Below are 56,322 nucleotides of genomic sequence, written 5' to 3'. Positions count from 1 at the left end.
GCGCGCGGCTGCAGGAACTCCATGCGCAGCATCATCCGCGTGGTTGAACGGATGGCGTTAGAAGATGCGCTGCAGGCCACAAAGCCGATGAGCGAAGGCCCGCCGTCTGCACTGGATGACAGGGGCTATGGTAATCTGCCGGCCTTCCCTCGATCGAAGTCGCCAGGAGATTTCATGCGCGTGAATCGTATCTTCGCTGCCGTAGCCCTTGGTTTCGCCAGCTCCGTTGTCCTGGCCGCTGACGCTGAGCAGGCGATCCGTGAGTCGCTTAATGCACTCCAGCCCGATATGCCCATCGAGGCAATTGCGGAAAGCCCCATGAACGGTGTTTATCAGGTTCAGCTCAAGGGTGGGCGGCAGCTCTACGCGAGCGCTGACGGTCAGTTCCTGATTCAGGGGTATATGTATCAGTTCAAGGACGGCCAGGCGACAAACCTGACCGAGCAAGCCCAGAGCAGGTCTGTCGCGAAGACAATTGACGCGATTCCCACCAGCAAGATGGTGGTTTTCTCGCCTGAAAAACCGAAGACCCATATCACCGTGTTTACCGACACCGACTGCGGCTACTGCCAGAAGCTGCACAGCGAAGTGCCTGAGCTGAACCGTCTTGGCGTCGAGGTTCGTTATATGGCCTTTCCGCGGCAGGGCATGGGCAGCCACGGAGCCAACACGCTGACCAGCGTATGGTGTGCGAAGGATCGGCAGGCGGCGATGAACAAGGCCAAGGCACGTGAAGATGTGCCAGCTGCGAGCTGCGAGAACCCGGTCGCTGAGCAGTACGAGTTAGGCCAGCTGATCGGTGTTCAGGGCACTCCGGCAATCGTTCTCGCGGACGGGCAGATCATCCCCGGTTATCAGCCGGCTCCGCAGCTCGCCGAACTCGCCCTAAAAGCCAAGTAGTCGCTGGGGCAGCGTCTTCGGTCACGAAGAGGCTGCCCGTTCGGGTCGCGGCTGAACTGTTCTGCTCCTCGTGTTCAAAGCCAAAAGGCATATCGAGGAGGCGACAAAATGAAGCTAGAAGGTTCCTGTCATTGCCAGGCCGTTCGTTTTTCTCTGGAATCGGCCGAGCCCTATCCGTTCATGCGCTGTTACTGTTCGATCTGTCGCAAAACGGCCGGGGCGGGTGGTTATGCGATCAACCTGGGCGGAGATCATCGGACGCTGACGGTCGAGGGTCGCGAGAACCTCAGTATCTACCAAGCCAGGATGGTCGACGCTGAAACGGGCGCGGTGCGTATTAGCGATGGCCAGCGTCACTTCTGCAAGCTGTGCGGCAGCGCACTGTGGTTGTGGGACCCGAATTGGCCGGATCTTGTGCACCCGCATGCGTCGGCAATCGATAGCGAGCTGCCAATCCCGCCAGAGTCGACACATCTCATGCTGGCTTCAAAGGCGTCATGGGTTGAGCCCCAGCTGGGCCCTGGTGATCGCTGCTTCGATGAGTATCCGGATGAATCGCTCGCTCAGTGGCACCAGCGCCTGGGGTTGCAGAGCAAGCCCGGCTAGCAGCGGGCTCCTCCTTGCCGCTGCCGATTTGACTAAAGCTCGTGCGCTTCGTAATGTGCGACTCTTTTGTTCGGCCGCTGTGCAGGGCCGTCCGTTGGCAATGGGGAGTGCAACTTGAAACCGGTGAAAGTTGGCATCTGTGGGCTGGGAACCGTCGGTGGCGGTACCTTCAATGTGCTCGAGCGCAACGCTGCGGAAATCGCGCGCCGTGCAGGGCGCGGAATTGAGGTCGCACAGATTGCGGCTCGTCATGCGAATCCCAAGTGCAACACCGGTGATACCCCGATTACTGACGATATCTTCGATGTCGCCAACAACCCTGAGATCGACATTGTGGTCGAACTGATCGGGGGGTACACACTAGCCCGCGAGCTGGTGCTCAAAGCCATCGATAACGGCAAGCACGTGGTTACGGCCAACAAGGCGCTGATCGCGGTGCACGGAAATGAAATCTTCGCCAAGGCACGCGAGAAGGGCGTTATCGTCGCCTTCGAAGCCTCTGTTGCCGGCGGTATCCCGATCATCAAGGCCATTCGCGAGGGGCTGGCCGGCAACCAGATCAACTGGCTCGCGGGGATAATCAACGGAACCGGTAACTTCATTCTCACCGAGATGCGGGAGAAGGGACGTACCTTCGAGGATGTGCTGAAGGAGGCTCAGGAGCTTGGCTACGCCGAGACCGATCCGACCTTCGACGTCGAGGGCATAGACGCCGCTCATAAGCTGACCATCCTTGCTTCCATTGCCTTCGGCGTGCCGCTGCAGTTCGACAAGGCCTACACCGAAGGCATCTCCAAGCTGACCACGGCTGACGTTAACTACGCCGAGGCGCTGGGCTACCGCATCAAGCACCTGGGTGTCGCCCGCAGCACCGCTTCGGGTATCGAGCTGCGAGTGCACCCGACACTGATTCCGGCGGACCGCCTGATTGCTAACGTCAATGGCGTGATGAATGCGGTCATGGTCAACGGCGACGCCGTCGGCTCCACGCTTTATTACGGTGCTGGTGCAGGCATGGAGCCAACGGCTTCGGCTGTGGTGGCGGACCTCGTAGATGTGGCCCGTGCCCTGACGACGGATCCGAACAATCGGGTTCCGCACCTGGCTTTCCAGCCCGACTCGCTTTCAGCTCATCCTATTCTGCCGATTGGGGCCTGCGAAAGTGCGTATTACCTGCGCATCCAGGCCAAGGACCGTCCGGGTGTACTGGCTCAGGTCGCCACTATCCTGTCGGAGCGCGGAATCAATATCGAATCGATCATGCAGAAGGAAGCCGAGGAGCAAGACGGATTGGTGCCGGTCATCCTGGTCACGCATCGTGTGGTTGAGCAGAGGATCGACGATGCCATCGCCGCACTCGAAGCGCTTGCTGACGTGGTGGGCAACGTCGTGCGGATTCGTGTCGAGCAACTGATCTAATCAGCAACGCCGGGTTGCTCTAGTGGCCCGCAGTCAGCGTCCAACATAGGTTTGAACAATGCGCTACATCAGTACCCGTGGCCAGGCGCCCGCCCTGAATTTCGAAGACGTGCTGCTTGCCGGATTGGCCAGCGATGGTGGTCTATACGTTCCGGAAAACCTGCCGCGCTTCACCGTTGAAGAAATCGCGTCCTGGTCCGGCCTGCCGTACCACGAGCTGGCATTCAAGGTAATGCGTCCTTTTGCGGCCGGGAGCATCCCAGACGCTGACTTCAAGCAGATTCTGCTGGACACCTACGGCGTGTTTGCTCACAGCGCAGTGGCGCCGCTGCGTCAGCTGGACAGCAACGAGTGGGTGCTCGAGCTCTTCCATGGCCCGACCCTGGCGTTCAAAGACTTCGCTTTGCAGCTGCTGGGTCGGCTTCTTGACTATGTGCTGGCCAAGCGCGGTGAGCGCGTGGTCATCATCGGTGCGACTTCCGGCGATACCGGCTCGGCAGCAATCGAAGGCTGCCGCCGCTGCGATAACGTCGACATCTTTATCCTGCACCCGCACAACCGGGTGTCCGAAGTACAGCGTCGGCAGATGACCACCATCTTCGGCGACAACATTCACAACCTGGCCATTGAAGGCAACTTCGATGATTGTCAGGAGATGGTGAAGGATAGCTTCGCCGACCAGGGTTTCCTTAAAGGCACCCGGCTGGTGGCGGTCAACTCGATCAACTGGGCGCGGATCATGGCCCAGATCGTGTACTACTTCCATGCTGCGCTGCAGCTGGGCGGCCCGGCCCGTTCGGTGGCGTTTTCCGTACCGACGGGCAATTTTGGGGACATTTTCGCGGGTTACTTGGCGCGTAACATGGGCCTGCCAATCAGCCAGCTGGTGGTGGCAACCAACCGAAACGACATTCTGCACCGGTTCATGAGTGGCAACCGTTACGACAAGGACACGTTGCACCCGTCGCTGTCGCCCTCCATGGACATCATGGTGTCGTCCAACTTCGAACGGTTGCTGTTCGATCTGCATGGCCGCAACGGCGCGGCGGTTGCCGAATTGATGAGCGCATTCAAGGCCAGCGGCAAGCTGTCGGTCGAGGAGGAACGCTGGACCGAGGCACGCAAGCTTTTCGACTCGCTGGCGGTAGACGATGAGCAGACCTGCAAGACGATTGCTGACGTCTTCAGTGCGACCGGTGAGTTGCTCGATCCGCACACGGCGATCGGGGTTTATGCCGCACGCGAGTGCCGCCGCAGTCTGGCTACGCCGATGGTAACGCTGGGTACCGCCCATCCTGTGAAATTCCCCGAGGCTGTGGAAAAGGCCGGTGTTGGCAAGGCGCTGGAGTTGCCGGCGCATCTGACGGACTTGTTTGAACGCACGGAGCGATGCACTGTTCTGAAGAACGATCTCAAGGCCATGCAGGCGTTTGTCAGCGAGCATGGCAATAAAGGTAAGCCGCTGTAAGCGACCAGCAATAACGAAAAAGGCCAGTCTCACGACTGGCCTTTTTCGTTTGAGGGAGGACCTGAGCTTATTCGTCGAACTCTTCCCAGCCGCCCATCTCTCTCCAGCGATTGACGATGCCGCAGAACAGCTCAGCAGTCTTTTCCGTGTCGTAGCGCGCAGAGTGTGCTTCGCGTCCGTCAAAGTCGATATCGGCTGCCTGGCAGGCTTTTGCGAGGACGGTCTGACCGTAGGCGAGGCCTGCCAGCGTTGCAGTGTCGAAGCTGGAGAAGGGGTGGAATGGGTTGCGCTTAATATCGCAGCGGGCAATTGCTGCGTTCAGGAACCCGAGATCAAAGCTGCTGTTGTGGCCGACGAGAATGGCACGTTTGCAGCCGGCTGATTTCACCGCTTTGCGCACGCCGCGAATGATCTCATTCATCGCCTGTGATTCGGGAACGGCCATGCGCAGCGGGTGGTCGAGCTTGATGCCGGTGAACTCCAGCGCGGCTGCTTCGATGTTGGCGCCAGCGAAGGGTTCGACTCGGAAGAAGAGCGTGTCTTGCGGGTAGAGCAAACCCTGCTCGTCCATGCCGATGGTCACGGCAGCAATTTCCAGCAGCGCGTCGGTCGCGCAGTTGAATCCGCCGCACTCGACATCAACCACGACTGGCAGGAAGCCTCGAAAGCGTCTCGCCATCGGCGAGCGCGGCTTGCCTGGCTGGTTGCCTTCCAGCTCGTCGTCAAACTGATCGTCGCTCATGCGTTGGTCTCCAACCGCCATTGCAGGGTTTCGCCTGCACGTAGGGGCACGACGTTGTGCTCCCCGAACGGCAAGCTGGCCGGCACGCTCCAGGATTCACGTACCAGGGTGATCTGCTCGGTGTTGCGCGGCAAACCGTAGAAGTCGGCGCCGAAGTTGCTGGCAAAGGCCTCCAGGCGGTCAAGCGCGCCGCGCTGTTCGAACGCCTCAGCATAGAGCTCGATCGCAGCGAACGCCGTATAACAGCCGGCGCAACCGCAAGCGTTTTCCTTGGCGTGCTGGGCGTGCGGGGCCGAGTCAGTGCCGAGAAAGAACTTCGGATTGCCGCTGGTAGCCGCATCAAGCAGCGCTTCCTGATGGACGTTGCGCTTAAGGATTGGCAGGCAGAAGAAGTGCGGGCGAATTCCGCCCACCAGCATGTGGTTGCGGTTGTAGAGCAAATGGTGGGCGGTGATGGTGGCGCCGACGTTGCTGCTGGCAGCCTCGACGAACTGCACGGCATCCCGGGTGGTGATGTGCTCGAACACCACCTTGAGCGTGGGGAAGCGCTCGGTGACTCGGCTAAGCTGTTCGTCGATGAAGTATTTTTCACGATCGAAGATATCGATTTCTGAACGCGTCACTTCGCCATGCACCAGCAGCGGCAAGCCGACCTCGGCCATCGTCTCGAGCACTGGAAATATGTTGTCGATGCGGGTGACGCCGGATGCAGAGTTGGTCGTGGCGCCGGCTGGATACAGCTTGGCGGCAAATACGTAGCCACAGGCCTTGGCGGCGCGCACGTCTTCGGGCTGCGTACCGTCAGTGAGGTAAAGCACCATCAAGGGCTCGAACGGGTTGCCGTCCGGTCGGGCGGCAAGAATGCGCTGGCGGTAGCTGTCCGCCTCTGCTGCATTGCGAATCGGCGGTACAAGGTTCGGCATGATGATCGCTCGTGCGAACTGGCGTGCGGCGTCCGCCACGGTGTGCGGCAGCGCTGCGCCGTCGCGCAGGTGAATGTGCCAATCGTCGGGGCGCAGTAGTGTCAGTCGGTCGGACATGCGGATTTCCAGGCGGTAAAACGTGCGGGAATGCTACCGGAAACGCGTGAAAAAATCGCCGCAGGCGGGTCTTCCGGTCGAAACGAGTAGCGAGGGCTGGCGCCAGCTAGGTATCGCAGCGTTCAAGTTTTCAAGGTGCGCACCGATACCTCAATTGAATGTTGTTTACCCTGGAGCCACACGTGCGCTTGCGCCTCCTTGTTCTTGCCTGCTTGTTGGCTTCCCCAGCCAATGCCCTCACGTTTCAGACTCGTCTGGAGCGAGCGCAGTGGCAGGTGGAAGGCGATCAGTTCGAGTGTCGGTTGATCCAGCCAGTCGCAGGCTTTGGTGCAGGTGAATTCGTACGGCGAGCGGGCGAGCAGCCTACTTTTCGCTTGCAGTCACCTGATCGCTGGCTGGGCAATGGTTCGGCCACGCTGCTTGCGGCAGCTGCGCCCTGGCAGCCTAGTCGCGGTGATATCAATCTGGGCGTAGTTTCCGTAGCCGGCGGCGAGGTTCCATTCAACAGTACCTACCTGCAGGCCGATCGCCTGCTCAGTGGCCTCCTCGAAGGTCGCAGCCCGGTGGTGCGCCACCGCACGCGGCTTGGTGGCGAAGCGTTGGAGGTGCGGCTATTGCCTGTGCGATTCGGCAAAGCCTATGAAGATTTTCGCAGCTGCACGGCCAAATTGCTGCCGGTCAACTTCGAGCAGATTCGTACGTCGCAGGTTGGGTTTCCCGCCGGTGACGTCGTACTCGATGCGTTGGGCCAGGCCAAGCTCGATATCATCCTGCAATTTCTCAAGGCTGATCCCAGCGTCAACCGCATCCAGCTTGATGGTCACTCCGACAATAGCGGCAATAGACTGACCAATCGTGACCTGTCGCGTCGTCGCGCGCTTGCGGTCGAGGCGTATCTGACTGCCAACGGCGTGCCGAAAGAGCAAATCACGTTGCGCTTTCACGGCGAACGCTATCCCGTCGTGCCCAACAGCAGCGAGGCCAACCGGGCCAAGAATCGGCGTGTAACCCTGCGTTTGGAGCGCGAGCCGGCAACCACCACTGCCGCAGCAGAGGGCGGTACACCGTCGACCTGATGCCGAGGGGTCGCATGCGCCCCTGTAAAACAAACGTCGCGACCAGTAGAATCCCCGCTTTCCTTAAAATCCCGGGAGTGGATGGCAATGGCCGACGTAAAGAAGGTAGTCCTGGCGTATTCCGGTGGCCTGGACACCTCGGTGATCCTCAAGTGGCTGCAAGACACCTATAACTGCGAAGTGGTGACCTTTACCGCCGACCTCGGTCAGGGCGAGGAAGTCGAGCCAGCCCGTGCCAAGGCCAAGGCCATGGGCGTTAAGGAAATCTACATCGACGATTTGCGCGAAGAGTTCGTCCGCGACTTCGTCTTCCCGATGTTTCGCGCCAACACCGTTTACGAAGGCGAGTACCTGTTGGGTACATCCATCGCCCGTCCGCTGATCGCCAAACGCCTGATCGAGATCGCCAACGAGACCGGTGCTGACGCCATCTCTCATGGCGCCACCGGCAAGGGCAATGACCAGGTCCGTTTCGAGCTGGGCGCCTATGCGCTGAAGCCGGGCGTCAAGGTCATCGCCCCCTGGCGTGAATGGGACCTGCTCTCGCGCGAGAAGCTGATGGATTACGCAGCCAAGCACGAGATTCCGATCGAGCGCCATGGCAAAAAGAAATCGCCGTACTCGATGGACGCCAACCTGCTGCACATCTCCTACGAAGGTGGTGTGCTGGAAGACACCTGGACCGAGCACGAAGAGGACATGTGGCGCTGGACGCGTTCGCCTGAGACCGCACCGGATACCCCGACCTACATTGAACTGACCTACCGCAAGGGCGACATCGTTGCCATTGACGGTAAGGACATGACCCCGGCGGAAGTGCTGACCTATCTGAACAAGATCGGCGGCGAGAACGGCATCGGGCGTCTGGACATTGTCGAGAACCGCTATGTCGGTATGAAATCGCGCGGCTGCTACGAGACCCCGGGCGGAACCATCATGCTCAAGGGGCATCGTGCCATTGAGTCGATTACCCTCGACCGTGAAGTAGCCCACCTGAAAGACGAGCTGATGCCCAAGTATGCGAGCCTGATTTACAACGGCTACTGGTGGAGCCCTGAGCGCAGCATGCTGCAGCAGATGATCGACGCGTCGCAGGCCAACGTGAACGGTGTAGTGCGTCTGAAGCTCTATAAGGGCAACGTCATCGTCACCGGCCGCAAGTCGGACGACTCGCTGTTCGACGCCAACATCGCCACTTTTGAAGACGATGCGGGCGCCTACGATCAGGCCGACGCGGGTGGTTTCATCAAGCTCAACGCGCTGCGCATGCGCATCGCCGCGAACAAGGGCCGGACGCAGTTCTAACAGAAACTGCTACACAGCCCGACCATGACCCCGGCCACGAGCCGGGGTTATGCTTTTTGCACCGCTGAACAGGAGAGACATCATGAGACTGCTGCATACCATGCTGCGAGTCGGCGATATGGAGCGATCCATCGCCTTCTACACCGAAGTGCTGGGCATGACCCTGCTGCGACGCAAGGATTATCCGGAAGGCAAGTTCACCCTGGCGTTCGTCGGCTATGGCGACGAAGCGCATAACAGCGTGCTGGAGCTGACCCACAACTGGGACGTTGATAAATATGACCTGGGCGACGGTTACGGCCATATCGCGCTGGAGGTTGAAGACGTGTACAAGGCCTGCGAGGATATTCGCAGCCGAGGCGGCAAGATCACCCGTGAGCCGGGGCCAATGAAGCATGGCACCAGCATTCTTGCGTTTATCGAGGATCCGGACGGCTACAAGGTCGAGCTACTCTCTCCGTCGCGCCGGGACTAGCAGCGACGCCACAAAAAAAGCCCCAACCACGGGGCTTGTTTATTTAAAGATCGAAGTCGAACTCGTTGAGTTGCTTCTGCAGTCGGCGCTCTTCGAGCAGGTTGTCGATGATCCGGCGCTTGGTCAGGTTGGTCTTGGCGACTTCGACTGGCGCCTCTGCACCATCGTCTTCGTCATCCGCGACGAAGTCATCTTCGATCTGGATCTCTTCTTTCTCGGACACTTGTATCACTCCACGGCTTGGGCGCGCTGTTGGCGCACCTTATAGCGACAAAAGAGGAGGCCGTAAAAAAGATTTTTTCAATCGTGCGATAGGTTTTCCCATTGGCCGCTCAATCGTCCGACGTTTTGTGCTTGTACTCGCAGAGGTCCTCGATCCGGCAGCTGCCACATTGTGGCTTGCGCGCCTTGCAGACGTAGCGTCCGTGCAGGATCAGCCAGTGATGGGCGTCGAGCAGATAATCCTTCGGCACGAATTTGACCAGCTTGCGCTCGACCTCCAGCACGTTTTTGCCCGGGGCGATATTTGTGCGGTTGGCGACGCGAAAAATGTGGGTGTCGACCGCCATGGTGAACTGGCGAAACGCAGTATTGAGCACGACATTGGCCGTCTTGCGCCCGACACCCGGTAGCGCCTCGAGGGCCTCGCGATTGTCCGGAACCCGGCTGTCGTGTTGCTCAATGAGGATGCGGCAGGTCTCGAGTACGTTCTTCGCTTTGCTCGGGTATAGACCGATGGTCTTGATATAGCTGCACAGACCTTCATAGCCAAGCCCATAGATAGCTTCGGGGGTGTTGGCGACCGGGTAGAGCTTCGCTGTTGCTTTGTTAACGCCGACATCAGTGGCCTGCGCCGAAAGAATCACAGCTATCAACAGCTCGAACGGCGTGCTGTAGGCGAGCTCGGTCTTTGGCTCCGGATTGTCTTCATGAAACCGGCGAAAGATCTCCAGGCGTTTGGCGGCATTCATTACATCAACCCATCCAGCATCATTCGATCACTCCAGTGACACGAACGCGGCGGCTCTGAACAGGCGCATCTGGCTGCGTCGCCCTTGCGCGCTCGGTGAAATGCTCGTCGATACGATTTTTCAGGGCGATCAGCAGGCCGAGCACGATGAAGGCGCCGGGGGGAAGGATGGCCAATAGGAAGCCCTTGTAGTCACTGATCAGCGTCAATTGCCAGTCAGCTGCAATTGGGCCGAACAATAGCTGCATGTTGGCGAACACCGCGCCGGTGCCCACCAGCTCGCGTAGGCCGCCGAGGGCCACCAGCACCAGCGCAAACCCGAGCCCCATCAGCAACCCGTCAAAGCCTGCAATCAGTGGGTTGTGCTTGGCGGCAAAACCGTCGGCACGGCCGAGAATGACGCAGTTTGTCGTAATCAGCGGGATGAAGATGCCCAGTATCTGATAAAGCTCGTAGGTGTAGGCCTGCATGAGCAGCTCGATACAGGTCGTCAATGCCGCGATGATCATCACGAAGGCGGGCAGCCGCACCGCGGTGTTGACTACGCCACGTACCAGCGATACGCCGACGTTCGAGCAGATCAACACCAGGGCAGTGGCGAGCCCGAGCCCGAGCGCATTGACCGCCGAGTTGCTCACGCCGAGCAGCGGGCACAACCCTAAAAGTTGGACGAGCGCAGGGTTGTTCTTCCACAGGCCATTGATGCTCAGTTCGCGGTAGCTTGGATTGCTCATTGGCCTCGGTCCTGCTCGGTTTGCGGATCGTTGATCTGCAATGTATCGCGGGTCGCGGCGGCGCCGGCCCGTGAATGTGTGGTCACCTCGTCGGGCTCGACCTCGTTTTCAAGCGCTGCCTCGGCTGCTATCGGAGCCGTATCGGTGGCGAGCAGCTCCTGCTTGTGAGCCTCGAAATACTGCAGGGCGCGATGGACCGCGCCGACTACGGCACGCGGGGTGATGGTGGCCCCTGCGAACTGATCGAACTCGCCCCGATCCTTCTTGACGGCCCAGCCGGAGGCCTCCGGATTGTTCAGCGAGCGGTTTTCGAAACTGCGTATCCAGGGACTCTTGGCCAGTTCTATCTTGTCCCCAAGACCCGGTGTTTCACGATGCGCGACCACGCGCACGCCGGCAATCCGCCCGTCAGCCTGCACGCCTATGAGCAGGTGGATTGCACCGCTGTAACCATCCGGTGCAATGGCTTGAAGGATCACCGCGCTTGGCTGGCCGTTCTTCCTTGCGATATAGGCCGGCATGGCTTGCCGCGTGCCAAGCAGCGGATCCTGTACCTCGACGCTGCTATCGAGCAACTGATTGTCGTAGCTGTCTTTCGGAAGAATTTGGTTAAGGGCGCGTAATTGCGCGGCGCGCTCCGAGGCTTGAATGCGTTCTGCAGTGAGCTGCTGCAACAGCGTCACGCCGCCAACCGTGAAAATGGCGAACAGCCCCAGCACCAAGCTGTTCTTAAGCATCGAGCGACTGAGTTCAGGGATGATCATGTCATTCGCCCAGCTTGAAGCCGCGCTCGGCCTTACGGTGGCCATAGGTTCGCGGACGGGTGTAGTAATCGATGGTGGGAGCCGACAGGTTCATCAGCATCACGGCGAAGGCCACTGCGTCCGGATATCCGCCCCAGGCGCGAATGACATAGACGAGAATGCCGACGCCAGCACCGAAAATCAGCCGCCCCTGGTTGCTGGTGGCGCTGCTCACCGGATCGGTGACGATGAAAAAGGCACCGAGCATGGTGGCGCCGCTGAGCAGGTGGAACAGCGGTGAACCATGGCTATCGGAACCTGACCCGTTCCAGAACAGGAGGCTCATGATTGCCAACGCGGCAAGCATGCCAATAGGCGCATGCCAGGTGAATAAGCGTTTATGCAAGAGGAACAGCCCGCCGGCAAGAAATGCGAGATTGACTACTTCCGAGCCAATGCCGCCGAAGTGGCCGAATGCGGGGTTGGCCCAGAGCTCATCGACAGTGAGACTCTTGTTAACCTTGAGCACATCGAGCGCGGTGGCTTGTGTCCAGCCGTCCGGCAGCGAGGCGATGCCGAGGATGTGTTGCAGGCCGGCGCTCAGACCGACCGTATGTGGCACAGGCCAAGTCGTCATTTCCACAGGAAAGGAGACCAATACCACCACATAGCCGATCATCGCCGGGTTGAAGGGGTTCTGGCCAAGGCCGCCGTAGAGCTGCTTGCCGAGTACGATGGCGCTGCCGGTGGCGATCAACGTCAGCCACCAGGGCGAGTAGGGCGGCAATGCCAGTGCTAGCAGGACTGCCGTAACCAATGCGCTGCCGTCGCGCAGGAAGAACTGCACCGGACGTTGCCTCAGCCGAAGTATCAGTGCTTCACTGCCGAGCGCGACAGCGCTGGCCCAGATCAGGTTAATCAGCGTTCCGGCGCCATACAGCCAAGTCAGGGCAATCACGCCGGGCAGGGTTGCCGCCAGGACTAGCAACATGACGCGCTGAGTGCGGTTGCTCCCCTTGGTGTGCGGCGAGGTGATTCGTGGCAGGGCCATTGGCTCTCCGGTTGATGTTCGAAAGGAATCCTGATCAGGAGCTGATCGTTGCGATCCCGAAAACAGCGCCGACGGCGTTGTTCCTTACGATTGGGTGTGTTCCTGTAGTTTTTGCTCGGCTTCGCTTAAACGTGCTCGGGCGCGTTCGACGGCCTCGGCTTCACTGTTGTCGTCGCGCTCAAGCTTGCGCAAATCGGCCCGCGCAAACGCAACTTCTGTCTTGAATGCGCGAGTCTGATCATCTATGGGTTGCTTGTCTGTGCGTACCAATTCTGGTGCTGGCTTGCCGGACTGCGCTTCCGCCTCATGAAGCGCTTGTTCCGCGCTGGCCAGCCCATCGCGCAGCTTGCTCAGCTGCGCCTCTTCGGCGCCGGCTTGTTCAGCTTTCTTGAGCTCGGCGCGTTTCATTGCCAACTCGATCTTGGCTTTCTTGAGCGCCTCTTCGCCAGGCGTTTTGGTTTTGGCGGCCGGCGTGTTTTGCGTTGCAGTTTCAAGCGCGGCTTCGGCCTCGGCCAGCTCCGACCGCAAGCGGCTCAGCTCTACCTCCTGCTCGGCATCTCTGGTTTCCAACTTCTCCAGCTTTCGAACCTGCGCCTGCAGCATGGCAGCCTCGATCTTGGCCTTCTTTGCGGCGTCGTCGCTGGTGGGCTTGGCTGGAGTCGCAGGCTTGGAATCCTGAACCGCCGCCAAAGCGTTCTCCGCGTCGATAAGTTGATCCCGCAGACGGCTCAGTTCGGCGTCCTGGTCGGTATCGCGCGTTTCGAGCTTTTCCAGCTTGCGGATCTGTGCACGCAACATCGCGGCTTCGATCTTGGCCTTCTTTGCGGTGTCGTCGTTGGCGGATTTGGCTGGAGTCGCAGGCGTGGCGTCCTGCACCGCAGCTAGTGTTTTCTCCGCTTCGGTCAGCTGGGCCTTGAGGCGGCTCAGCTCGGTGTCCTGCTCGGCCTCACGGGAGTCGAGCTTCTCCAGCTTGCGGACCTGCGCTCGCAGCATCGCGGCTTCGATTTTGGCTTTTTTGGCAGCCTCGTCGTTGACCGGCGATGCTGCGGTGGGACTGTCCGTAGCACTGGCGGCTTCGTTCAGTGCCTTCTGCGCGCTGGCAGCCGCGGTGCGTAACTCAGCAACCTGCGCTTCCAGTTCGGGCGTCGCATGGATGGCGAGCTGCTTTTCAGCTTTTTTCAGCGCGACCTGGGCCATGCTGGCTTCGATCTTAAGCTTCTTCTGCTGTTCAGACAGGCCCGCCTTTTGCGCCTGGACGCGTGCGACGGGGTCGTCCTGATTCGGTATGGAGCTGGCCTCGGCCTGTGCCGCCTTGGCCTTTGCGGCGCGTTCGGCGCGGGCCTTACGGTCCGCCTCCTTCTGCTCTTCGGCACGGCGCAGGCGCTCCTGGCGCAGCTCGAAGCGCTGCTTGGAGTGTTCGGCTTTCTGTTGCTTCTGCTCCAGCTCACGGATTTCGCCCTTGGCGGCGCGGTAGTACTGCACCAGCGGGATACTCGACGGGCAGACGTAGGCACAGGCGCCACACTCGATGCAGTCGAACAGGTTGTAGGCCTTGAGCTGCTCGTGCTCCTGGCCCAGCGCGAAGAAGTGCAGCTGTTGCGGTAACAGACTTGCCGGGCAGACCGATGCGCATTCACCGCAGCGAATGCAGGGCAGCGCTGGTGGTGGCGGAGGTAGCTCCGCAAGCGTGCTGGCGAGCAAGCAGTTGGTGGTCTTGATCACTGGCACGTCCACCGACGGCAGGGTGAAGCCCATCATCGGTCCGCCCATGATCAGCCGGTTGAGGCGGTTCTGGTCGAGACCGGCAAAGGTGAGAAGGTCTGCCACTGGCGTACCGATCAACGCCTCGACGTTCATGGGGCGTGCCAGCGCTTCACCGGTAAGGGTGGTGACGCGTGAGATGAGCGGCTTGCCTAACAGCACGGCATCATGAATGGCCACGCAGGTGCCAACGTTTTGGCAGAGCATGCCGATGTCGGCCGGCAAGCCGCCGCTGGGCACCTCTTCGCCGGTGAGAATCTGGATAAGCTGCTTTTCGCCCCCCGAGGGGTACTTGGTAGGAAATACCTTGACCAGGAATCCACGGTCGCCCACTGCCGTGCGAACGGCTTCGATCGCCTCTGGTTTGTTGTCCTCAATGCCGATTAGGACGTGCTCTGGCTGAATCAGATGAACGAGTATCTCAATCCCCGCGACAAGCTCATGGGCTTTGTCCCGCATCAACATGTCGTCGGCAGTGATGTAGGGCTCGCATTCGGTTCCATTGATGATCAGAGCACGAATTTTTCCGGGGGGCGGGCCGTTCAGCTTAACGGCCGTAGGGAAGCCAGCGCCCCCGAGGCCACTGATGCCTGCCTGGCGGATTTGCTCCAGCAACTGGTCGGGCTGCATTGTCCGGTAGTCCGGTTGCGGCTGCAGTTCGATCCATTCGTCTTGACCATCGCTGTCAATCGCAATGGCAGCGCTGAGCATTCCCGACACGTGAGGGTAGGGCTGGGGACCGATGAAACTCACTGTGCCAGACGTCGGGGCATGTACCGGCACACTGACGAAGCCTGCGGCCTCGGCGATCTTCTGCCCCTTGAGCACACGCTCACCCAGCACAACGCATGGCTCGGCAGGCGCACCGATATGTTGGGCCAGCGGAACAACCAGCCGAGCAGGGAGCGGCGGCAGCTGGATCGGCGTGCGGTTGGATAGATCCTTACACTCCGGCGGGTGTATGCCGCCATGGATATCCCAGACGTTCAGCGAGGTCATGCGGCCTGCTCCCGATCACTGGCGATCAATTGGCCTGGCATCAAGGGTTGGTCCCACTTCCAGCTCTGCAGGTTGCTGCCCAGTTCAATCATGTCTATGCAATCCACCGGGCATGGCTCCACACAGAGGTCGCAGCCGGTGCACTCGGAGACGATGACGGTATGCATCTGCTTGGCGGCCCCGACGATGGCATCCACTGGGCAAGCCTGAATGCACTTGGTGCAGCCGATACACTCGGCTTCGCGAATATAGGCGACACGCGGCGGCACCTCACCCTCGACGGCATCCAGCGGTTCGGGCTCGACATCAAGCAGGTCGGCCAATGCCTGGATGGTCGATTCGCCACCGGGTGGGCACTTGTTGATCTTGTCGCCGCCTGCAATCGCCTCGGCGTAAGGCTTGCAGCCTGGATAGCCGCACTGGCCGCACTGGGTCTGCGGAAGCAGTGCATTGATCTGTTCGGCGATCGGGTCGCCTTCGACGCGAAAACGCACCGCGGCGAAGCCGAGAATGGCTCCGCACACCAGGCACAGCGCGAGGAGCGCAAGCACAGCGATCACGACCAGACTCATAGTTTGATCAACCCACTGAAGCCCATGAACGCCAGCGACATCAACCCGGCCGTGACCATGCCGATGGCTGCGCCCTGGAACGACCGGGGTACATCGGCGATGGCGATGCGCTCACGCATGGCCGCAAACAGCACCAGCACCAGAGAAAAGCCCAGGCCTGCGGCAAATCCGTTCGCCGTAGCGGTTAGAAAGGTGAACTCGGATTTGTTGGCATTCAGCAGCGCGACGCCGAGCACGATGCAGTTGGTAGTGATCAACGGCAGGAAGATGCCCAGCACGCGGTACAGCAGGGGACTGGTCTTGTTCACCACCATCTCGGTGAACTGCACCACCACAGCGATCACGAGGATGAAGCTGATGGTTCGGAGGAACTCGAGATCTAGCGGCTTCAGGACGTACTGCTGAACGATGTAACTGCACATGGCCGCCAACGTCAGCACGAAGGTTGTTGCCAGCGAAAGACCAATGGCCGTTTCGATTTTCTTCGAAACGCCCATGAACGGACACAGACCGAGAAACTGCACCAGTACGAAGTTATTGACCAGAATGGCGCTAACCATGATCAGAGCGAGTTCGGTCATCGCGGATTCCTGTGCGCTCTGCATGAGCCGAGGCTAAAAGGCCGCTATTATCGGGAAGCGGCGGCAGCCGTACAAGGCCGCGACGTGATCTGGCTTCGACTCTGCCCTCGGTGTCGTGACACATATGGAAATGCATCAACCGTCCGTTTGGATGCCAGCCTAACATTTGCTGTGGTCTGATTAATTGAGGCCGCAACTCCCAGGCGGGGCGGTCCATGGAGGTGCTCGATGAAGTTGCGAATAGCGGTTTTGCTGCTGGGACTCGGTTTCGGCGCCCAAGCATGTGCTGAATCTCGGGGCGGCGTGTGGGTCTATCAACCTGATGGCGGCAGTTATCGCGTCGAAAGTCGCCCATACCAGTACGACCCGCGCAGTCCATACCCTCAACACAGGCAATATCCCCAGAACCTGCCGCCTCGCTATCAGGGGCAGCTTCCGCCGCAGTACTACGATCGGCACCGCGGCTCGGATCGGCATCACTGGGACCATGGGCGACGGAGCGAGATTCGCCAGCCGCAGCGGTGGAAAGATGAGCGGCGGTCCAGATTCGATAGCCCATCGCGTTGGGAGCGTGATCACTCGAGAAACTTTGGCCGGCCACCGCTAGTTCGCGATGGGCGCGACTACCGGATGCATCAGCGGCGCGATTTCGACGGTCGACACTACCGCCGCTAATAAGTACCGCGCCGCTGCACTTGACCGTCACACGCGGCGCTGGTCGATTCTTGCTGGCTAGTCGCCTTCAAGCTGCCTCTGTGTCATAAGGTCGAGGTCAACGGTTTCTCCAGCGAGGATCACGTTTTTCCAGAAAGGCATTGACCCCTTCGAGCGTGTCGTCGGCATCGAACAAATCGACAAAGGCTTCACGTTCTGCGGCTGCGAAGTGTGCTGGGCCGCGAATGTGCATCGAGTCAATCAGCGGTTTAATGGCGCGAACGGCAACCGGGCTCTGACGCGCCACGCGAGAGGCGAGCAGAAGTGCGTGCCCACGCGCCTCTCCGGATTCCACTACCTGCTCTACCAGGCCGATCCGCTGAGCCGTATCCGCCGTAACGCGTTCACCGCAGAGAATTATCCGCTTAGCCCAGCCTTCACCCACTAGCCATGCGAGTGCCTGCGTACCACCCGCGCAGGGCAGCAGGCCAACCGATGCTTCCGGTAGCCCCAGTTGGGCCTGTTGTTCAACGATGCGGATGTCGCATGCCAGCGCACATTCCAGCCCACCGCCAAGCGCGAAACCGTTGATGGCAGCTATGGATACCCCACGAAAGCTCCGAAGGGCCTCGAAGGCTTCGCCGAAACGCTTCGCCATCTCCCGTGCGCGGGTGCGGTCGCCATCGGCAAAGAGCTTGAGGTCGGCACCAGCGCTGAAGAACTTTTCGCCCTGGCCGGTGATCACCAGTGCATAGACCTCGTCGTCATGGTTCAGGTGCTCGACGACTTGCTTGAGGCCGATCAACGACTCACGGTCCCAGGTATTGGCGGGTGGATGGTTGATAGTGATCAGCGCGGTATGCCCGTGCTTTTCCACGGTTAGCTTGTGGGTCAGGTCAAAAAATCCAGACTTGTAGGGTTCGACTGCATTGCTCATGATGATGGTTATCCTCGTCGGTATCGAATGCCTGCGACTCGTCTGCATTTAATGCCTGGGCTGGCATGCACTACAGGCCAAACATCGGCAACAGGGATCGCCCTTCAGCCAAGTCTAGTTGCAATCGTTTCGATCTGGCGAGGCGTTCGAGCGGCGTGACAGCCACCGGTCTGGGAGGAGGATGTCGCTGATGCGGCGCAAAGCGAGAGAGGTGCGCGTGACGATGGCTGGAGCGGCCTGGCTTTCCAGAGCCGCTCCTTTTTGCCTGTTTACTGGAGGGCCAGAGCCTGTCCGCCAGCCCGGCGCTCAGCCTGCCATTCGGCAAGCGACGGGGCAGCCTGCTCCCCGGTGAGGCGGTGGACAATCTCGAAGTAGTCTTGCTTGAAGCGGTCCTTGAGCACCTCTTCGCGAGGCTTGACCTTCACCGCGTATACCGTCTGTACGTTCTGATGATCGAAGGTGCGCCACTCTTGTTCGCCCTTGAGCAAGCTGTAGCGATGACCCTCGAGCGCTGCGATGATCCGCTCGCTGTCGAGGCTGCGGGCACGCGTCGCCGCGTCAGCCCATTGATAGACGATGCTGTAGGCAGAGGCGGCCGAACTCGACGGGTGGGTCTGGTATCGCTCGTCGTAGTTCTGCACAAACTGTTTGCCGGCGACGGAGCCTTCCAGTTCTGGGACGCGCCAAGTCCAGGGTTCGGTACCCAATACGCCACGCATGATGTCAGGACCTGCTGTTTCAACCATGCTTAGCGTCAGGTTGGGGACCGCGACCTGCATTCTCTTGTTCAGGCCGAGCTCGTCGGCGATCCGCATCGCACGGACCAGGTCTTCGCCGAACAGCACCAGCACCAAGACTTCGGCGTCGCTACTAGCGACCTGGGTCAGGGCTTCACGATAGTCGGAGAGGCGGGCGCCGGGAAAAGCCGTTTTGATGCCGGGGTGCGCACTGCTGTTCTGCGTGCCGGTGGCCTGGCGTAGCGAGCTTTCGCTGGTATGGCCCCAGGTGTAGTCAGAGGTGATGTAGAAGTAGCGTTTGTTCGGCAAATGCTTGTTCAGATACTGGCCCAGCACCTGCGCGCTCATCCAGGCGTTGTTGCATTCGCGAAACATATAGCGATGGGCATCTTTGCCCGTGGTGTCATTGGAATAAGTGAGGGTGCCGAAATAGAGCAACCCGCGCTCCTTGGCGCGCTTGCCTGCGGCGATAGCGACCGCGCTAGAGGCGCCACCGAACAACATAACGGCGCCCTCATCGGCCAGCTTGTCGACGTTGGCAACGGCTTTCTCGGGTCTTGATGCGGAGTTGCGGGTGGCTAGCTGGAGCGGCCTGCCCAGTACGCCGCCTCTGGCGTTGATTTCGTCGACCGCCAGGAGTGCCCCACGCATCTGCGAAAGCCCTTCTTCTTTGTAGCTGCCGGTGCGAGGGTAGTTGAGGCCGAGGGTGATCGGATCGGCAGCTTCAACTGCCAGACAGAACCCCAGCCCTAGAGCAAGGAGCGTAGTCCGTTTCATTGCAGATTCCTTGTTGTATTTTTTATTGGCGAGAGGCTTTTTTACTGCGCGCTGCGGCTATACGTCACGCACTCATTGGTCGTAGCGGGCCAGTCTTTCGCGTAGCTGTGAGGTAGCCGACATTTTCTAAGCCTGATTGGCGGTATTAGGCGGTTCAGGTGGACGCATTGACTCTGCCGGAACCTTTGCTTAGGGTTCGGCGCCTCGGCAGATCAGGGCAACGCCATGAATCCAGGTGATCGCGTCAAACTTGAAAACAGCTGGAAAGCGGTTCTGCAGGACGAGTTCGAGCAACCGTATATGAAGCAGCTGGGAGAGTTTCTGCGTCGTGAGAAGGCGGCTGGAAAGGTGATCTATCCGCCGGGCCCCATGATTTTTCAGGCTTTAAATTCCACTCCGTTGGAGCGTGTTCGCGTTGTGATTCTGGGGCAGGACCCCTATCACGGCGCCGGTCAGGCGCACGGGTTATGTTTTTCAGTGCAGCCAGGCGTCGCGCCGCCGCCGTCATTGCAGAACATCTTCAAGGAACTCAAGAGAGATCTGAACCTGGACATACCCAGCCACGGCTATCTTCAGCATTGGGCGGATCAAGGCGTGCTGATGCTCAACACCTCATTGACTGTGGAACAGGGAGTGGCCGGATCGCACACGAAGATGGGCTGGCAGCGCCTGACCGATCGGATCATCGAAGTGATAAGCGAAAAGCGGTCGGACGTGGTTTTCTTGCTGTGGGGCGCCCATGCCCAGAGCAAAGCGAAGCTGATTGATCCGACCCGGCATCTGTTGCTGAAGTCAGTCCATCCCTCGCCGCTCTCGGCGCATCGGGGATTCATCGGCAACGGCCATTTCAGCCGGGTCAATCAATTCCTCAAGCAGCGGGGCTTGGAGCCAATTGATTGGAAGTTGCCAGAGTCAGTCTGAGCGGCGCTCAAGGCGCCGCCGACAGGATAGGTTTACTGTTGTTCGCCGTGCTTTGAGGCCAGCTCCTGAGCCTTTTTCAGGTGCTGCTCCAGTGTGTTCAAAGTCGACTCGGCGTACTTCTTGAGCTCGGGGTTCTCACCGTTTTTGGCATATTCACGATAAAGCTCGATGGTTTGCTCATGCGCTACGACCTGATTGTTTGCATAGGCCTCATCGAAATTTTCGCCTTCGCGCAGTTCAAGAATCATGGCCTTTGCCTGATCCATCAATGTGGCATCGTCAGACATTTCCAGGTCTTCGTGCTGGCGGGCTAACTCGGCGAGTTTCTGGTTCGACTTGGTGTGATCATCGATCATTTTCTGGGCGAAGGTCTTGATGTCCTCAGACTTGCTTTCGCTCATGGCCAGCTTAGCGGCTTCGATTTCGGCGATGCCTTTTGCCGATGCTTCGTCTACGAAATTTTCACCCTCTGCGGCGAGGGCGAAGTTTGCAGCTACGCTGAAAAGCAGCGCCGCGGTACCCGAAAAGAACGTCTTGGTCGTGCGGTTCATCGTTAGTCTCCTTCAAGCGGACAAGCTCGTAGCGTCGAGGCATAGGCCAAGAGCGCAATCAAGATGCGGCAAGAGCGCCGTCTATTTAATGACTAGGAGCCGCGGTAGCGGTTCCTTGCGTCAGGCGAGCGGTCGGTCGGTGAGGCTACGCTGGAGCGGAGACCAAGAAGTGCAGGTGCCGGGCGGCACCCGCGCGCTATTTACTGAAGCATGCTCATCGCGGCGTCCATCGCAGCTGAGAGATCTTCGTCCTCTTGCAACAATGTATTGGGATCAAGACCGAGCTTGGCGAATGCGGGAATCTGGTTCCAGTCGAGCTGCGTAAAGGGGTGCGAGGTGCCGATGTAGCTCTGCAGCGTCGCGACCTGGACTATGTCGACGTAATCTACCTTGGCTGAGGCTCGGGAAAAATCGAGGTACTGCGCGGGGACCGTGGCGATCGGATCGGGGAACTCCCAGGCACGAAGAATCTTTTCACCGATAATGGGATGAATCCGATCGATAACATGGTTGAGGCTGATCGAATCGCTGAGCAGCGCGCTGTGCTCTTCTGCGTACGTCAGGATCGGCAGGACTCCAATCTGGTGAACCAGGCCTGCCAACGTTGCCTGATCGGCTGGGAGGCGTGTGAAGTTACGGCAAAGCACATGGCTGATAGCTGCGATCTCTGTGCTCTTGTTCCAGACCTCACGCATCTTGCGATCCACAACGTCCGTAGTCGCTTGGAACATCTGCTCCATCGCCAGGCCGGTCGCCAGGTTCGACGTGTAGTTGATGCCGAGGCGGCTGATCGCCATCTGCAGATCGTTTATTTCCCTGTTGGTACGCAGCAACGGGCTGTTTACCACTTTAATGATGCGTGCAGTGAGGGCAGTGTCATTGCCGATCACCTTGGCCAGCGTGGGAATGCTTACGTCCGGATCCTCTGCAGCTTCTCGCACGCGCAATGCAACTTCCGGAAGCGTCGGCAGGACCAGTTCGTCGTTTTCGATCGCCTGTGTAAGTGCCTGCTGGACCTTGTCGGCAAGAGTGCTCATGTCTTTCCTTACTTATAATTCGGTGTGGAATGTGGCTGGCAATGGTTAACGCTGGATTTCCCGATCCGCGTCAAGCGTATAGGGCAACTGCAGCAGAGTCAGTGGAGGGCCATCCGGGGAGCCGAGAAATAGTCGGCCATCCGCCGCGGCATCTTCCTGCAGCACGGCTAGCAGCTCTAGAGCGCCCTCGGCGCTTGCTGCCATGACGACTTCACCTACGCTTGAACCATGCACCGGGGAGTAGACTTCAAGCCCCGGAGCCGGCACTTCTACGTCGTGATTTTGCGCGGCAAGGCGATGCAGGCGGCGCTTCAGTTTGCCGAGGTATTGCATTCGCGCGACGATTTCCTGGCCGGTATAGCAGCCTTTTTTGAAACTGACGCCGCCTAATGCCTGAAGGTTGATCATCTGCGGGATGAACAGCTCGCGAGTGGCTGCAACTACCTGACCGATGCCGGCGCGAATCTGAGCGAGCTGCCAGCGATCGAGCGAGGCTTCGGGAAGCTGGGACGCCAGTCGGAGTTGGGTGGTCCCGGCGTCTTTCGCATGGGTCCAGAGTTCGGCGCGGCCATCGTTAAGGCGTACGGCGATCAATCCATGCGCGGCGACCATGACGTCGGCCGTCTGGGGAAGATCTAGGCCGAGGCTGACAAGTGCGCCATCACCTCCGCTGAGCCCGAAGCGAACCCACTCAGCGCTCTCGTCATGCAGTTTGGACTTCGAGAAGGCAGCGAACTTTGCGAGGTCGGCGAGTTGTGGCTGGACCAGCCCGCGATCCATCGCCAGCAGATAGCCGTCGCCCTCCGGCACGATGCGGAAGCTGGACTGCATTCGTCCCTTGGGTGTGCAGCGCGCACCGAGGCTGGAATGTTGGTCATCAAGGTAATTGAGGTTGCAGGTCAGTTGCCCTTGTAGAAATTTACTGGCATCCGAGCCGCGTACGGCCAGGATGCCTTCATGCGACAGAACGCAGAAAAAAGCAGTGTCAGTCATGACGAGTCGCCGTGGAGAAATCCGGATCGGCATCATAACAGGCCATCGGCGAAATACAGTGTGCACCAGCTGCCACTCCGTAGGCCTGCTAATGCTTGTGCCGCCCGTTCACGGCAGTCGCTATAATGCCGAGCTTCAACTCAGGAGCATTTGCATGGTCGAACAATCCGAACTCAATCGTCTGTTCTGGCAGAGCCGCCGCGGCATGCTCGAACTGGATGTACTGCTGGTGCCTTTCGTCAAGGAGGTCTATCCGCAGCTCGATGAAGAAGACCAGCGCCGCTATCGCAAGCTGCTGTGCTGTGAAGATCAGGACATGTTTGGCTGGTTCATGGAGCGCGCCGTGCCCGATGACGAGGATCTACGCTGCATAGTCCGTATGATTCTTGACCGTGTCCAACCAAAGTAGCCAGGCATTCGAATGCCGCTGGCGGGCATCTGGCCCGCTGTTAGCTATATACTTGGTGATGCTGCTGCTGGCCGTAAGCGCGCTATTGATACTGCCTGTACCATTCTGGCTGCGCATGTTCGGGTTGCTGCTTTGCGTGTTGCACGCTGCCTGGGCGATACCGTCTCGCCTCTTGTTTTGTCGTCGTTGTTCCTGGCTTGGTCTGCGCCATGATCAAAACGGGTGGTCGCTCTGGAGTCGGGAGAGGGGTTGGGAGCCCGTGCAGGTGCTACCTGACAGTATCGCGCTGCCGCTGGTCGTAGTGTTGCGATTCAGGCAGCCAGATAACTGGTTCGCCCGAGGGCTCTGCATTCCGCAAGGGGTAATGGCGGCGGAGCAGCACCGGCGTCTGCGGCTCAGGTTGAAGTTCAGTCGTCGTAGGTGGGCGGTACCAGGATAGTGTCCGTCGCTTCCGGCAGCTGGTCAGGGTAGTCCAGCGTGAAATGCAGGCCTCGGCTTTCCTTGCGTTGCATGGCCGAACCGATCATCAGTTCTGCAACCGTTGCTAGATTCCGCAGTTCGATGAGGTCCCGGCTGACTTTGTAATTACTATAGAACTCATCGATTTCTCCAAGCAGCAAGCGAACCCGGTGCTGCGCGCGCATCAGTCGCTTGGTGGTGCGAACGATGCCTACGTAGTCCCACATGAACCGTCGAAGCTCGTCCCAATTGTGCGCAATGATCACGTCCTCGTCCGAGTCGGTCACTTGAGTTGCGTCCCACGTGGGTAAAGCTATGGAAGCGGTGACGCCGGGTAGCTCGCGAAGCATGTCTTGAGCGGCGGCGCGGGCGTAAACAAAACACTCCAGGAGCGAATTGCTGGCCATACGGTTGGCGCCGTGCAAGCCGGTGAAGCTGGTTTCGCCGATCGCATACAGCCCTGGTATGTCGGTTCTACCAGTCTGGTTGACCAGCACTCCGCCGCAGGTGTAGTGGGCCGCTGGCACCACTGGGATCGGCTCGCACGTAATGTCGATACCGAATTCCAGGCAGCGCTCATAAACGGTCGGGAAATGCGCTTTGATGAATTCTGTAGGTTTATCGCTGATATCCAGATAGACGCAGTCGATGCCGAGGCGCTTCATCTCATGATCGATCGCACGGGCTACGATGTCGCGGGGCGCCAGTTCCGCGCGCGGGTCGAAGCGTGGCATGAAGCGTTCGCCGCTGGGCAGTCTCAGCACGGCGCCCTCGCCGCGCAATGCCTCGGTAATCAGAAAGCTCTTGGCTTTTGGATGGTACAGGCAGGTTGGATGAAATTGGTTGAACTCTAGATTGCCCACCCTGCATCCCGCGCGCCAAGCCATTGCGATGCCGTCGCCGCATGCTCCGTCGGGGTTACTGGTATACAGGTACACCTTTGCGGCGCCACCCGTCGCCAGTACGGTAAATTTTGCCTGGAAGGTGTCCACTTCTCCGTTGGTTCGATCAAGCACATAAGCGCCAAGGCAACGCTTACCGGTCAGGCCCAGCTTGCGTTCGGTGATCAGGTCTACGGCAACGCGCTGGTGCAGTAGATCGATGTTTTCCCGATCGTGAGCACGGGAAAGCAGGGTGTTGAAAATCGCGGCGCCGGTCGCATCGGCAGCATGGATGATGCGTCTGTGGCTATGTCCGCCTTCTCGCGTCAGGTGGTATTCGAAGCCGTCAGCTTCGCGCTCGGCGTCGTCCCGGGTGAAGGGCACGCCTTGCTCGATCAGCCACTGGATGGCTTCGCGGCTGTGCTCCACTGTAAAGCGTACCGCTTCTTCCTTGCATAGCCCGCCACCGGCAACGAGGGTGTCGGCGACGTGGGATTCGATTGTGTCGGTAGTGTCCAGCACTGCAGCCACACCGCCTTGAGCCCAATACGTGGAGCCATTGGCCAGGTCGCCCTTGCTCAGTACTGCAACCCGGAGTGAGGGCGGCAGGTTGAGCGCTAGGGTCAAGCCGGCTGCGCCGCTGCCTATCACAAGAACGTCGTATTGATAATGTCGGCTCATTTCGAATCTCACGTTGAGGCGAGCCCTAGTATATAGGTGCGTCCCCCTGCAAAATAGCGGGCCTTGTTGGACTTGGCGGGATGCTTTGGAACTTTTCTTGCAGGCTTGTCTCTATAGACAGTTGTGGATGCAGACCGGCTGGCCATCGTTCGGTGGGCGGCGGGGTTTTGCTGTGGATACCAGGGTGGCGCCATCGGAACGGTTCGTTTTGAGGCGTCGCTCGCCAATGCCGTCAGGTGTGTTGCAGGAATGCTTGCTTGGAGGGGGAGAACTTTTGTGTAAAGCCCGGGTCTATTCTGGCAGGTCAGCTCGTAGGCGAGCGCAGCACCCCTTCCGGGTCATGGAGGAGTGTTTATGCTAACCCAGGAGCAGGACCAGCAACTGGTCGAGCGAGTGCAGCGAGGAGATAAACGGGCTTTCGATTTGCTGGTATTGAAATATCAGCACAAAATCTTAGGGTTGATCGTTCGCTTTGTACATGATTCTCACGAAGCTCAGGATGTTGCGCAAGAAGCCTTTATTAAAGCCTATCGTGCGCTTGCGAACTTCCGCGGAGACAGTGCTTTTTATACGTGGCTGTACCGCATTGCCATTAACACGGCAAAGAATCATTTGGTGGCTCGTGGGAGAAGGCCGCCTGACAGCGATGTCAGTTCCGAGGATGCGGAGTTCTATGAGGGAGATCATGCTCTCAAGGACATTGAGTCGCCGGAGCGCGCACTTCTCAGGGATGAAATTGAGGACACCGTTCACAGAACTATCCAACAACTTCCTGAAGATTTACGCACGGCTCTAACACTGCGTGAATTTGATGGTCTTAGTTATGAAGACATTGCAAATGTTATGCAGTGTCCGGTGGGTACGGTCCGCTCACGGATATTCCGGGCGCGGGAAGCCATCGATAAAGCATTGCAACCCCTGTTGCATGAATCCTGAGACAGCGGCGATAGCCAAGAGAGGAACCGCCATGAGTCGTGAAGCCCTGCATGAATCGCTGTCCGCGGTGATGGATAACGAAGCGGACGAGTTGGAATTACGTCGAGTGCTCTCCGCTGAGAGCGACAGTGAAATGCGATCGACTTGGTCGCGTTATCAGATCGCCCGTGCCGCAATGCACAAGGAGCTGATCGAGCCTCGTTTGGATATTGCGTCGGCAGTTTCGGCGGCGTTGGCTGAAGAGCCTGAAATTACTGCGGTTAAGCCACAGCGCTTCGCTTGGCGTAATGTAGGCCGTCTTGCTGTCGCGGCATCGGTTACAGTCGCTGTGTTGGCAGGCGTACGCCTCTACAATCAGAGCGAAGTTGCTGGACCTCAGATTGCTCGGCAGGCTGCGCAGCCTAGTATCGCAGTGCCGCAAGCTAGCCAGGGGCCCGCCGTGCTGGCAGGCTATAGTGAGGGTACGGTTGCTCCCGGTGCCCAAGTGACTGGGGCGGAAGGTTCGCCTGAAAGTTGGCATGAAAAGAGATTGCCGGCTTATGTTCGTCAGCACGCTCAGCAGGCCGCTTTCGGTAGCGGTTCGGAAAGTGCGCTGCCCTACGCTCGCGCAGCCAGCATGGAAGATCGTTAAGGAACAACATGCGTGTGATACCGCTGTTTGTGGTGCTCGGAGGCTGGCTATCGATGCCGGCCTTTGCTGCTGAAGCCGATCTCATGATGCAGCGACTTGCAGATGCTGAGAAAAAGCAAAGCTATCAAGGCACTTTCGTCTATGAGCGCAACGGAAGCTTTTCCAGTCATGCTGTCTGGCAGTTGGTAGATGGTCAACAGTCGCGTGAGCGACTGTTGCAGCTAGACGGTCCCGCTGCAGAGGTTGTGATCCTCAACGGAAAGATCCAGTGTGCGACCGAAGATATGGCGTCCCAGGTGCGGGAAGCCACGCCTTGGCGCCAGCATCAGCTGGAGCCGGAGGCGCTTTCCAAATGGTACAGCTTTCAGGTGATCGGCGAATCCCGAGTCGCAGGGCGGCCCACGGTTGCGCTAGCCGTGCGTCCTAGGGACCAGCACCGCTATGGCTTCGAGCTGCATCTCGATAGAGAGACATCCCTACCGCTTAAATCACTGTTGCTTGATGAAAGCGGGCAACTGCTTGAGCGCTTTCAGTTCACGCATTTCACGCCAGGTTCAGTGGAGCCAGCAGATGTGGAAGGGGGGGCGGATTGCGAACCGGTCTCGCTTGCTGTCGAGCAAAAAGAACTTACATCAACGAAATGGCGCTCTGATTGGTTGCCAGATGGGTTTCAGCTGATCGACTCAGATGTGCGTCCGAGTCCCGCCTCAAAAGAGCCGGTCACTTGGTTGTCTTATAGTGATGGTATCGCTCGCGTATCGGTATTTATCGAGCCGCTGGACGGTGCTGTAGTTGAAGACGCGCGCAGCCAAATGGGGCCTACGGTGGCTGTTTCGAAGCGTATTTCTACGGCTGGCGGCGATGTCATGGTTACTGTAATTGGGGAAATCCCTCTAGGCACGGCGGAGCGAATTGCATTGTCCATGCGCGCCGGGGCTGATCAGGCGTCGCAATGATCGAGGAAACAGGTCGCGTAGTTGCATTGGCGCCCGGCGCTGTTTGGGTTGAGACGGAGCGCAGTAGTACCTGTTCCGGTTGTTCCGTGAGGAGTGGCTGTGGGCAGGGCCTGGTTGAGAGGCTTGGTGTTCGCGAGCGTCGTGGTTTGATACTGGCGTTATGTGATCTTCGGCTTAGCGTAGGGGATACCGTTGTGGTCGGTATCCGTGAAAGCGTATTGCTACACGGCGCCGTGCTTGTCTACCTTTTTCCGCTGATCATGCTTTTCATCTTTGCGCTCGTCGCTTCCCAGCTTTCGGCTCCCGAGCCTTACGTGATGCTTGCTGGACTAGGCGGCTTTCTGGTCGCCTGGCTCGTGGTACGCAAGCGCAGCCAGCAGACCTCAGCCGATCCGGCGTTGCAGCCGGTCGTGTTGCGTGCGGCTTTGGCAGCTAGGGCTGGGTAGTCGGGCGGTTTATTCCGTCTCGCAAGCGGGCTGTCAGCATAATAGGCTGCACCTCGATTAGATCATCATCCACTTGGCCACCGAGTGATCGGTTCTGCCTCAGCCTCAGGTCGAGCCATCCGCAATTTCAGTAGAACTGTTCAATTTCACCACGCGTATTGCGCGATGAGCGGGCAAGTTCCGCTGTCTTCAAGCTCGCCGAACAGTATTCTCTAACTTCAGAAATAGCGGGCTCTTCGGCCGCTTTTCTGCATCGGCCTATCAGCAGTAGTGTGCACGTTGCCGTGGCGGAAGGCTGATCATGCACGTCCTAGGCTCCGGCGTGGCACTGAATAGACCTATCAGGTACACTTTGCGGCTATTTTCGGCGGGCAATCGGCTCGCGACGTATTAGAGTGTTGAGCTGTGAGCGACCTGAGTCATATCCGCAATTTTTCTATCATCGCGCACATCGATCATGGCAAGTCGACCCTGGCTGACCGTTTCATTCAAATGTGTGGCGGTTTGACCGAGCGTGAAATGAACGCCCAGGTGCTGGATTCGATGGACCTCGAGCGTGAACGAGGCATCACCATCAAGGCGCACAGCGTCACGCTTTACTACAAGGCGAAGGACGGCAAGACCTATCAGCTGAACTTCATCGACACCCCAGGCCACGTAGATTTCACCTACGAGGTCAGTCGCTCGCTCGCCGCTTGCGAAGGTGCGTTGCTGGTGGTCGATGCTGGGCAGGGCGTTGAAGCGCAATCGGTAGCCAACTGCTATACAGCCATCGAGCAGGGCTTGGAAGTGATGCCCGTGCTGAACAAGATGGATTTGCCGCAGGCCGACCCCGATAAGGTCAAGGGCGAAATCGAGCATATTATCGGTATCGATGCGACCGATGCTGTGGCGTGTAGCGCTAAGAGCGGCATGGGTGTAGACGATGTGCTTGAGCGTCTAGTGTCTGTCATCCCCGCTCCGACGGGAGAAATTGATGCGCCCCTGCAGGCGCTGATTATCGACTCTTGGTTCGACAACTATCTCGGTGTCGTCTCGCTGGTGCGAGTTCGCCATGGTCGGATCAAAAAGGGCGACAAGGTCCTGGTCAAGTCCACCGGCAAGGTACATCAGGTCGACAGCGTGGGTGTGTTCAACCCGAAACACACGAGTACGGTCGACCTCAAGGCTGGCGAAGTAGGCTTTATTATTGCCGGCATCAAGGATATTCACGGTGCACCGGTTGGTGACACCCTGACACTCTCGAATACGCCTGACGTTGAAATGTTGCCCGGTTTCAAACGGGTCAAGCCGCAGGTCTATGCGGGTCTGTTTCCGGTTAGCTCGGACGATTTCGAAGACTTCCGCGAGGCGTTGCAAAAGTTGACGCTCAACGATGCCGCGCTGCAGTACGAGCCGGAAAGCTCGGATGCGCTTGGATTCGGCTTCCGCATCGGCTTCCTCGGCATGCTGCATATGGAGATCATCCAGGAGCGCCTCGAACGCGAGTACGACCTGGATCTGATCACCACGGCGCCGACAGTGGTCTATGAACTATTGTTGAAAAACGGCGAGACTATCTATGTCGATAGCCCGTCCAAGCTACCCGATCTTTCCTCGATCGAGGATATGCGTGAGCCCATTGTGCGGGCCAACATTCTCGTACCCCAGGAGCATTTGGGTAGCGTTATTACGCTTTGCGTGGAAAAGCGTGGCGTTCAGCGTGACCTTCAGTTTCTCGGAACGCAGGTCCAGGTGCGCTATGACCTGCCCATGAGCGAAGTGGTGCTCGACTTCTTCGACCGTCTCAAATCGGTCAGCCGGGGCTATGCCTCGCTGGATTACAGCTTCGAGTGCTTCCAGTCCGCCAATCTCACCCGTCTGGATATCCTGATCAACGGCGACAAGGTCGACGCGCTAGCGTTGATCGTGCACCGCGACAATGCGCATTACAAAGGGCGGATCCTTGTCGAGAAGATGAAGGAGCTAATCCCCAGGCAGATGTTCGACGTCGCCATCCAGGCTGCGCTGGGCGGTCAGATCGTCGCGCGAAGCACTGTGAAAGCGTTGCGTAAGAACGTTCTGGCGAAGTGCTACGGCGGTGACGTAAGTCGTAAACGCAAACTCCTTGAAAAGCAGAAGGCCGGTAAGAAGCGGATGAAGCAGGTCGGCAACGTTGAGATTCCACAGGAAGCCTTCCTTGCCGTGCTCAAGGTAGATAGCTGACATGTCGATCAATTTCCCGCTGTTGCTGGTCATCGCCGTTGCGGTATGTGGATTTTTGGCACTACTCGATCTACTGATCTTCGCGCCACGTCGCCGGGCTGCGATAGCCAACTATGAAGGCCAGGCTGGGGAGCTTGACCAATCGACGTTGGACGCTTTGAACAAAGAGCCGGTTCTTATTGAGTACGGCAAGTCCTTTTTCCCGGTTCTTGCGATCGTTCTGGTGCTGCGCTCGTTTCTTATCGAACCATTCCAGATTCCATCCGGTTCGATGATTCCGACGCTTGAGGTCGGCGACTTCATACTGGTAAACAAATTCGCCTATGGTATTCGGCTACCCGTGGTAGATACCAAGATCATCGATGTCAGTGATCCGAAACGTGGGGATGTGATGGTATTTAGATATCCCAGCGATCCCAACATTAACTACATCAAGCGTGTTATAGGCCTGCCTGGCGATGTAATCCGGTATAGCAGCGACAAGCGTTTGAGCATTAATGGAGAGTTGGTTCCCGAAATACTGATTGGCGAGGAACCTGGCAGCTTGGGCAGCGCGAAGCTGTACCAAGAGAAGCTCGGTGAGGTAGAACACCTCATTCGCAAGGAAATGGCCCGCTATCGGATCGAGCCCAACCGCGAGTGGCGCGTTCCGCAAGGCCATTACTTCATGATGGGCGACAACCGCGACAATTCCAACGACAGCCGCTACTGGCACGATGCGGCGATTCCAGCTGAACTAGCCGGCATGGTTCCAGACCGCAACATCGTCGGCAAAGCCTTCGCCGTATGGATGAGCTGGCCTGATCCGAAGTTCAGCAACTTACCGCATTTTTCGCGGGTTGGATTGATTCACTGAGTCTGTGAATCAGGGCCCGGTTCCGGCGAGCCGGCCCGCTATATTTGAACAGCCCCAATCCGCGGGTAACGTACGACATAGAGGTCGACATGAGTTTCGCTCGTTCGCAAAAAGGCCTGTCCATGCTGAGCTGGATCATGGTGCTGGCGTTGGTGGCGTTTTTTGCCAGCACCGCATTTAAGATGCTGCCGCATTATTTCGACTATATGTCCATGGACAAGATCATCTCTGGGGTTGAAAGTGACAAGGCGGCAGACATCCGCACCGTGGGAGATTTTTTTAGCCATGTGCGCAAGGGCATGGATGTGAATGGTATTCGCGACCTGAACCTCGAAGAGGCGATGAAGGTCGTGATTGAAAATAACGAGTTCAAGGTTCACTTGGACTATGAAAAACGCGAGCCCCTGATCCGCAATCTCGATCTGGTGGCGAACTTCGATAAAGAATATCGCCTAAGGATGCCGTGAGCACTTCGTTAGCCCGTCTCGAGCGTAGGCTCGGATATCAATTCAAAGACCAGGAGCTGATGCTCCTGGCTCTGACACATCGCAGCTATGCCGGACGCAATAACGAGCGTCTGGAGTTTCTTGGCGATGCCATCCTCAACTTTATCGCCGGCGAGGCGTTGTTCAACCACTTTCCGCAAGCCAAGGAAGGGCAGCTCTCTCGGCTGCGCGCGCGACTGGTTAAAGGCGAAACGCTTGCCGTGCTCGCACGCGGTTTCGAGCTCGGAGAATACCTGCGGCTTGGTTCTGGCGAGTTGAAGAGCGGTGGCTTTCGCCGTGAATCGATCCTTGCTGATACGCTCGAAGCTTTGATTGGCGCCATATATCTTGATGCGGGCATGGAGGCGGCGCGTGACCGCGTGCTGGCTTGGCTTGCCAACGAGCTGGAAGGGCTTACGCTCGTTGATACGAACAAAGATCCAAAGACCCGCCTGCAGGAATTTCTGCAATCGCGGGCATGCGAATTACCGAAGTACGAAGTGGTTGCGATTCAGGGCGAACCGCATTGCCGGACGTTCTTCGTCGAGTGCCAGGTATCGTTGCTCAATGAGAAGACTCAGGGGCAGGGTGCTAGCAGGCGTATTGCCGAACAGGTTGCCGCTGCCTCGGCATTGATAGCGCTCGGCGTGGAGAACGGGAATGACTGATGAACGAATTGAAGGCGAAGACGTCAGCCGCTGCGGCTATGTAGCCATAGTTGGAAGGCCCAATGTGGGTAAGTCAACGCTCCTCAATCACGTCTTGGGGCAGAAGCTCGCGATCACGTCGCGCAAGCCGCAGACGACACGACACAATATGCTCGGAATCAAGACCGAGGGCACCGTTCAGGCGGTCTATGTCGACACCCCTGGCCTGCACAAGAATGGTGAGACGGCACTCAACCGTTATATGAACCGCACCGCTTCTTCAGCCTTGAAGGACGTCGACGTTGTCGTCTTCGTTGTTGATCGTACGCGCTGGACCGATGAGGATCAGCTGGTGCTTGAGCGTGTCCAGTATGTTGAAGGGCCGGTCATCGTGGCGGTCAACAAGACTGATCGCGTCGAGGACAAAGGCGAATTGCTGCCACATTTCGAATGGTTGGCTCAGCAGCTTCCTAACGCTGAAATCGTACCGATCTCCGCCCAGCACGGGCAAAATCTCGATGTGTTTGAAAAGCTGGTTGCCTCGCATCTTCCAGAGAACGAGCATTTCTTCCCCGAGGACCAGATCACCGACCGCAGCAGTCGTTTTCTGGCAGCTGAACTGGTGCGGGAAAAGATCATGCGTCAGCTGGGTGCCGAGGTGCCCTATCAGATCACCGTCGAAATCGAAGATTTCAAGCAACAAGGGCGCGTGCTGCATATCCATGCATTGATTCTGGTCGAGCGAGACGGGCAGAAGAAGATCATCATTGGCGACAAGGGCGAGCGCATCAAGCGCATCGGCCAGGAAGCGCGCAAGGACATGGAAGTGCTGTTTGACTCCAAGGTCATGCTCAACCTCTGGGTCAAGGTGAAGAGCGGTTGGTCCGACGACGAGCGCGCACTGCACTCGCTCGGCTACAGCTGACGCTAAGGCCGCGACACCGGTCCGACTGCCGCAGCCTTGGCGGTCGGACAAAGGCATTCGCTCCGTTTCTGCCTACGACCTAGATCCCATGACCGCTCAAACCGCCTTTGTGCTGCACAGCCGGCCCTATCGCGAAAGCAGCGCGCTGGTGGATTTCTTTACGCCGCAAGGGCGGCTGCGGGCAGTGTTGCGTGGGGCGCGGGGTAAGGCGGGCAATCTGGCGCGTCCCTTCGTCCCGCTCGAGGTCGAGTTTCGAGGTCGCGGGGAGCTGAAGAGCGTCGGGCGGCTCGAAGGCGCCGGGCTGGCCTACTGGCTTGACGGCAACGCGCTCTTCAGCGGTATGTACCTTAACGAATTGCTGATCCGTCTGCTCCCCGCCGAAGACGCCCATCCCGCCATGTTCGATCACTACGCAGCGACCTTACCGGCGCTTGCCGCCAAACGACCCCTCGAGCCAATCCTGCGCTCCTTCGAATGGCGGCTGCTTACCGAGCTCGGCTATGGGTTTGCCCTGGACCGGGACATTGCCGACCAGCCGATCACGAGTCAGGGGCTCTATCGGCTGTTGCCCGACACTGGGCTTGAACCGGTCGGGCAGTTTCAGCCGGGCCTCTTCAATGGAGCGGAACTCCTGGCCATGGCTGAGGCCGACTGGAGTGTGCCGGGAGCACTGGCCGCGGCGAAAAGATTGATGCGGCAGGCTCTGGCACCGCACCTGGGCGGCCGGCCACTGGTCAGCCGTGAACTGTTCATGAATATTAGGGAGGTCCCGCGTGACTGAAGCCAATCGAATCCTGCTCGGCGTTAATGTCGATCATGTCGCCACCCTGCGCCAGGCGCGTGGCACTCGTTACCCGGATCCGGTCAAGGCCGCGTTAGATGCGGAGGAGGCAGGGGCCGATGGCATCACGGTGCACCTGCGCGAAGATCGTCGGCACATTCAGGAGCGTGACGTGCTGATGATGAAAGACGCGCTGCAGACCCGGATGAACTTCGAAATGGGCGTGACTGAGGCCATGCTGGTTTTTGCCGAGCAGTTGCGCCCGGAGCATGTGTGTCTGGTTCCGGAAACGCGCCAGGAATTGACCACTGAAGGCGGCCTCGACGTGGCTGGCCAGGAATCCCGCATCCGTGACGCCGTCATGCGGCTGGCTGCCGGTGGCGCGGAAGTGTCGCTGTTCATTGATGCTGATCCACGGCAGATCGAAGCCGCCGCGCGTATTGGCGCCCCGGCCATCGAGTTGCACACCGGGCGCTACGCCGATGCCCACTCTGTGGCCGAGCGGGCCTGCGAGCTGGCGAGAATCCGTGACGGAGTCGAGTCCGGTCTGAGTCATGGGCTGATCGTCAACGCCGGTCATGGCTTGCACTATCACAACGCTGAGGCCATCGCCGCGATCCGCGGGGTCAATGAGCTGAACATCGGACACGCCATCGTTGCTCACGCGCTGTTCGTTGGCTTCAAACAGGCCGTCAAGGAAATGAAGCATCTCATTCTCACCGCAGCGGCGCGCGGCTGATGCGCTGAGCGGTTGCGTTTGCTACAGATTGCTTTCGCTGGTTAGCGTCGGAAGAAGATATTCAGCAGAACCGTCAGTACCACGCTCAGGATGATCATTGAGGTGATGGGGATGAAGGTTCTGCTGTGCTCCGATTCGATACGAATATCGCCGGGCAGTTTGCCGAACCAGCTTAATAATCCCGGCGCGTAATGAAGTAGCACGCCCAGCATAAGCAGGAACAACCCTGCGACGATCAACCATTTCGCCATATCGCCTCCTGTTCTGGTCAGTGATAAGCGGCAAAAGCTGCCACGACGTGCCGGGCCAGGACTTGTACGGGCTCACTGCAGCCGGGGGCGCACAATAGCTTGATCCGGTACACACCCAACGACGGAAGATTTTCGCCTTCGTCCATGCGTTTGAGCGGTGGCTTGACCAGGCTCAAGGGATAGGGCGCTACCGCTAGATCGGCGATCATCGCGGCTTCCTGACCCGCGCACTGCTCGCTGGAGTAAGCAATTCGATACGACCGTCCCGCTCTGTCGAGCGCATCTAGCGCTTGGCGGCGCCACGCGCATTCTGGAGTAGACAACGCCAAGGGCAACGGATCGCGCTCGACCGCGACGCCCCCGGCGCGTCCGGCCCAGACCAGCTGCTCGCTATGGATGACCTCGCCACGAGAATCATCCTGACCAAGGTTGCCGACGCTGATGAGCGCTACGTCCAGCTCACCGGCGTCAATGCGTTGAATCATGTCGACGCTCCGCCCAACCGATACGTTCACCTCGATGCCCGGATGGGTCCGTGCAAACAGAGACAGCAGGCCCGGCAAGATATGAGTGCCAATATCGGCGGGCGTACCGAAACGTACTTGGCCGTTTAGCTGCGGTGTTACAAACGCGCTCACCGCTTCTTCGTTGAGTTTCAGCAGCCGACGGGCATAGCCCAGCAGCCGCTCACCCTCAGTGGTCAGGGTGATGCGCCGAGCTTCTCTGACAAAGAGAGCACAGCCGAGCATGGTTTCGAGGCGCTTGATCTGCATGCTGACGGCCGACGTGGTCCGGAAGATCTGGCCTGCCGCGCGCGTGAAACTGCCGCTTTCGGCGATCGAGACGAAGGTACGGAGCACATCGATTTCCAATAGCGGCATCGCAGATTGGGGAAGCTGTTCGGGCATTCCGGGCATTGGCTAGCCTTCAATTTTGTTTAACTGGTCGTTCTATTCTAGTCGTTTGTTTGAATCGTAAAGTGCGCTCAGTCTTACTTCACCGGCCATATCGGTCGGCAGGCACTGGGTGCGCCGACGCACCTTGTACTTAGGGGGCGCAATGAAGTGTTCAGACAGACGAGTGACAGATGCACCAAAAGGTCCGCGGCAAGAGCCCGCGAGACCGGATCTCTATATGCCGGCAATGTGGCCCCTCGGACTGCAAGAGTGGGCGCTCGACTGGTTCGCGGCCTAGCGCAAGCGTCGCCTCTATCGGCGGCTGCTCACGCTCAGCGACCGGCAATTGCGGATGCGTGATCTGAGCCGCCCGCGTTTGATGGAGAAAGCACAGGTGTCGCTGCGTCAGCTGGTTGAAGAACAGCGAAGTGCGCGCGTCCAGCGTTAGGGTTTGCGCGCGATCAACACGGCGCGCATCGGCGCGGGCAGGCCTTCGATGGTCTTGCTGTGATCCTGCGGGTCCAGGAACTCCGGCAGCGACTGATAGCGCATCCAATCGGTGCTGCGCTGCTCCTGGATGCTGGTAATGCTGACATCGACGCAGCGCACGTCAACGAAGCCAGCGCGCCGCAGCCAGCATTCCAGCGCCGCCACCGAGGGCAGGAACCAGACATTACGCATCTGCGCGTAGCGGTCTTCCGGGACCAGAGCGGTGTGTTCGTTGCCCTCGATCACCAAGGTTTCCACGACCAGCTGGCCGCCCTTGATCAGGCAATCCTTCAGGTCCAACAGATGATCGACAGGCGAGCGTCGGTGGTAGAGCACGCCCATGGAAAAGACTGTGTCGAAGCCTTCGAGCTTGGGCGGCAACTCCTCCAGCGCCATGGGCAGATGCCAGACCGGCAGCTCCGCCAAGTAGCGCTTCATCGCGTGAAACTGGCAGAAGAACAGCCAGTTCGGGTCGATGCCGACGACCGAGTCGGCACCGGCGCCGAGCATGCGCCACATGTAATAGCCGTTGCCGCAACCGACGTCGAGGATGCGCTTGCCGCTCAAATCCAAATGCGGCGAAACCCGGTCCCATTTCCAATCCGAGCGCCATTCGGTGTCGACATGTACGCCGAACACCTCGAAAGGTCCCTTGCGCCAGGGCGACAGGCCGAACAAGGCGTCTTGGGTAGCCGCACGGGTGTCCTCGTCGCACTCCGCTTCCAGGCGGAAAGCCGCTTGCAGTTCGACGGCGGTGGGTTTGATATCAGGCAGCGCATCGACGGCGCGACGCCAGCGCGGCAAGTCACCGTGGCCGATGGCGAGTTTGGCATCGAGTTGTGCCTGCAAGCCGTTGGCCCAGGCGGCCAGTGGGGTGCCGGCCAGGCGCCAGGCGAGGGATGTCAGGTCAAGGTTCATGGCAGCGCAATCAACGAGGCGAAGTTCAGGCATTGAAACCAGGGCACCACCTTGGTGAATCCGGCCTCCAGCAAGCGCTGACGGTGGGTTTCCAGGCTGTCGGGCTTCATCACGTTCTCGATGGCGCTGCGTTTCTGCGCAATTTCCAGTTCGCTGTAGCCGTTGGCGCGCTTGAATGCGACATGCAGGTCGGTCAGCAGGTCATGCTCCTGCTCGTCTTCGAAGCGCAACTTTTCCGACAGAATCAGCGTGCCCCCAGGTACCAGCGCCTGGCGGATGGCGCCTAGCAGAGCGGGCCGCTTTTCAGGCGGGATGAACTGCAGAGTGAAGTTGAGTGCGATCAGCGAGGCGGGCTGGAACTGCAGGGCAAGCACGTCGGCTTCGATCACCTCAACCGGGAGCAACTCTTGAAACATCGAGTCCTGCCCGTGCAGGTATTCACGGCAGCGCTCGACCATGGCAGTAGAGTTATCGACGGCGATCACCTGGCAATTATCCGTCTTGACGTGCCGGCGCAACGCTTGCGTCACCGCGCCCAGCGAACATCCCAGGTCATAGAGGCAGGTGTTCGGCTGGGCGAACTGCGCGGCCAGCACGCCGATGTTCTCGACGATGGTGGGATAGCCCGGAACCGAGCGTTTGATCATGTCGGGAAAGACCCGCACGACGTCCTCGTTGAAGACGAAGTCCTGGGGTTGGGCGAGGGGCTTGGCGAACAGGCGATCGGGTTCGTGGCTCACGGCGGTGTCTGGGCAGGCTGAAAACAGGGGCGGCATTGTAGCGGAAAGCCATGCGGATGGCCGTCGCGAAGTGGACGGTCGGTTCTAGTGCCCGGCTACTCCACGTCTTATGGCACGTTTTATTGCACTTCGATTCGGCAGTCGAACAGCCCGGCCGGCTCGGTGTCGGTTTCCCAAGGGCGCTGATAGGCGAGATAGAGGCGGCCGCTGCCGGCCTCGGCTGCCTCGAAGCGCCAGGTGGACAGACCATCGCCGCCGATGACGTCGGACTTCGGTGAGCTGAATACTTCCGGGCCAAGGCTTTTCAGCTGCTCGGCCGAAACCTCGCGCAGGTTCCAGCGATAGCCTGTGGTGGGGTTGCTTGGCAGGCTCACGATCAGCATCTGACCGGGCTGCAAGGTCAGCGGGCAGTCCGCATCGTCGTTCAGCGCGATACTGCTCGGCGGCGTACTGGCGCAACCGGCCAGCAGGAACAACGGGGCGAACGACAGCAAACGGGCGAGAGGCATGGGCGACCGGCTCCAGAGGGAAGAAAGAAAACGCTCGGGCGTCGGTGGAAACCATAAGGCGCCAGGGCCGGTGGGTAAAGCTATTCGCAACGGCGACGGACTGTACACAAGCGGAAGGGGCCGTGCCGCCGGCTTACGGCCCCTGATTCCGGTATCAGAACAAGACCTTGACCACGTCACTGAAGCGCTTGGCGAAGTGCATCGTCAGGCCTTCTTTCAGATAGTCGGGCAACTCCTCGAAATCTCCGCGATTCAGCTCCGGGATGATCAGTTCGTACAGCTTCAAGCGCCGCGCGGCGATGACCTTCTCTCGCAGCCCACCGATCGGCAGCACCAGTCCGGTCAGCGTCAGCTCGCCGGTCATGGCCACGCCTTTTTTTGGTGCCTGATTGCGCGCCAACGACAGCAGTGCGCTGGCCATGCTGATGCCGGCACTCGGACCATCCTTTGGCGTCGCGCCTTCTGGCACGTGCATGTGCACGAAGGCCTGATCGAAGAATTTCGGATCGCCTTTGAATTCCTTCAGGTGCGAATTGACGTAACTGAAAGCGATTTCAGCCGACTCTTTCATGACATCACCCAACTTGCCGGTGAGCTTGAAGCCACGGTTGAGCGTATGGATGCGTGTCGCCTCGATCGGCAGTGTTGCGCCGCCCATGCTGTTCCAGGCCAAACCGGTGACCACGCCGACTCCAGTGAGCAGCTGTTCAGGGTGCCAATACGCCATGCCCAGGTAGCTTTCGATATCTTTCGGCCCGATCTTGATCTTGCTCTCAGGTTCATCGAGCAGCTTGACCACGGCCTTACGCACCACCTTGCCGAGCTGCTTGTCGAGCTGTCGAACACCGGCCTCGCGCGCGTAGCCTTCGATGAGGTTGCGCAACGCACTGTCGTTGATCGCCAACCGGTTCTTCGGCACCCCGGCGCGCTGCAACTGCCGCGGCCAGAGGTGGCGCTTGGCGATCGCCAGTTTCTCTTCGGTGATGTAACCCGACAGCCGGATGATCTCCATGCGGTCGAGCAGCGGGCCCGGGATCGAATAAAGGCTGTTGGCGGTGCAGACGAACAGGACCTTGGACAGGTCCAGGCGCAAATCAAGGTAATGATCGAGGAAACCGACGTTCTGTTCCGGGTCCAGCGTTTCCAACAGCGCCGAGGCCGGATCGCCCTGATGACTATTGCCGAGCTTGTCGACCTCGTCGAGCATGATCACCGGGTTCATCACTTCGACTTCCTTCAGCGCCTGGACCAGTTTGCCGGGCAGGGCGCCGATGTAGGTGCGGCGATGGCCCTTGATCTCGGCCTCGTCTCGCATGCCGCCGACGCTGAAACGGTAGAAGGGGCGGCCCAGCGATTCGGCAATGGACTTGCCAATGCTGGTCTTGCCGACGCCTGGCGGGCCCACCAGGAGCACGATGGAGCCGGAGATTTCACCGCGGAATGCGCCGACGGCGAGGAACTCGATGATCCGGCTTTTGATATCGTCGAGCCCGGCATGGTGCGCGTTGAGCACCTTGCGGGCGTGCTCCAGATCGAGCTTGTCTTCGCTGTACAGGCCCCAGGGCATTGAGGTCGCCCAGTCCAGATAGTTACGGGTTACCGCATACTCCGGCGAACCGGTTTCCAGCACCGAGAGCTTGGTCAGCTCGTCGTCGATCCGCTTCTGGGCGGCTGGTGGTACGACCTTGCCCTCAAGGCGGGAACGAAACTCGTCGGCATCAGCGCTGCGGTCGTCCTTGGTGATCCCCAGCTCTTGCTGGATGATCTTCAGCTGTTCCTTTAGGAAGAACTCACGCTGACGTTCGCCGATCTTGCGGTTCACTTCGCCGGTTAGTTCTTTCTGCAGCTTGGCGACTTCGACTTCCTTGCGCAGCAGGGGCAGCACCTTCTCCATGCGCTTGAGCACGGGTACGGTGTCCAGGACCTCTTGCAGCTCGATGCCTGGCGCCGTGGTCAGCGCCGCAGCGAAGTCGGTTAACGGCGACGGCGCGTTCGGGCTAAAGCGGTTGAGGTAGTTCTTCAGCTCCTCGCTGTACAGTGGATTGAGCGGCAGCAGCTCCTTGATCGCGTTGATCAGTGCCATGCCGTAGGCCTTCACCTCGTCGCGGGGGTCTTCATCGCTCTGCGGGTATTCGACTTCCACCAGGTAGGGCGGTTTACGGCGCAGCCACCCTTTGATTCGAACGCGGGCCATGCCCTGGGCGACGAATTGCAACCTGCCGCCTTCCTTCGATGCGTGGTGCACGCGCACCATGGTGCCGTGTTCGGGCAGGCTGTCCGGATCGAAGCTGGCGGCATCCTGTGCCGGGCTGTCCATGAAGAAGAGGGCCAAGCGCTGGTGCGGCGTCTTGGAGACCAGCTCCAGAGTCTCGGCCCAGGGCTCTTCGTTGACGATTATCGGCAGCACCTGTGCGGGAAAGAAAGGCCGGTTGTGGATCGGGACGATGTACAGCTTGTCGGGCAGGTCCTGATCCGGCAGCACCAGACCCGTGGAAGAGGCGTTTTGCTCGAGTTCTTGATGGATGTCGTCGTTCATGCGGCACCTGTGGCGAGTACGTGCTCTTTAGATGGGTATCTGGCGAATGATTTCAATCCAATCGTTGCCTGGCTGTTTTTGCCCACGGCTATAAAAACCGCCAAGCCTCCGGTAGAGTGCGGCCCATACCCCAGGTGCCCCTCCATGCTCAATGCCCGTCTGCTGCGCCTTGATGATCAGGCCCACGAACATGCTCACGACTACCACCAGTTGGTGCTGTCGCTCTCGGGCAGTGCCGCGTTTGAGGTCGACGGCGCAGGCGGTGAGGTGTGCCGTATGCGTGCCTGCCTGGTGCCGGGATACGCCGAACACGAGTTCGCCGGCAAGGGTGATAACCGCATGCTCATCATCGACCTCGATGAGCAGGACCTCAGCGCCGACGATCCACGGCTGCTGGCGCAGTTGTTCGAAACGCCTCGTTATCCGGCGCTGGATGCCGACTTCCACAACCTGCTGAATTACGCCGGCGCCGAACTGGCCCGCTATGGCAGCGACCCGTTGCTGGCACGGGCGCTGGGCGGTGTGCTGTTGCGTGCGTTGCACTTGCGGGTGTTTGGCGAAGCGACACACCAGCCGAAAGGGCCACTGGACATCGCGCGCCTGGATGCGCATATCGAAAGCAATCTGGCGCGGCGGATCACGGTAGCCGAGCTGGCGCAGGTGGTGTGCCTGAGCCCCAGCCACTTCCACGTGCAGTTCAAAGACAGCGTCGGCCTTACCCCGCATCAATACCTGCTGAAGAGTCGCCTCGATCGCGCCGCCAGGCTGCTGCGCGAAAGCCCGCTGCCCCTGGTGCGGATCGCTGAAGAGTGTGGCTTCTCCAGCCAGAGCGCCTTGACTACCGCCACCCGTCGTTACCTCGGGCTGACGCCGAAACGGCTGCGACGCAGCGACGAGTGACCGAACCTAAACGCACCGAGACGGTGCGTTTCGCGTTCTACCGCCCCTGCTTTGCACCGCTTTAGCGACTTTTCATGACAGGCTTTTGACGCTCATCAAAACCCATAGGTTTTTGAAAAAGTTCCGTAGTTTTGCGCAACAACCGGAAACGCCCCCGCCTTAGATTCGCCTACCCGTTTGGCGAACCGCCCGCGCATTGCTGCCCGCGCGTCGCCGTCGAACCAGATCCAAACACAACAACACTCCACGAGAGGAGCGGCGCGATGTTCAAAGCCGGTCAAGTCTTGCAGGGCGATTTCGCCAATCTGAAAGCCGCCGAATTCTTCCCCGCCATCAGCGCCAATTACAGCGTTGACGAGGCGGCCTACCTGAACGAGCTGTTGCAACTGGCCGATCCTGGCGAGGCGGGCATCGAAGCCATTCGCCGCGAAGCGCGCAGCCTGATCGAAGCGGTGCGCGGTCGTGATAACGCCGTCGACACCCTCGACGCACTGCTGCGCCAGTACAGCCTGGATACGCATGAAGGCCTGATGCTCATGTGCCTGGCCGAAGCCCTGCTGCGTGTGCCGGATTCGGCCACGGCCGACGCGCTGATCCGCGACAAGCTCAACGCCGCCGAGTGGGAACGCCATTTAGGACAGAGCGACAACGTGCTGGTCAATTTCGCGGCCTGGGGCCTGGTGATGACCGGCAAGGTGGTCGACCCGGACAATTCCGACGGCCGCCCGAAGAATGTCATTGGCCGGCTGGTCAAGCGCTCCGGCGAGCCGGTCATCCGCGCCGCGATGAATCAGGCGATGAAGCTAATGGGCAAGCAGTTCGTGCTTGGCCGGACCATATCCGAAGCCTTGAAGAACGGCCGTCCCGAGCGCGAGAAGGGCTACACCTATTCTTTCGACATGCTCGGCGAAGCGGCGCTGACTACCGAAGATGCGCGCAAGTATATGGCTGACTACCGGCAGGCTGTAGAAACCGTCGGCGCCGAGCCGCAGGTCGGTCCGGGACCGCGTCCTTCGGTGTCGATCAAGCTGTCCGCGCTGCACCCGCGTTATGAAGTGGCTCAACGTGAGCGCGTGCTCACCGAACTGTTCGAAAGCGTTCGCGAGCTGGCGATCCTGGCGCGCCGCCTAGATGTCGGTATCACCATCGATGCGGAGGAGGCCGATCGCCTCGAGCTCTCGCTGGAACTCTACGAAAAACTGATGCGCGACCCGGCTATTGCCGGCTGGGGCGAGTTCGGCCTGGTGATTCAGGCGTATTCCAAGCGCTGCCTGCCGGTACTGGTCTGGCTGACCCTGTTGGGTAAAGAGCTGAACGCGCGCATCCCGCTGCGTCTGGTGAAGGGCGCCTATTGGGACAGCGAAATCAAACAGTCCCAGGTTCAGGGCCTGGACGGGTATCCGGTATTCACCCGCAAGGAAGGTACCGATACCTCCTATCTGGCCTGCGCGCGCTACCTGTTGTCCGAGCACACCCGCGGCGTGATCTACCCGCAATTCGCCAGCCACAACGCGCACACCGTGAGCTGCATCCTGTCGATGGTCGGCGAGTTGAAGACGCCGCGCGAGTTCGAATTCCAGCGTCTGCACGGCATGGGCGATGCGCTCTACGACACGGTGATCGAAAAGTACCGCAAGAACGTCCGCATCTACGCGCCGGTTGGTGCTCACAAGGATCTGCTGCCGTATCTGGTGCGTCGTCTGTTGGAAAACGGCGCTAACTCATCGTTTGTTCACCAGTTGGTCGACCCGCGCGTGCCGGTCGAAACCCTGATCGACCATCCGGTGACCCAGCTGCGCCAGTTCAAGACCCTCGGCAACCATCGCATCCCGCTTCCGCCGGCGCTGTACGGCAATCGGACCAACTCGCAAGGCATCAACATGAACATCCAGACCCAGTGGAACGAACTGTCCAGCGCCTACCAGACTTTCCTCGATCGCCAGTGGCAAGCCGCGCCAGTGATCGGCGGGCAGAAGCTCACCGGCACAGCTCACAAGGTGCATTGCCCGTATCAGCTCAGCCAGGAAGTGGGCACCGCCCAGTTCGCCACTGCCGAGCAGGCCAAACAGGCCATCGACGGGTTGTCAGCTTTTTGGCCGCGCTGGAACGCCACGCCCATCGAGCAGCGCGCGCAGATTCTCGAACGCCTTGGTGACCTGCTGGAAGCCAACCGCGCCGAGCTGATGGCCCTGTGCACGCTGGAAGCCGGCAAAACCCTGCAGGACGGCATTGACGAAGTCCGCGAGGCGGTCGATTTCTGCCGTTACTACGCGCTGCAAGCCCGCCTGAAACTTGGCCGCGAAGAACTCAAAGGTCCGACCGGCGAGCGTAACGAGCTGTTCCATGAAGGCCGTGGCGTGTTCGTCTGCATCAGCCCCTGGAACTTCCCGCTGGCTATCTACCTTGGGCAGATCACCGCTGCGCTGGTCGCCGGTAACACCGTGCTGGCCAAGCCGGCCGAGCAGACCAGCCTGATTGCTGCCCGTGCGCTGGAGCTGATGTTCGAAGCCGGCCTACCGAAGGAGGCGATTGCCTTCCTGCCGGGTGACGGCGCGACCCTGGGCGGCGTGTTCTGCCGCGACCCGCGCGTCGTTGGCGTGTGCTTTACCGGCTCTACCGATACTGCGCGCATCATCAACCGCCAGCTGGCCGAGAAGGAGGGCGCCATCGCCACCCTGATCGCCGAAACCGGCGGCCAGAACGCGATGATCGTCGACTCCACCGCGCTGCCTGAGCAGGTGGTCAAGGATGCCATCGGTTCGGCCTTCACCAGCGCCGGTCAGCGTTGCTCGGCCCTGCGCGTGCTCTACGTGCAGCGTGACATCGCCGACCGTGTTATCGAGTTGATCAAAGGCGCCATGGATCAACTCAAAGTCGGCCCGACCCATCTGCGTGAAAACGACCTGGGCCCGGTGATCGATGCCGAAGCCCGCGACGGCCTGCTGGCGCATATCCAGCAACTCAAGGCCGAAGGCAAACTGATTGCCGAAGCCAAGCTGCCGGGCAGCCTCAACGGTCACTTCGTCGCGCCCGTGGCGTTCGAAATCGGCGGGATTCACGAGCTGAAAAAAGAGCAATTCGGCCCTGTATTGCACGTGGTGCGCTTCGATGCGGCAGATCTGGAAAAGGTCGTCGCCGACATCAACGCCACCGGCTACGGCCTGACCCTTGGCATACACAGCCGCAACGAGGAAACAGCCGAGCGCATCGAGGCGCTGGCGCGAGTCGGCAACCTCTACGTCAACCGCAACCAGGTGGGCGCTGTGGTCGGCGTGCAGCCGTTCGGTGGCTGTGGCCTGTCTGGTACTGGCCCGAAAGCCGGTGGCCCGAGCTATTTGCTGCGCTTCGTCAACGAACGCACGACGTCGACCAACACCACGGCTGTAGGCGGTAACGCGTCCCTGCTGTCGCTGGGCGACGATTGAGGGGCCTGGCGGCCTGCATTCGCCGCGAGGGCGCGCCTCCCACAAAGGCAGCGGTGTACACCTGCCGCTTTCGTGGGAGGCCCGCCTCGGGGCGAAACTTTTAAGCTCAAGCTTTGTATGCCGCACTGGTTTCACCCCGGCCGCCCCGGCGATTGGATCACAACAACAACCAGAACAGTTGGCGGATCGCTCTTCCGCCTCTGATGGGCTCAGGTGAGCCCGTCCCGGTGATGGCGCGAACCGCCATCGCCCTCTGCCAGGTGGGATCGGGAATACCCTCGCGCCCATCAACAACAACTAACGAGGGAACAAAATGAGCATCAGTACTCCCACTTTGATCACGTTCGTGATCTACATCGGCGCCATGCTGTTGATCGGCTTCGTCGCCTACCGTGCCACCAAGAACTTCGATGACTACATCCTGGGGGGACGTAGCCTGGGAAGTTTCGTCACCGCACTGTCGGCAGGCGCTTCGGATATGAGCGGCTGGCTGCTGATGGGCCTGCCAGGGGCCATCTTCGTCGCGGGGCTATCTGAAAGCTGGATCGCCATCGGCCTGATTGCCGGTGCCTGGCTGAACTGGCTGTTCGTCGCCGGGCGCCTGCGTGTGCACACCGAGCGCAACAAGAACGCACTAACCCTGCCAGACTACTTCTCCCACCGCTTCGAAGACGAAAGCCGCACGTTGCGGATCTTCTCGGCTTTGGTCGTACTGGTGTTCTTCACCATCTACTGCGCCTCCGGTGTGGTCGCTGGCGCGCGTCTGTTCGAGAGCAGCTTTGGCATTCCCTACGATCTTGCGCTGTGGATCGGTGCTGCTGCAACCATCCTCTACGTATTCATCGGCGGGTTCCTCGCGGTCAGCTGGACGGACACGGTGCAAGCTACGCTGATGATCTTCGCGCTGCTGATCACGCCGGTGTTCGTGATTCTGGCGCTGGGCGACATGGGCGCTGCGATGGATACCATTGCTACGCAGAACCCGGCCGCGTTCGACATGTTCAACGGCCTGTCCTTCGTCGCCATCGTCTCCTTGCTGGCCTGGGGCTTGGGCTACTTCGGTCAGCCGCATATTCTGGTGCGCTTCATGGCCGCCGATTCGGTCAAGACCATCCCCAACGCCCGCCGCATCGGCATGGCCTGGATGATTCTCACCTTGGCCGGTGCGGTCGCCGTGGGCTTCTTCGGCATTGCCTATTTTGCAGGTCACCCGGAATTGGCCGGTCCGGTCAGCGAGAACGGTGAGCGGGTGTTCATGGAGCTGGTGAAGATCCTGTTCAACCCCTGGGTTGCCGGCATCATCCTGTCTGGTGTCCTGGCTGCTGTGATGAGTACGCTCAGCGCGCAGCTGTTGGTTAGCTCCAGCGCCCTGACGCAAGACTTCTACAAAGCCATGCTGCGCAAGAACGCCTCGCAGACCGAACTGGTCTGGGTGGGTCGTGCGATGGTTCTGCTGATCGCCTTTATCGCCCTTGGCATTGCCTCCAACCCGGACAGCAAGGTGCTGGGCCTGGTCTCCTACGCCTGGGCGGGCTTTGGTGCTGCCTTTGGTCCTGTGGTGCTGATTTCGCTGCTGTGGAAGAACATGACCCGCAACGGCGCGCTGGCTGGCATGGTTGTCGGTGCCGTCACCGTGGTGGTGTGGAAGGAGTTCATCGGCATGGGTCTGTACGAGATCATTCCGGGCTTCATCCTCGCCAGCCTTGCCATCGTGATCTTCAGCAAGGTCGGAGCCGGTGCTTCACCGAGCATGATCAAGCGCTTCGAGGACGCCGAGCGCGAATATCAAGGCCGCTGATTGAGTAGCTGACGTAACCAAAAACCCCGCTGCCGGCATTCCGGCAGCGGGGTTTTCTTTTGTATCCGCGACCAACCATTAACCGCTGGTCGGCGATGACTCATGTGGCGTGGTTAGTCGTCGACAACAAGGTTCTTGCGATCGTCCTTAGCGCCTGCTGCGATCAGATGCTCAGCCATGTCTTCGGTCACGTGAACGCTATGGCCGCTGATATGAGCCATGGACATCCGAGCTGCTGGATCTGTCGAGACTCGCACGTCCTTGATGGCGCAGGTCTGGGTGGCGTTTTCGAGTGTGGTTGAACAGGTGCCGTTTGCAGTATCGATGTTGACTGTCATGGCGGGTCTCCTCGGGTGTGCGATGGAGCCGCACTGAAAGGTGCAGCTACTCAGAGTGAGACCGTAGCCAGGACGATCTGTTTGTGCGTAGCGGTAATTGAATCCGACAACGGCGTCGGCGGAAGCGAAAATTATGCTGATCAACTGATGGCAATAGGCTAGCCTGATCAGGCCAGCAGGTTGCCAAGGAAGGCGGTAGTCCCACGGTAATCGTCAAGATGGCGGAGTCAGCCAGATGTTCAATCGTGTTGTGTGGTCCAGTTGTTTTCTGCTGCTTTGCGCCCTCACCAAATCAGCGCAGGCCCAGCCGTTCAGCGCGTTTGTGTTCGATGCGCAGGGGCGGCCGGTGGAGGGCGCCGTGCTCAGCCTGGCGGGGCAGGCGCAGGCCAAACCCGTCGCCGTGGCGGTCATGGATCAGATCGACAAACAATTCTCACCGGCCGTGCTGGCCGTTGCGACCGGCACCGCGGTGAGCTTTCCCAACGGCGATGACATTCGCCATCAGGTCTACTCGTTTTCGCCAGCAAAGCGGTTCGAACTGCGCCTCTACGAAGGCACGCCGAGCAAGCCTGTCATCTTCGATCGACCGGGGCTGGTGGTGCTGGGCTGCAACATCCATGACTGGATGCTTGGCTACGTCTATATCACCGATGACCCATGGTTCGCTGTCAGCGACGAGCAGGGTCGCATCCAGTTGGACGTGCCGGCCGGCCAGTATCCCTCTACGCTCTGGCACCCGGCGCTGGTTGATATGCCGCCTATCGAGGCGGGGCGGCTGGAAGTGGGGGCTGTGCCTATCGAGCTGAAGCTGCCGATTGCTATTGCCGCTGCGCTGCAACCCTCGGCACCGCCACCCACACCCTTTGCCGACGCGTTCAGAAAAGCCGCCCATGACGCGCACCCTTAGTTTTCACGCACGTCTTTCGTGGATCCTCGCCGCCTTTCTGCTGGTGGTGATCGGCGCTCTGTATTTCTCTGTGCGTCTGGTGACCGAAGCGGCCGTGAGCCGGCAGGCCGCCGAGCGGCTCGATTCCGGGTTACGAGTATTCGAGCGTTTGATCGACATTCGCAGTCGTCAACTGCGTGACGGCGTACAGGTGCTGGTCGCGGATTTCGGCTTCAAGGAGGCGGTGGCCACCGGCGATACCCTGACCTTGCAATCGGCGATGGCCAATCAGGCGGCCCGGATCAATGCCAGCGAAGCCATGCTGATCGGCCTGGACGGTCGGGTGCTGGCCTCGAGCCTGTCCAATGCCGTACCCGGCGAGACCTTCCGCTACGCCGCCGAACTGCGAGACGCGCGAGGGCAGGGACCGACCCTGCTCATCGTAGTGCTCGATCAACAGGCGCACCTGTTGGTCGAGGCCGAAGTCCGCGCGCCTTTGCCCATTGCGCGAGTGGTGATGGGATTCGCCATGGACGAAGCGCTTGCGCACGAGCTCAAGGAACTAACTGGCCTGGACGTGTCTTTTCTGGCCAAGGCGGAGGGCAACAGCGAACAGCTGGCGACCACACTCAAGTCCGAGGCCCATGCCGAACTGATCGATGGTTGGAGCCGTCATGAACATGCCAATGGCATCGAAGAGCTGACACTCGATGGTGAGCGCTATCTCAACGAGGACGTGGTGCTGTCGCAGGGTGACGGCTATAGCGTGATTGCCCTGGCCCACAGCTCGCTGGACGACGCGCTGGTCGGCTTTCACCAGTTAGATATGCGGATCCTGCTGATTACGCTCGTTGGCCTGATTGCCTCCTTGTTGGGAGCGCTGATGTTGGCACGTAGTCTTTCAGGACCGGTGAACGCGCTGGCTCAAGCCGCCCAGCGGGTCGGTCGCGGTGACTACCACACGCCCATCGAACTGGACCGCGACGATGAACTCGGCAGCCTGGCCAAAGCACTGAACCAGATGCAGCGCGGCATCGCCGAACGTGAGCAACTGATTGCACACAACATGCTGCACGACGATGTGACGGGCCTGCCCAATCGATCCCTGGCCGCCGAATTGCTTTCCCGCGCTGTCGAGGCCGGCCGGATCACGGCGGTGTTGCACATTGGTATCGGCAACCTCGACGCCGTGCAGGACAGCGGCGGCTCCGAAGGCGTAGACCAGGCGCTGCGCGAGCTGACCCAGCGCCTGCAGGCAGGCTTGCAGCCCGGTGATCACCTGGCGAGGATGCTCTCCGATGAATTCCTGCTGATCGTCAGCGATACCTCCGCTGACAACGCCTTCAGCGCAGCGGTCGCGGTGCAGCAGGCATTGGCCCTGCCAGTGCGCGTCGCCGAGCTTGAAATGCGCATCGAAGCACACATCGGCGTGGCGGGTTATCCGGACGATGCCGGCAGCGTCGACGAGTTGCTGCGCCGCGCCAGGATCGCCATGCAGGACGCGGCGCAGATGCCGGACGGTCTGCAGCTCTACCAGCATGGGCGTGACGATGCCCATCAGCGGCAGATCAGCCTGATTCGCGACCTACGGCATGCCGCAAACGGAGGTGGTCTGCATCTGCATTTCCAGCCCAAGGTTGATCTCGAACACGGTCGGGTCTACCAAGCCGAGGCGCTGCTGCGCTGGAATCACCCGATCTATGGCCTGGTGTCGCCCGGCGAATTCATTCCGTTGGCTGAACGCACGGGCAGCATCCAGCTGCTTACCGCCTGGGTGATCGAGGCGGTGCTGCGGCAGCTACATATCTGGAACGGTCGCGGCCTGTACATGGAAGTGTCGTTGAACATTTCCGCCGAGGACCTCAGCAGCCTGACCTTGGAGCAACGGGTGACCGAGTTGCTGCAGCGCTACGTGATTCCGGGGGACCAGCTGGTATTCGAGATTACCGAAAGCGCCATGATGCGCGACCCGGAGCGCGCGCTGACGATGCTTCATCGGTTGCGGGCGTTGGGTATTCGGTTGTCGGTGGACGACTTCGGTACCGGCTTCTCCTCGCTCGCTCAACTGCGGCGCATGCCGGTACAGGAATTGAAGATCGATCAGTCGTTCATTCGCGAGCTGGACGACACCTGTGGTGATGCGGTGATTGTCCGTTCGACCATCGATATGAGCCATGCGCTGGGCCTCAAGGTCGTCGCCGAAGGCGTCGAACATGGCGAAACGCGTGATCTTTTGCGGGCTTGGGGGTGCGACACCTTGCAGGGGTATTTTTTCAGCCGACCGTTGCCTGCTGATGCCTTCGAGGCCTGGTTGAAACAGCAACCCCACCTGGCTGCGCGACCGCTCAAGGAGCCTTCATGACAGCCCTGCGAACACTGCTGCTGGCCGCGTGCTGCGTGCCGATGATCGCCAGTGCCGATGCGGGGCGTTTATTGGCTACCGGTGGCGCGACGGGGATCGAAGGTGCTGCAGGCGGCGGGATCACGCCATGGGCTGTGCTGGCGGGGTACGGCGAGCGAGGCGAGTGGGGCGGCGATGTCTTCGCGACTCGTGTCGAAACGGGCGACTACCGGCTAGATGTCGCCGGTGTGGCGTTTGCCTTCGATAATCGCCTTGAGCTGTCTTTTGCGCGGCAGCGTTTCGATCTCGGCAATCTGGCGCGGGACCTGTCGCTCCCGGAAAACAGCCTCAGCCAGGACATCTTCGGCATCAAACTGCGGTTATTCGGCGATCTTCTCTATGACCGATTGCCGCAGGTTTCGCTAGGCGCACAGCATAAACGTCAGAAGGACTTCCTGATCCCGTCGTTGATCGGTGCTCAGCGCGACGAAGACACCGAGGCCTACCTCACCGCGAGTCGGCTTATCCTCGGCGGTGCCTTTGGTTACAACCTGCTGCTCAACGGCGGCGTCCGTTACAGCCGCGCCAACGAACTCGGCCTGCTTGGCTTCGGCGGTGACCGTCGAGACAGCCGCAGCCTGCTCAAGGAAGGCTCAGCCGCTGTGTTGTTCAATCCGAACTGGGTGCTCGGCGTCGAATACCGGGAGAAGCCCGACAACCTGTCGTTCGCCGGCGAAAGCGATTGGGCGGATTTGTTTCTCGGCTATTTCCCCAACAAGCGCCTTGCCGTGGTGCTGGCTTATGCGCGGCTCGGTGAAATTGCCACGCTGGACAATCAGGATGGCGCTTACCTGTCCGTACAAGGCAGCTTTTGATGCATCGGCTCGTCCTGCTGTTCTGTTTGTGGCTTGCTGCCTGCACCCAGCAAGCGATCAAGGATGACAGCCTGTTCCGGCAGCTGGGTGGCGAGCCCGGTATTACCCGCATCGTGGAAGGGATGCTGCTGCGCATTGCCCGGGACCCGCGCATCGTCGAACACTTTCAAGCTGTCGACATCCAGCGTGTGCGCGACAAGCTGATCGAGCGGTTTTGCGTCGAGGCGGGCGGCCCGTGCACTTACACCGGCGACAGCATGGAGGAAAGCCACAAGGGCCTGGCGCTGACACCCAGCGACTTCAATGCGCTGGTGGAAGATCTGCAGGCGGCGATGACTGATGAGGGTGTCTCGATGCCCGCGCAGAACCGTTTGCTGGCGCGCCTGGCGCCCATGCGCGGGCAAGTCATCGACCGCTGAAAGCGCTAGCGGTGACGATCAAAACAAACCACTGCATGACCGGTTCGCCAGCCTGGTCAGGCAAGGACGGCCATAGGTCGTTCCGTTCGCACCTTTCCCAGTCAAAACTGTCCGGTCACGAGCGCAGAGTGCATCGAGACGCTATGCTTTCGTTCTAACCCGACCCATCCGTTGCCAACGCTGCGCCACAAGCGTTCGCGTTTCGTCAGTGGAGGCGGGGGCCTGGCCCCTGCAGCACAAGGAAAACAAAACCAATGAATGTGAGTACCCCCACTCTGATCACCTTCGTGATCTACATCGCGGCGATGATCCTTATCGGTTTCACTGCCTACCGCGCCACCAAGAACTTCGACGACTACATCCTCGGCGGCCGCAGCCTCGGCAGTTTCGTCACCGCATTGTCGGCGGGCGCGTCCGACATGAGCGGCTGGTTGCTGATGGGGCTGCCGGGCGCCATCTTCGTTGCGGGCCTGTCCGAAAGCTGGATCGCCATCGGCCTGATTGCTGGCGCCTGGCTCAACTGGATCTTCGTCGCTGGCCGTCTGCGCGTGCACACCGAGCACAATCACAACGCCCTGACCCTGCCGGACTATTTCTCTCATCGCTTCGAGGACACCAGTCGCCTGCTGCGCATCTTTTCGGCGCTGGTGATTCTGGTGTTCTTCACTATTTACTGCGCCTCCGGCGTGGTGGCGGGCGCCCGCCTGTTCGAGTCGACCTTTGGGATGGAATACGGTACCGCGCTGTGGGTAGGTGCAGCGGCAACCATTCTTTACGTGTTCATCGGCGGCTTCCTCGCGGTGAGCTGGACCGACACCGTGCAGGCCACACTGATGATCTTCGCGCTGTTGATCACACCGGTCTTCGTGATTCTGGCACTGGGCGACATGGGCACCGCCATGGACACGATCGCGGCGCAGGATCCGTCGAATTTCGACATGTTCAAGGGGCTGTCCTTCATCGCCATCATCTCGCTGCTCGGCTGGGGTCTTGGCTACTTCGGTCAGCCTCACATCCTGGTGCGCTTCATGGCGGCCGACTCGGTGAAGACCATTCCCAACGCCCGCCGTATCGGTATGACCTGGATGATCCTGACGCTCGCAGGCGCTGTAACCGTGGGCTTCCTCGGTATCGCTTACTTCGCCGACAACCCCGCGCTGGCCGGTCCGGTCACTGAGAACGGCGAGCGGGTGTTTATGGAACTGGTCAAGCTGATGTTCAACCCCTGGGTGGCCGGCATCATCCTCTCCGGCGTACTGGCTGCCGTCATGAGTACCCTCAGTGCGCAGCTGCTGGTCAGCTCCAGCGCACTGACCCAGGACTTCTACAAAGCCTTCCTGCGCAAGGGCGCGTCGCAGACCGAACTGGTTTGGGTCGGTCGCGGCATGGTGCTGCTGATTGCCTTGATCGCCATCGGCATTGCGTCAAACCCGGACAGCAAGGTGCTGGGATTGGTGTCCTACGCCTGGGCAGGCTTCGGCGCTGCATTCGGGCCAGTGGTGTTGATCTCGCTGGTGTGGAAGCGCATGACGCGCAACGGTGCGCTGGCGGGCATGTTGGTCGGCGCTATCACCGTGGTGGTGTGGAAGGAGTTCATTGGGCTCGGATTGTACGAAATCATCCCGGGCTTCATCCTTGCCAGCATCGCCATCTACGTGGTGAGCATCATGGGCAAGGAGCCGGCGGCTTCCATTCAGCAGCGCTTCGAAGTGGCTGACGCGGAGTACCGTGCCGGCTGATCGCACCGCGTCGGGATCATCGTCACAGCGGCGATGATCCTCGCGCTTCGCTTCTCGCTTGAATCTCCTGTCGTTACTCCCCGCCGCAGAGGATACTGGTCCTCAGGCGCCAGCCTTTGGCGCCCAAAGGAAATTCAGGAGTATTCCAATGAAAGCGCAATCCGTGATGACTCGCGCCGCAGCCGTCGTGCTGGCGGCTCTGTTGATGACTGGCTGCAGCCTGCGCTTGCCAGGCGTCGGTATCGACATCGGTGATGGCGGTGGCGGTGGCCACGGCGGCAATCACTGCCCGCCGGGCCAGGCCAAGAAGGGTAACTGCTGAGCCAGGCGAAACCCCTCCCACCAACTGAATGGCGACTGCCATTCAGTACCCCTCCAAGTGACGCCAGGATCTTCTCCTGCTTGATTCGGTTTCCTTGTTCGCCTCGCTTACCCGTGCTCACCCATCATAACCATGACGACAGTCCTGATATTTACGAGACGACATAGCCGCTCATCCCCTGAGCCGCCGAACGGTTTGACAGGTCTAAGCTTTCTGCCACGGTTAGTCTGAGTGCGCGTACCGCTTGCGCTTGGCAAGCCCGGCAAAGCTCGCATCGCTAAAACAAAAACAATAAACATCTGAGGAACCTCTCATGCTTCCAAGCAAGTTGGCTTTAGCCTGCACGCGTGCCATCGCCGGCGTGGTGCTGGTCGGTACTATCGGAATAGCTGCCGATGTTCAGGCACGGTCCAAGCCGATCAAGCCCCCGGTCTCCCACAGCGAATCACGTGAACAGGATTCGCGCGCCTTCGCCCCCATTGTCTCGCCGTTGGCAGCATTTCCCGGTCTGCCCAGCGAGCGCTGGACCGGCATTTACGAGGGCGCGTCCTACCAGATCGAAGTGCCACCAAACTGGAACGGCATGCTCGTCATGTATGCGCACGGCTATCGCGGTACCGGACCCGAACTGACCGTTGGACCGCCGCCGATCCGTCCATGGCTACTGCAACAGGGATACGCCTGGGCAGCCTCCAGCTACAGCAAGAACTACTACGATGTGCGCGCCGGCATTGAAGACACCAACGCGCTGGCGCTGGCCTTCAGCGATCTGACCGGCAAAGCCCAGCCGAGCAAGACCTACATAACCGGGCATTCCATGGGCGGCCACGTCGCTGCGGCCGCGGTGGAAGCCGAGACCTACGCCACCGCTAACAATCCGGTGCGCTACAGCGGCTCGGTGCCGATGTGCGGCGTCACGGGTGACGTCTATGAATTCGAATACCTGATGAACTTCACCCTGGCCGCACAGCACCTGGCCGGGCAGGGCCCGACCACCTTCCCTGCGACGGATTTCCAGGCCAAATTGCCGCAGATTATCGGAACGCTGTGGGACAGCTACCCGACCGACCCGTCGCCGCAGGGTGAGAAGCTGGAAGGCATCGTTCGTGACCTCAGCGGTGGTGAACGCCCGATTTTTGCCGAGGGCTTCCGCACCAGCCTGCAAAGTGTCGTACTGGGCACCGGAGGCCAAGACGGTTCGGTGAACGGCATTCTGGCCGACTCGCTCAGTGGCAACCTCGCCACCCGCTATCAGTTCGACACGAACAAAGCGATGTCCCGCGAAGAGCGCGAGTTCAACGACTCGATCATCCGCGTGGTCGGCCATCCACCGGCCAACAGCATCCGCCCGGACGGGCTGCGCTGGATTCCGGTCGTGAACGGCCAGTTCAACGTCCCCGTAGTCAGCATCCACACCCTCGGCGACCTCTACGTGCCGTTCAAGCATCAACAGATCTATCGCCGCAACGCCGAAGCCAACGGCAACGGCGACTTGCTGGTGCAGCGAGCCATTCGCGCGCCCAGTCACTGTGATTTCACCTATCAGGAACAGGTTGAAGCGATGGCGGCAATGCTTCAGTGGGATCAGCAGGGCGTCAAGCCAGCGGGTGACGAGGTCCTCAATCCGCGCGTAGTCGCAAACCCTTCCTACGGTTGCCAATTTACGCGTAATGACGGCACGCAGAATCGGACGTCGTTGCCGGCTTGCCCTGAGAGTTGATCCGCTAGCGACGGAAAACGAAAAAGCCCTGCTCCGGCAGTAATGCTGTTCACTTAAGCATTTGAGTCCAGGCCGTGGCTTCTAGAAAATCCGATACCAGTCCTCTGGTATCGGATTTTTTATGCCCATTCAGC

At 59.8% G+C, this 56,322-nt stretch carries 55 protein-coding genes (1 of these 55 only partly in view); 32 read left to right on the top strand and 23 right to left on the bottom strand.

Annotated features, from left to right (window positions below):
* The 5 genes from xerD to thrC all read left to right on the top strand — a co-directional run.
* A protein-coding gene (xerD, locus tag ACIGHL_RS19305) for a site-specific tyrosine recombinase XerD (RefSeq protein WP_128121533.1) crosses the window boundary here: on the top strand, window positions 1-47 show its final stretch. Its footprint begins 850 nt before the window's first position; only the last 47 of its 897 coding nucleotides appear in the window; its start codon lies off the left edge, out of view; it ends in the stop codon at window positions 45-47.
* Between the two features lie 127 nt (window positions 48-174).
* The gene (locus ACIGHL_RS19300) at window positions 175-900 is read left to right on the top strand and encodes a thioredoxin fold domain-containing protein (RefSeq protein ID WP_216707288.1); all 726 of its coding nucleotides are present in this window, start codon (window positions 175-177) and stop codon (window positions 898-900) included.
* Window positions 901-1,008: 108 nt separating this feature from the next.
* Window positions 1,009-1,506, top strand: coding sequence for a GFA family protein (locus ACIGHL_RS19295; protein WP_216706949.1), 498 nt, complete (start codon window positions 1,009-1,011; stop codon window positions 1,504-1,506).
* Window positions 1,507-1,620: 114 nt separating this feature from the next.
* Entirely contained in the window at window positions 1,621-2,925 is a 1,305-nt protein-coding gene (locus tag ACIGHL_RS19290) for a homoserine dehydrogenase (protein ID WP_045429392.1), read from the top strand.
* A gap of 58 nt (window positions 2,926-2,983) precedes the next feature.
* The gene (thrC, locus tag ACIGHL_RS19285) at window positions 2,984-4,393 is read left to right on the top strand and encodes a threonine synthase (RefSeq protein WP_499176488.1); all 1,410 of its coding nucleotides are present in this window, start codon (window positions 2,984-2,986) and stop codon (window positions 4,391-4,393) included.
* A gap of 67 nt (window positions 4,394-4,460) precedes the next feature.
* Here thrC and rnt read toward each other — a convergent pair whose 3' ends face one another.
* On the bottom strand, window positions 4,461-5,135 hold the full coding sequence (rnt, locus tag ACIGHL_RS19280) for a ribonuclease T (protein WP_045429386.1): 675 nt from the start codon (window positions 5,133-5,135) through the stop codon (window positions 4,461-4,463).
* Window positions 5,132-6,175 carry a dihydroorotase gene (pyrC, locus tag ACIGHL_RS19275; protein ID WP_128121531.1) on the bottom strand — a complete coding sequence of 348 codons (1,044 nt, stop codon included), beginning with the start codon at window positions 6,173-6,175 and terminating at the stop codon, window positions 5,132-5,134. Before pyrC ends, rnt begins: the two co-directional genes overlap by 4 nt.
* Before the next feature lie 182 nt (window positions 6,176-6,357).
* Between pyrC and ACIGHL_RS19270 the strand changes: the two genes are divergently transcribed.
* From ACIGHL_RS19270 to gloA, 3 genes are all read left to right on the top strand, one after another.
* Entirely contained in the window at window positions 6,358-7,251 is an 894-nt protein-coding gene (locus ACIGHL_RS19270; RefSeq protein WP_128121530.1) for a flagellar protein MotY, read from the top strand.
* 87 nt (window positions 7,252-7,338) lie between these two features.
* The gene (locus ACIGHL_RS19265; protein ID WP_045429381.1) at window positions 7,339-8,556 is read left to right on the top strand and encodes an argininosuccinate synthase; all 1,218 of its coding nucleotides are present in this window, start codon (window positions 7,339-7,341) and stop codon (window positions 8,554-8,556) included.
* Between the two features lie 82 nt (window positions 8,557-8,638).
* Complete coding sequence (gloA, locus tag ACIGHL_RS19260; RefSeq protein ID WP_128121529.1) at window positions 8,639-9,031, top strand: lactoylglutathione lyase; 393 nt, start codon at window positions 8,639-8,641, stop codon at window positions 9,029-9,031.
* 43 nt (window positions 9,032-9,074) lie between these two features.
* On the opposite strand, the gene ACIGHL_RS19255 is transcribed toward gloA, so the two are convergent.
* The 10 genes from ACIGHL_RS19255 to ACIGHL_RS19210 form a co-directional block, all read right to left on the bottom strand.
* A complete protein-coding gene (locus ACIGHL_RS19255; protein WP_046162735.1) occupies window positions 9,075-9,254 on the bottom strand; it encodes a PA3496 family putative envelope integrity protein in 180 nt (59 codons plus the stop codon).
* A 109-nt stretch (window positions 9,255-9,363) separates the two neighbouring features.
* Entirely contained in the window at window positions 9,364-10,002 is a 639-nt protein-coding gene (gene nth, locus ACIGHL_RS19250) for an endonuclease III (RefSeq protein WP_128121528.1), read from the bottom strand.
* Window positions 10,003-10,021: 19 nt separating this feature from the next.
* Window positions 10,022-10,735 carry an electron transport complex subunit E gene (locus ACIGHL_RS19245; protein ID WP_128121527.1) on the bottom strand — a complete coding sequence of 238 codons (714 nt, stop codon included), beginning with the start codon at window positions 10,733-10,735 and terminating at the stop codon, window positions 10,022-10,024.
* On the bottom strand, window positions 10,732-11,499 hold the full coding sequence (rsxG, locus tag ACIGHL_RS19240) for an electron transport complex subunit RsxG (RefSeq protein WP_128121526.1): 768 nt from the start codon (window positions 11,497-11,499) through the stop codon (window positions 10,732-10,734). The genes ACIGHL_RS19245 and rsxG overlap by 4 nt, the downstream gene beginning before the upstream one ends.
* Window position 11,500: 1 nt before the next feature.
* Complete coding sequence (locus tag ACIGHL_RS19235) at window positions 11,501-12,529, bottom strand: RnfABCDGE type electron transport complex subunit D (protein ID WP_128121525.1); 1,029 nt, start codon at window positions 12,527-12,529, stop codon at window positions 11,501-11,503.
* 84 nt (window positions 12,530-12,613) lie between these two features.
* Entirely contained in the window at window positions 12,614-15,289 is a 2,676-nt protein-coding gene (rsxC, locus tag ACIGHL_RS19230; RefSeq protein ID WP_446697707.1) for an electron transport complex subunit RsxC, read from the bottom strand.
* Entirely contained in the window at window positions 15,286-15,861 is a 576-nt protein-coding gene (gene rsxB, locus ACIGHL_RS19225) for an electron transport complex subunit RsxB (protein WP_045429358.1), read from the bottom strand. Before rsxB ends, rsxC begins: the two co-directional genes overlap by 4 nt.
* Window positions 15,858-16,442, bottom strand: a complete 585-nt coding sequence (gene rsxA, locus ACIGHL_RS19220) for an electron transport complex subunit RsxA (RefSeq protein ID WP_019342223.1) — start codon at window positions 16,440-16,442, stop codon at window positions 15,858-15,860. Before rsxA ends, rsxB begins: the two co-directional genes overlap by 4 nt.
* Window positions 16,443-17,214: 772 nt before the next feature.
* Entirely contained in the window at window positions 17,215-18,033 is an 819-nt protein-coding gene (locus tag ACIGHL_RS19215) for an enoyl-CoA hydratase (RefSeq protein ID WP_128121523.1), read from the bottom strand.
* Between the two features lie 269 nt (window positions 18,034-18,302).
* Window positions 18,303-19,547: an ABC transporter substrate-binding protein gene (locus tag ACIGHL_RS19210; protein WP_128121522.1), complete on the bottom strand. Its 1,245-nt coding sequence runs from the start codon at window positions 19,545-19,547 to the stop codon at window positions 18,303-18,305.
* 225 nt (window positions 19,548-19,772) lie between these two features.
* Here ACIGHL_RS19210 and ung point away from each other — a divergent pair, with 225 nt between their 5' ends.
* Entirely contained in the window at window positions 19,773-20,468 is a 696-nt protein-coding gene (gene ung, locus ACIGHL_RS19205; RefSeq protein ID WP_128121521.1) for a uracil-DNA glycosylase, read from the top strand.
* A gap of 32 nt (window positions 20,469-20,500) precedes the next feature.
* Here ung and ACIGHL_RS19200 read toward each other — a convergent pair whose 3' ends face one another.
* The 3 genes from ACIGHL_RS19200 to ygfZ form a co-directional block, all read right to left on the bottom strand.
* Window positions 20,501-21,019, bottom strand: coding sequence for a DUF4142 domain-containing protein (locus tag ACIGHL_RS19200; RefSeq protein ID WP_128121520.1), 519 nt, complete (start codon window positions 21,017-21,019; stop codon window positions 20,501-20,503).
* 200 nt (window positions 21,020-21,219) lie between these two features.
* Window positions 21,220-22,056 (bottom strand): HDOD domain-containing protein, encoded by an 837-nt coding sequence (locus tag ACIGHL_RS19195; protein WP_128121519.1) that lies wholly within the window; start codon window positions 22,054-22,056, stop codon window positions 21,220-21,222.
* 45 nt (window positions 22,057-22,101) lie between these two features.
* Window positions 22,102-23,049 carry a CAF17-like 4Fe-4S cluster assembly/insertion protein YgfZ gene (gene ygfZ, locus ACIGHL_RS19190; protein WP_128121518.1) on the bottom strand — a complete coding sequence of 316 codons (948 nt, stop codon included), beginning with the start codon at window positions 23,047-23,049 and terminating at the stop codon, window positions 22,102-22,104.
* 154 nt (window positions 23,050-23,203) lie between these two features.
* Here ygfZ and ACIGHL_RS19185 point away from each other — a divergent pair, with 154 nt between their 5' ends.
* Both ACIGHL_RS19185 and ACIGHL_RS19180 read left to right on the top strand, forming a co-directional pair.
* Window positions 23,204-23,458, top strand: coding sequence for an FAD assembly factor SdhE (locus ACIGHL_RS19185; protein WP_128121517.1), 255 nt, complete (start codon window positions 23,204-23,206; stop codon window positions 23,456-23,458).
* Window positions 23,442-23,897, top strand: a complete 456-nt coding sequence (locus ACIGHL_RS19180; protein WP_128121557.1) for a protein YgfX — start codon at window positions 23,442-23,444, stop codon at window positions 23,895-23,897. The genes ACIGHL_RS19185 and ACIGHL_RS19180 overlap by 17 nt, the downstream gene beginning before the upstream one ends.
* Here the strand turns inward: ACIGHL_RS19180 and nadB are convergent.
* Window positions 23,866-25,479: an L-aspartate oxidase gene (gene nadB, locus ACIGHL_RS19175; protein WP_128121516.1), complete on the bottom strand. Its 1,614-nt coding sequence runs from the start codon at window positions 25,477-25,479 to the stop codon at window positions 23,866-23,868. The two genes, ACIGHL_RS19180 and nadB, sit on opposite strands and share 32 nt — an antisense overlap.
* 354 nt (window positions 25,480-25,833) lie before the next feature.
* On the opposite strand from nadB, the gene rpoE reads away from it, so the two are divergent.
* From rpoE to pdxJ, 11 genes are all read left to right on the top strand, one after another.
* Window positions 25,834-26,415 carry an RNA polymerase sigma factor RpoE/AlgU gene (gene rpoE, locus ACIGHL_RS19170; protein ID WP_019342233.1) on the top strand — a complete coding sequence of 194 codons (582 nt, stop codon included), beginning with the start codon at window positions 25,834-25,836 and terminating at the stop codon, window positions 26,413-26,415.
* Window positions 26,416-26,446: 31 nt separating this feature from the next.
* A complete protein-coding gene (locus tag ACIGHL_RS19165) occupies window positions 26,447-27,046 on the top strand; it encodes a sigma-E factor negative regulatory protein (protein ID WP_128121515.1) in 600 nt (199 codons plus the stop codon).
* A gap of 8 nt (window positions 27,047-27,054) precedes the next feature.
* Window positions 27,055-28,002, top strand: coding sequence for a MucB/RseB C-terminal domain-containing protein (locus ACIGHL_RS19160; protein WP_128121514.1), 948 nt, complete (start codon window positions 27,055-27,057; stop codon window positions 28,000-28,002).
* Entirely contained in the window at window positions 27,999-28,448 is a 450-nt protein-coding gene (locus ACIGHL_RS19155) for a SoxR reducing system RseC family protein (protein ID WP_128121513.1), read from the top strand. Before ACIGHL_RS19160 ends, ACIGHL_RS19155 begins: the two co-directional genes overlap by 4 nt.
* A 405-nt stretch (window positions 28,449-28,853) precedes the next feature.
* Entirely contained in the window at window positions 28,854-30,653 is a 1,800-nt protein-coding gene (gene lepA, locus ACIGHL_RS19150) for a translation elongation factor 4 (protein WP_128121512.1), read from the top strand.
* Between the two features lies 1 nt (window position 30,654).
* Entirely contained in the window at window positions 30,655-31,509 is an 855-nt protein-coding gene (gene lepB / locus ACIGHL_RS19145) for a signal peptidase I (protein WP_216706947.1), read from the top strand.
* Window positions 31,510-31,598: 89 nt separating this feature from the next.
* Window positions 31,599-31,976: a DUF4845 domain-containing protein gene (locus ACIGHL_RS19140; RefSeq protein ID WP_128121511.1), complete on the top strand. Its 378-nt coding sequence runs from the start codon at window positions 31,599-31,601 to the stop codon at window positions 31,974-31,976.
* Entirely contained in the window at window positions 31,973-32,662 is a 690-nt protein-coding gene (gene rnc, locus ACIGHL_RS19135; RefSeq protein ID WP_046162718.1) for a ribonuclease III, read from the top strand. Before ACIGHL_RS19140 ends, rnc begins: the two co-directional genes overlap by 4 nt.
* Window positions 32,655-33,566, top strand: a complete 912-nt coding sequence (era, locus tag ACIGHL_RS19130; protein WP_128121510.1) for a GTPase Era — start codon at window positions 32,655-32,657, stop codon at window positions 33,564-33,566. Before rnc ends, era begins: the two co-directional genes overlap by 8 nt.
* A gap of 88 nt (window positions 33,567-33,654) precedes the next feature.
* Window positions 33,655-34,347 carry a DNA repair protein RecO gene (gene recO, locus ACIGHL_RS19125; protein WP_128121509.1) on the top strand — a complete coding sequence of 231 codons (693 nt, stop codon included), beginning with the start codon at window positions 33,655-33,657 and terminating at the stop codon, window positions 34,345-34,347.
* The gene (pdxJ, locus tag ACIGHL_RS19120; RefSeq protein ID WP_128121508.1) at window positions 34,340-35,086 is read left to right on the top strand and encodes a pyridoxine 5'-phosphate synthase; all 747 of its coding nucleotides are present in this window, start codon (window positions 34,340-34,342) and stop codon (window positions 35,084-35,086) included. Before recO ends, pdxJ begins: the two co-directional genes overlap by 8 nt.
* A 41-nt stretch (window positions 35,087-35,127) precedes the next feature.
* Here pdxJ and ACIGHL_RS19115 read toward each other — a convergent pair whose 3' ends face one another.
* The 6 genes from ACIGHL_RS19115 to lon all read right to left on the bottom strand — a co-directional run bounded on the left by ACIGHL_RS19115 (window position 35,128) and on the right by lon (window position 41,425).
* Window positions 35,128-35,337, bottom strand: coding sequence for a DUF2905 domain-containing protein (locus ACIGHL_RS19115; protein ID WP_128121507.1), 210 nt, complete (start codon window positions 35,335-35,337; stop codon window positions 35,128-35,130).
* A 17-nt stretch (window positions 35,338-35,354) separates the two neighbouring features.
* Entirely contained in the window at window positions 35,355-36,245 is an 891-nt protein-coding gene (locus ACIGHL_RS19110; RefSeq protein WP_128121556.1) for a LysR substrate-binding domain-containing protein, read from the bottom strand.
* A gap of 432 nt (window positions 36,246-36,677) precedes the next feature.
* On the bottom strand, window positions 36,678-37,640 hold the full coding sequence (cmoB, locus tag ACIGHL_RS19105; protein ID WP_128121506.1) for a tRNA 5-methoxyuridine(34)/uridine 5-oxyacetic acid(34) synthase CmoB: 963 nt from the start codon (window positions 37,638-37,640) through the stop codon (window positions 36,678-36,680).
* A complete protein-coding gene (gene cmoA, locus ACIGHL_RS19100) occupies window positions 37,637-38,416 on the bottom strand; it encodes a carboxy-S-adenosyl-L-methionine synthase CmoA (protein WP_181690040.1) in 780 nt (259 codons plus the stop codon). Before cmoA ends, cmoB begins: the two co-directional genes overlap by 4 nt.
* Before the next feature lie 83 nt (window positions 38,417-38,499).
* Window positions 38,500-38,889 (bottom strand): protease inhibitor I42 family protein, encoded by a 390-nt coding sequence (locus ACIGHL_RS19095; RefSeq protein WP_046162712.1) that lies wholly within the window; start codon window positions 38,887-38,889, stop codon window positions 38,500-38,502.
* A 154-nt stretch (window positions 38,890-39,043) separates the two neighbouring features.
* A complete protein-coding gene (gene lon, locus ACIGHL_RS19090; protein ID WP_216706946.1) occupies window positions 39,044-41,425 on the bottom strand; it encodes an endopeptidase La in 2,382 nt (793 codons plus the stop codon).
* Between the two features lie 144 nt (window positions 41,426-41,569).
* Between lon and ACIGHL_RS19085 the strand changes: the two genes are divergently transcribed.
* The 3 genes from ACIGHL_RS19085 (at window position 41,570) to putP (ACIGHL_RS19075) (ending at window position 47,548) form a co-directional block, all read left to right on the top strand.
* Window positions 41,570-42,325, top strand: a complete 756-nt coding sequence (locus ACIGHL_RS19085; protein WP_128121504.1) for an AraC family transcriptional regulator — start codon at window positions 41,570-41,572, stop codon at window positions 42,323-42,325.
* Between the two features lie 263 nt (window positions 42,326-42,588).
* Entirely contained in the window at window positions 42,589-45,750 is a 3,162-nt protein-coding gene (putA, locus tag ACIGHL_RS19080; protein ID WP_128121503.1) for a bifunctional proline dehydrogenase/L-glutamate gamma-semialdehyde dehydrogenase PutA, read from the top strand.
* Window positions 45,751-46,063: 313 nt separating this feature from the next.
* A complete protein-coding gene (gene putP / locus ACIGHL_RS19075) occupies window positions 46,064-47,548 on the top strand; it encodes a sodium/proline symporter PutP (RefSeq protein ID WP_128121502.1) in 1,485 nt (494 codons plus the stop codon).
* A gap of 113 nt (window positions 47,549-47,661) precedes the next feature.
* Here the strand turns inward: putP (ACIGHL_RS19075) and ACIGHL_RS19070 are convergent, their stop codons facing one another.
* Entirely contained in the window at window positions 47,662-47,886 is a 225-nt protein-coding gene (locus ACIGHL_RS19070; RefSeq protein ID WP_045429298.1) for a DUF3203 family protein, read from the bottom strand.
* A gap of 235 nt (window positions 47,887-48,121) precedes the next feature.
* Here ACIGHL_RS19070 and ACIGHL_RS19065 point away from each other — a divergent pair, with 235 nt between their 5' ends.
* The 7 genes from ACIGHL_RS19065 (at window position 48,122) to ACIGHL_RS19035 (ending at window position 56,188) form a co-directional block, all read left to right on the top strand.
* Window positions 48,122-48,793: a methylamine utilization protein gene (locus tag ACIGHL_RS19065; RefSeq protein ID WP_241509271.1), complete on the top strand. Its 672-nt coding sequence runs from the start codon at window positions 48,122-48,124 to the stop codon at window positions 48,791-48,793.
* On the top strand, window positions 48,777-51,134 hold the full coding sequence (locus ACIGHL_RS19060; protein WP_128121501.1) for a putative bifunctional diguanylate cyclase/phosphodiesterase: 2,358 nt from the start codon (window positions 48,777-48,779) through the stop codon (window positions 51,132-51,134). The genes ACIGHL_RS19065 and ACIGHL_RS19060 overlap by 17 nt, the downstream gene beginning before the upstream one ends.
* Complete coding sequence (locus ACIGHL_RS19055; RefSeq protein WP_128121500.1) at window positions 51,131-51,988, top strand: DUF3034 family protein; 858 nt, start codon at window positions 51,131-51,133, stop codon at window positions 51,986-51,988. Before ACIGHL_RS19060 ends, ACIGHL_RS19055 begins: the two co-directional genes overlap by 4 nt.
* The gene (locus tag ACIGHL_RS19050) at window positions 51,988-52,407 is read left to right on the top strand and encodes a group I truncated hemoglobin (RefSeq protein ID WP_128121499.1); all 420 of its coding nucleotides are present in this window, start codon (window positions 51,988-51,990) and stop codon (window positions 52,405-52,407) included. Before ACIGHL_RS19055 ends, ACIGHL_RS19050 begins: the two co-directional genes overlap by 1 nt.
* 254 nt (window positions 52,408-52,661) lie before the next feature.
* On the top strand, window positions 52,662-54,146 hold the full coding sequence (gene putP / locus ACIGHL_RS19045; RefSeq protein WP_128121498.1) for a sodium/proline symporter PutP: 1,485 nt from the start codon (window positions 52,662-52,664) through the stop codon (window positions 54,144-54,146).
* 148 nt (window positions 54,147-54,294) lie between these two features.
* Complete coding sequence (locus tag ACIGHL_RS19040) at window positions 54,295-54,468, top strand: hypothetical protein (protein WP_181690039.1); 174 nt, start codon at window positions 54,295-54,297, stop codon at window positions 54,466-54,468.
* Window positions 54,469-54,781: 313 nt separating this feature from the next.
* On the top strand, window positions 54,782-56,188 hold the full coding sequence (locus ACIGHL_RS19035) for an alpha/beta hydrolase family protein (protein ID WP_128121497.1): 1,407 nt from the start codon (window positions 54,782-54,784) through the stop codon (window positions 56,186-56,188).
* Window positions 56,189-56,322: the final 134 nt, after the last annotated feature.

It is taken from the genome of Pseudomonas sp. NPDC077451, assembly GCF_044543345.1.
In the GTDB taxonomy this organism is placed as follows: domain Bacteria; phylum Pseudomonadota; class Gammaproteobacteria; order Pseudomonadales; family Pseudomonadaceae; genus Stutzerimonas.
Note: the sequence above shows the minus strand (reverse complement) of the source record. Positions and strands in the feature narration are given on the sequence as shown.

What these genes read in the sequence shown, in the direction of transcription:
- ACIGHL_RS19200 (WP_128121520.1), bottom strand. Translation starts at nt 21,019, where the DNA reads ATGAACCGCACGACCAAGACGTTCTTTTCGGGTACCGCGGCGCTGCTT.
- lon (WP_216706946.1), bottom strand. Translation starts at nt 41,425, where the DNA reads ATGAACGACGACATCCATCAAGAACTCGAGCAAAACGCCTCTTCCACG.
- ACIGHL_RS19300 (WP_216707288.1), top strand. Translation starts at nt 175, where the DNA reads ATGCGCGTGAATCGTATCTTCGCTGCCGTAGCCCTTGGTTTCGCCAGC.
- ACIGHL_RS19195 (WP_128121519.1), bottom strand. Translation starts at nt 22,056, where the DNA reads ATGAGCACTCTTGCCGACAAGGTCCAGCAGGCACTTACACAGGCGATC.
- rsxC (WP_446697707.1), bottom strand. Translation starts at nt 15,289, where the DNA reads ATGACCTCGCTGAACGTCTGGGATATCCATGGCGGCATACACCCGCCG.
- ACIGHL_RS19160 (WP_128121514.1), top strand. Translation starts at nt 27,055, where the DNA reads ATGCGTGTGATACCGCTGTTTGTGGTGCTCGGAGGCTGGCTATCGATG.
- ACIGHL_RS19115 (WP_128121507.1), bottom strand. Translation starts at nt 35,337, where the DNA reads ATGGCGAAATGGTTGATCGTCGCAGGGTTGTTCCTGCTTATGCTGGGC.
- ACIGHL_RS19055 (WP_128121500.1), top strand. Translation starts at nt 51,131, where the DNA reads ATGACAGCCCTGCGAACACTGCTGCTGGCCGCGTGCTGCGTGCCGATG.
- ACIGHL_RS19215 (WP_128121523.1), bottom strand. Translation starts at nt 18,033, where the DNA reads ATGAGCAATGCAGTCGAACCCTACAAGTCTGGATTTTTTGACCTGACC.
- ACIGHL_RS19265 (WP_045429381.1), top strand. Translation starts at nt 7,339, where the DNA reads ATGGCCGACGTAAAGAAGGTAGTCCTGGCGTATTCCGGTGGCCTGGAC.
- rsxG (WP_128121526.1), bottom strand. Translation starts at nt 11,499, where the DNA reads ATGATCATCCCTGAACTCAGTCGCTCGATGCTTAAGAACAGCTTGGTG.
- ACIGHL_RS19155 (WP_128121513.1), top strand. Translation starts at nt 27,999, where the DNA reads ATGATCGAGGAAACAGGTCGCGTAGTTGCATTGGCGCCCGGCGCTGTT.
- putP (WP_128121502.1), top strand. Translation starts at nt 46,064, where the DNA reads ATGAGCATCAGTACTCCCACTTTGATCACGTTCGTGATCTACATCGGC.
- ACIGHL_RS19095 (WP_046162712.1), bottom strand. Translation starts at nt 38,889, where the DNA reads ATGCCTCTCGCCCGTTTGCTGTCGTTCGCCCCGTTGTTCCTGCTGGCC.
- ACIGHL_RS19245 (WP_128121527.1), bottom strand. Translation starts at nt 10,735, where the DNA reads ATGAGCAATCCAAGCTACCGCGAACTGAGCATCAATGGCCTGTGGAAG.
- ACIGHL_RS19295 (WP_216706949.1), top strand. Translation starts at nt 1,009, where the DNA reads ATGAAGCTAGAAGGTTCCTGTCATTGCCAGGCCGTTCGTTTTTCTCTG.
- ACIGHL_RS19065 (WP_241509271.1), top strand. Translation starts at nt 48,122, where the DNA reads ATGTTCAATCGTGTTGTGTGGTCCAGTTGTTTTCTGCTGCTTTGCGCC.
- rsxB (WP_045429358.1), bottom strand. Translation starts at nt 15,861, where the DNA reads ATGAGTCTGGTCGTGATCGCTGTGCTTGCGCTCCTCGCGCTGTGCCTG.
- nadB (WP_128121516.1), bottom strand. Translation starts at nt 25,479, where the DNA reads ATGAGCCGACATTATCAATACGACGTTCTTGTGATAGGCAGCGGCGCA.
- ACIGHL_RS19050 (WP_128121499.1), top strand. Translation starts at nt 51,988, where the DNA reads ATGCATCGGCTCGTCCTGCTGTTCTGTTTGTGGCTTGCTGCCTGCACC.
- ACIGHL_RS19035 (WP_128121497.1), top strand. Translation starts at nt 54,782, where the DNA reads ATGCTTCCAAGCAAGTTGGCTTTAGCCTGCACGCGTGCCATCGCCGGC.
- ung (WP_128121521.1), top strand. Translation starts at nt 19,773, where the DNA reads ATGAATCCAGGTGATCGCGTCAAACTTGAAAACAGCTGGAAAGCGGTT.
- ACIGHL_RS19140 (WP_128121511.1), top strand. Translation starts at nt 31,599, where the DNA reads ATGAGTTTCGCTCGTTCGCAAAAAGGCCTGTCCATGCTGAGCTGGATC.
- cmoB (WP_128121506.1), bottom strand. Translation starts at nt 37,640, where the DNA reads ATGAACCTTGACCTGACATCCCTCGCCTGGCGCCTGGCCGGCACCCCA.
- ACIGHL_RS19185 (WP_128121517.1), top strand. Translation starts at nt 23,204, where the DNA reads ATGGTCGAACAATCCGAACTCAATCGTCTGTTCTGGCAGAGCCGCCGC.
- era (WP_128121510.1), top strand. Translation starts at nt 32,655, where the DNA reads ATGACTGATGAACGAATTGAAGGCGAAGACGTCAGCCGCTGCGGCTAT.
- rnt (WP_045429386.1), bottom strand. Translation starts at nt 5,135, where the DNA reads ATGAGCGACGATCAGTTTGACGACGAGCTGGAAGGCAACCAGCCAGGC.
- ACIGHL_RS19060 (WP_128121501.1), top strand. Translation starts at nt 48,777, where the DNA reads ATGACGCGCACCCTTAGTTTTCACGCACGTCTTTCGTGGATCCTCGCC.
- ACIGHL_RS19085 (WP_128121504.1), top strand. Translation starts at nt 41,570, where the DNA reads ATGCTCAATGCCCGTCTGCTGCGCCTTGATGATCAGGCCCACGAACAT.
- rsxA (WP_019342223.1), bottom strand. Translation starts at nt 16,442, where the DNA reads ATGACCGAACTCGCTCTGATCATGGTTAGCGCCATTCTGGTCAATAAC.
- recO (WP_128121509.1), top strand. Translation starts at nt 33,655, where the DNA reads ATGACCGCTCAAACCGCCTTTGTGCTGCACAGCCGGCCCTATCGCGAA.
- nth (WP_128121528.1), bottom strand. Translation starts at nt 10,002, where the DNA reads ATGAATGCCGCCAAACGCCTGGAGATCTTTCGCCGGTTTCATGAAGAC.
- pyrC (WP_128121531.1), bottom strand. Translation starts at nt 6,175, where the DNA reads ATGTCCGACCGACTGACACTACTGCGCCCCGACGATTGGCACATTCAC.
- ygfZ (WP_128121518.1), bottom strand. Translation starts at nt 23,049, where the DNA reads ATGACTGACACTGCTTTTTTCTGCGTTCTGTCGCATGAAGGCATCCTG.
- putP (WP_128121498.1), top strand. Translation starts at nt 52,662, where the DNA reads ATGAATGTGAGTACCCCCACTCTGATCACCTTCGTGATCTACATCGCG.
- ACIGHL_RS19070 (WP_045429298.1), bottom strand. Translation starts at nt 47,886, where the DNA reads ATGACAGTCAACATCGATACTGCAAACGGCACCTGTTCAACCACACTC.
- lepB (WP_216706947.1), top strand. Translation starts at nt 30,655, where the DNA reads ATGTCGATCAATTTCCCGCTGTTGCTGGTCATCGCCGTTGCGGTATGT.
- ACIGHL_RS19040 (WP_181690039.1), top strand. Translation starts at nt 54,295, where the DNA reads ATGAAAGCGCAATCCGTGATGACTCGCGCCGCAGCCGTCGTGCTGGCG.
- cmoA (WP_181690040.1), bottom strand. Translation starts at nt 38,416, where the DNA reads ATGCCGCCCCTGTTTTCAGCCTGCCCAGACACCGCCGTGAGCCACGAA.
- thrC (WP_499176488.1), top strand. Translation starts at nt 2,984, where the DNA reads ATGCGCTACATCAGTACCCGTGGCCAGGCGCCCGCCCTGAATTTCGAA.
- ACIGHL_RS19210 (WP_128121522.1), bottom strand. Translation starts at nt 19,547, where the DNA reads ATGAAACGGACTACGCTCCTTGCTCTAGGGCTGGGGTTCTGTCTGGCA.
- ACIGHL_RS19165 (WP_128121515.1), top strand. Translation starts at nt 26,447, where the DNA reads ATGAGTCGTGAAGCCCTGCATGAATCGCTGTCCGCGGTGATGGATAAC.
- ACIGHL_RS19110 (WP_128121556.1), bottom strand. Translation starts at nt 36,245, where the DNA reads ATGCCCGAACAGCTTCCCCAATCTGCGATGCCGCTATTGGAAATCGAT.
- gloA (WP_128121529.1), top strand. Translation starts at nt 8,639, where the DNA reads ATGAGACTGCTGCATACCATGCTGCGAGTCGGCGATATGGAGCGATCC.
- rpoE (WP_019342233.1), top strand. Translation starts at nt 25,834, where the DNA reads ATGCTAACCCAGGAGCAGGACCAGCAACTGGTCGAGCGAGTGCAGCGA.
- putA (WP_128121503.1), top strand. Translation starts at nt 42,589, where the DNA reads ATGTTCAAAGCCGGTCAAGTCTTGCAGGGCGATTTCGCCAATCTGAAA.
- ACIGHL_RS19235 (WP_128121525.1), bottom strand. Translation starts at nt 12,529, where the DNA reads ATGGCCCTGCCACGAATCACCTCGCCGCACACCAAGGGGAGCAACCGC.